General features: G+C 58.4%; 52 protein-coding genes and 2 pseudogenes (1 of these 54 cut by a window edge). 29 read left to right on the top strand and 25 right to left on the bottom strand.

All coding sequences use genetic code 11. The features are described 5' to 3' along the window. Nucleotides 1–448: 448 nt before the first annotated feature. From EKM04_RS19205 to mepA, 6 genes are all read right to left on the bottom strand, one after another. Complete coding sequence (locus EKM04_RS19205; protein ID WP_174151816.1) at nt 449–1,084, bottom strand: 2,3-bisphosphoglycerate-dependent phosphoglycerate mutase; 636 nt, start codon at nt 1,082–1,084, stop codon at nt 449–451. Nucleotides 1,085–1,107: 23 nt separating this feature from the next. Next, complete coding sequence (dapB, locus tag EKM04_RS19200; RefSeq protein WP_183896712.1) at nt 1,108–1,935, bottom strand: 4-hydroxy-tetrahydrodipicolinate reductase; 828 nt, start codon at nt 1,933–1,935, stop codon at nt 1,108–1,110. 24 nt (nt 1,936–1,959) lie between these two features. Further along, nucleotides 1,960–3,702 (bottom strand): ABC transporter ATP-binding protein, encoded by a 1,743-nt coding sequence (locus EKM04_RS19195; protein ID WP_183896711.1) that lies wholly within the window; start codon nt 3,700–3,702, stop codon nt 1,960–1,962. Nucleotides 3,703–3,841: 139 nt separating this feature from the next. Further along, nucleotides 3,842–4,858 (bottom strand): glucokinase, encoded by a 1,017-nt coding sequence (locus tag EKM04_RS19190; RefSeq protein ID WP_183896710.1) that lies wholly within the window; start codon nt 4,856–4,858, stop codon nt 3,842–3,844. 24 nt (nt 4,859–4,882) lie between these two features. Next, the gene (locus tag EKM04_RS19185; protein WP_174151820.1) at nt 4,883–5,266 is read right to left on the bottom strand and encodes a methylglyoxal synthase; all 384 of its coding nucleotides are present in this window, start codon (nt 5,264–5,266) and stop codon (nt 4,883–4,885) included. A 96-nt stretch (nt 5,267–5,362) separates the two neighbouring features. Then, nucleotides 5,363–6,424 (bottom strand): penicillin-insensitive murein endopeptidase, encoded by a 1,062-nt coding sequence (mepA, locus tag EKM04_RS19180; RefSeq protein WP_183896709.1) that lies wholly within the window; start codon nt 6,422–6,424, stop codon nt 5,363–5,365. Nucleotides 6,425–6,607: 183 nt separating this feature from the next. Here mepA and EKM04_RS19175 point away from each other — a divergent pair, with 183 nt between their 5' ends. The 6 genes and pseudogenes from EKM04_RS19175 to EKM04_RS19150 form a co-directional block, all read left to right on the top strand. After that, nucleotides 6,608–8,452 (top strand): extracellular solute-binding protein, encoded by a 1,845-nt coding sequence (locus EKM04_RS19175; protein WP_183896708.1) that lies wholly within the window; start codon nt 6,608–6,610, stop codon nt 8,450–8,452. Nucleotides 8,453–8,597: 145 nt separating this feature from the next. Next, nucleotides 8,598–9,686, top strand: coding sequence for a microcin C ABC transporter permease YejB (locus EKM04_RS19170; RefSeq protein ID WP_183896707.1), 1,089 nt, complete (start codon nt 8,598–8,600; stop codon nt 9,684–9,686). Beyond that, nucleotides 9,686–10,828, top strand: a complete 1,143-nt coding sequence (locus EKM04_RS19165; RefSeq protein WP_183896706.1) for an ABC transporter permease — start codon at nt 9,686–9,688, stop codon at nt 10,826–10,828. The genes EKM04_RS19170 and EKM04_RS19165 overlap by 1 nt, the downstream gene beginning before the upstream one ends. Then, nucleotides 10,825–12,474: an ABC transporter ATP-binding protein gene (locus EKM04_RS19160; protein ID WP_174151825.1), complete on the top strand. Its 1,650-nt coding sequence runs from the start codon at nt 10,825–10,827 to the stop codon at nt 12,472–12,474. Before EKM04_RS19165 ends, EKM04_RS19160 begins: the two co-directional genes overlap by 4 nt. Nucleotides 12,475–12,648: 174 nt before the next feature. After that, a complete protein-coding gene (locus tag EKM04_RS19155; protein ID WP_077102165.1) occupies nt 12,649–14,010 on the top strand; it encodes a glutamine synthetase family protein in 1,362 nt (453 codons plus the stop codon). 1 nt (nt 14,011) lies between these two features. Continuing rightward, a pseudogene (locus EKM04_RS19150) lies at nt 14,012–15,160 on the top strand (NAD(P)/FAD-dependent oxidoreductase); the annotation flags it as partial. Nucleotides 15,161–15,340: 180 nt separating this feature from the next. Here EKM04_RS19150 and EKM04_RS19145 read toward each other — a convergent pair. The 7 genes from EKM04_RS19145 to rirA all read right to left on the bottom strand — a co-directional run bounded on the left by EKM04_RS19145 (nt 15,341) and on the right by rirA (nt 21,563). Then, a complete protein-coding gene (locus EKM04_RS19145; RefSeq protein ID WP_183896810.1) occupies nt 15,341–15,823 on the bottom strand; it encodes a gluconokinase in 483 nt (160 codons plus the stop codon). A gap of 110 nt (nt 15,824–15,933) precedes the next feature. After that, nucleotides 15,934–16,674, bottom strand: coding sequence for an ABC transporter permease (locus EKM04_RS19140; RefSeq protein ID WP_183896704.1), 741 nt, complete (start codon nt 16,672–16,674; stop codon nt 15,934–15,936). Beyond that, a complete protein-coding gene (locus EKM04_RS19135; RefSeq protein WP_183896703.1) occupies nt 16,671–17,609 on the bottom strand; it encodes an ABC transporter ATP-binding protein in 939 nt (312 codons plus the stop codon). Before EKM04_RS19135 ends, EKM04_RS19140 begins: the two co-directional genes overlap by 4 nt. Beyond that, complete coding sequence (locus EKM04_RS19130; protein WP_183896702.1) at nt 17,606–18,787, bottom strand: ABC transporter permease; 1,182 nt, start codon at nt 18,785–18,787, stop codon at nt 17,606–17,608. The genes EKM04_RS19135 and EKM04_RS19130 overlap by 4 nt, the downstream gene beginning before the upstream one ends. Nucleotides 18,788–18,796: 9 nt before the next feature. Continuing rightward, a complete protein-coding gene (osmF, locus tag EKM04_RS19125) occupies nt 18,797–19,708 on the bottom strand; it encodes a glycine betaine ABC transporter substrate-binding protein OsmF (protein ID WP_183896701.1) in 912 nt (303 codons plus the stop codon). Between the two features lie 165 nt (nt 19,709–19,873). Next, nucleotides 19,874–20,911, bottom strand: coding sequence for an AbrB family transcriptional regulator (locus EKM04_RS19120; protein WP_412762978.1), 1,038 nt, complete (start codon nt 20,909–20,911; stop codon nt 19,874–19,876). Between the two features lie 163 nt (nt 20,912–21,074). Continuing rightward, nucleotides 21,075–21,563, bottom strand: coding sequence for an iron-responsive transcriptional regulator RirA (gene rirA / locus EKM04_RS19115; protein ID WP_183896700.1), 489 nt, complete (start codon nt 21,561–21,563; stop codon nt 21,075–21,077). Nucleotides 21,564–21,737: 174 nt separating this feature from the next. Here rirA and EKM04_RS19110 point away from each other — a divergent pair, with 174 nt between their 5' ends. Beyond that, entirely contained in the window at nt 21,738–22,787 is a 1,050-nt protein-coding gene (locus EKM04_RS19110; RefSeq protein ID WP_183896699.1) for a Fe(3+) ABC transporter substrate-binding protein, read from the top strand. Between the two features lie 44 nt (nt 22,788–22,831). Here EKM04_RS19110 and irrA read toward each other — a convergent pair whose 3' ends face one another. Further along, complete coding sequence (gene irrA, locus EKM04_RS19105; protein WP_045230087.1) at nt 22,832–23,251, bottom strand: iron response transcriptional regulator IrrA; 420 nt, start codon at nt 23,249–23,251, stop codon at nt 22,832–22,834. A gap of 302 nt (nt 23,252–23,553) precedes the next feature. Here irrA and fabA point away from each other — a divergent pair, with 302 nt between their 5' ends. The 3 genes from fabA (at nt 23,554) to fabI (ending at nt 26,188) form a co-directional block, all read left to right on the top strand. Continuing rightward, a complete protein-coding gene (fabA, locus tag EKM04_RS19100; RefSeq protein WP_174151834.1) occupies nt 23,554–24,069 on the top strand; it encodes a 3-hydroxyacyl-[acyl-carrier-protein] dehydratase FabA in 516 nt (171 codons plus the stop codon). An 82-nt stretch (nt 24,070–24,151) separates the two neighbouring features. Continuing rightward, nucleotides 24,152–25,375 carry a beta-ketoacyl-ACP synthase I gene (gene fabB, locus EKM04_RS19095; protein ID WP_183896698.1) on the top strand — a complete coding sequence of 408 codons (1,224 nt, stop codon included), beginning with the start codon at nt 24,152–24,154 and terminating at the stop codon, nt 25,373–25,375. Between the two features lie 6 nt (nt 25,376–25,381). Then, nucleotides 25,382–26,188, top strand: coding sequence for an enoyl-ACP reductase FabI (fabI, locus tag EKM04_RS19090; RefSeq protein WP_183896697.1), 807 nt, complete (start codon nt 25,382–25,384; stop codon nt 26,186–26,188). 59 nt (nt 26,189–26,247) lie between these two features. Here the strand turns inward: fabI and EKM04_RS19085 are convergent. Both EKM04_RS19085 and EKM04_RS19080 read right to left on the bottom strand, forming a co-directional pair. Then, nucleotides 26,248–26,778 (bottom strand): annotated as a pseudogene (locus EKM04_RS19085) (amidohydrolase family protein); the annotation flags it as partial. Between the two features lie 72 nt (nt 26,779–26,850). Next, the gene (locus EKM04_RS19080; RefSeq protein WP_234910961.1) at nt 26,851–27,612 is read right to left on the bottom strand and encodes a FadR/GntR family transcriptional regulator; all 762 of its coding nucleotides are present in this window, start codon (nt 27,610–27,612) and stop codon (nt 26,851–26,853) included. 304 nt (nt 27,613–27,916) lie between these two features. Here EKM04_RS19080 and EKM04_RS19075 point away from each other — a divergent pair, with 304 nt between their 5' ends. Both EKM04_RS19075 and EKM04_RS19070 read left to right on the top strand, forming a co-directional pair. Then, on the top strand, nt 27,917–28,480 hold the full coding sequence (locus EKM04_RS19075; protein WP_174151942.1) for a TadE/TadG family type IV pilus assembly protein: 564 nt from the start codon (nt 27,917–27,919) through the stop codon (nt 28,478–28,480). Between the two features lie 28 nt (nt 28,481–28,508). After that, on the top strand, nt 28,509–29,072 hold the full coding sequence (locus tag EKM04_RS19070; RefSeq protein ID WP_183896694.1) for a TadE/TadG family type IV pilus assembly protein: 564 nt from the start codon (nt 28,509–28,511) through the stop codon (nt 29,070–29,072). A gap of 79 nt (nt 29,073–29,151) precedes the next feature. On the opposite strand, the gene EKM04_RS19065 is transcribed toward EKM04_RS19070, so the two are convergent. Next, nucleotides 29,152–30,480, bottom strand: a complete 1,329-nt coding sequence (locus EKM04_RS19065; protein WP_210290114.1) for an MFS transporter — start codon at nt 30,478–30,480, stop codon at nt 29,152–29,154. Between the two features lie 320 nt (nt 30,481–30,800). Here EKM04_RS19065 and cyoA point away from each other — a divergent pair, with 320 nt between their 5' ends. The 8 genes from cyoA (at nt 30,801) to upp (ending at nt 38,986) form a co-directional block, all read left to right on the top strand. Continuing rightward, a complete protein-coding gene (gene cyoA / locus EKM04_RS19060) occupies nt 30,801–31,889 on the top strand; it encodes a ubiquinol oxidase subunit II (protein ID WP_183896693.1) in 1,089 nt (362 codons plus the stop codon). Nucleotides 31,890–31,995: 106 nt separating this feature from the next. Beyond that, the gene (gene cyoB, locus EKM04_RS19055) at nt 31,996–33,999 is read left to right on the top strand and encodes a cytochrome o ubiquinol oxidase subunit I (RefSeq protein WP_183896692.1); all 2,004 of its coding nucleotides are present in this window, start codon (nt 31,996–31,998) and stop codon (nt 33,997–33,999) included. A 4-nt stretch (nt 34,000–34,003) separates the two neighbouring features. Then, a complete protein-coding gene (cyoC, locus tag EKM04_RS19050; RefSeq protein WP_174151842.1) occupies nt 34,004–34,630 on the top strand; it encodes a cytochrome o ubiquinol oxidase subunit III in 627 nt (208 codons plus the stop codon). Next, a complete protein-coding gene (gene cyoD, locus EKM04_RS19045) occupies nt 34,630–35,046 on the top strand; it encodes a cytochrome o ubiquinol oxidase subunit IV (RefSeq protein ID WP_174151843.1) in 417 nt (138 codons plus the stop codon). The genes cyoC and cyoD overlap by 1 nt, the downstream gene beginning before the upstream one ends. A 123-nt stretch (nt 35,047–35,169) precedes the next feature. Then, nucleotides 35,170–35,961 carry an SURF1 family protein gene (locus tag EKM04_RS19040; protein WP_183896691.1) on the top strand — a complete coding sequence of 264 codons (792 nt, stop codon included), beginning with the start codon at nt 35,170–35,172 and terminating at the stop codon, nt 35,959–35,961. Between the two features lie 87 nt (nt 35,962–36,048). Then, the gene (locus EKM04_RS19035; protein ID WP_183896690.1) at nt 36,049–37,269 is read left to right on the top strand and encodes a phosphopentomutase; all 1,221 of its coding nucleotides are present in this window, start codon (nt 36,049–36,051) and stop codon (nt 37,267–37,269) included. After that, a complete protein-coding gene (locus EKM04_RS19030) occupies nt 37,266–38,255 on the top strand; it encodes an adenosine deaminase (protein WP_183896689.1) in 990 nt (329 codons plus the stop codon). Before EKM04_RS19035 ends, EKM04_RS19030 begins: the two co-directional genes overlap by 4 nt. 101 nt (nt 38,256–38,356) lie before the next feature. Then, nucleotides 38,357–38,986, top strand: coding sequence for a uracil phosphoribosyltransferase (gene upp, locus EKM04_RS19025; protein ID WP_077102204.1), 630 nt, complete (start codon nt 38,357–38,359; stop codon nt 38,984–38,986). A 57-nt stretch (nt 38,987–39,043) separates the two neighbouring features. Here upp and EKM04_RS19020 read toward each other — a convergent pair whose 3' ends face one another. Further along, nucleotides 39,044–40,540, bottom strand: coding sequence for a CoA-acylating methylmalonate-semialdehyde dehydrogenase (locus EKM04_RS19020; protein ID WP_183896688.1), 1,497 nt, complete (start codon nt 40,538–40,540; stop codon nt 39,044–39,046). 109 nt (nt 40,541–40,649) lie between these two features. On the opposite strand from EKM04_RS19020, the gene EKM04_RS19015 reads away from it, so the two are divergent. After that, nucleotides 40,650–41,540, top strand: a complete 891-nt coding sequence (locus EKM04_RS19015; protein WP_183896687.1) for a LysR family transcriptional regulator — start codon at nt 40,650–40,652, stop codon at nt 41,538–41,540. Here EKM04_RS19015 and EKM04_RS19010 read toward each other — a convergent pair. From EKM04_RS19010 to hutI, 5 genes are read right to left on the bottom strand one after another with little or no spacing between them, the layout of a single operon-like run. Beyond that, nucleotides 41,524–42,090 (bottom strand): HutD/Ves family protein, encoded by a 567-nt coding sequence (locus tag EKM04_RS19010; RefSeq protein WP_183896686.1) that lies wholly within the window; start codon nt 42,088–42,090, stop codon nt 41,524–41,526. The two genes, EKM04_RS19015 and EKM04_RS19010, sit on opposite strands and share 17 nt — an antisense overlap. Before the next feature lie 5 nt (nt 42,091–42,095). After that, nucleotides 42,096–43,769: a urocanate hydratase gene (gene hutU, locus EKM04_RS19005; protein ID WP_183896685.1), complete on the bottom strand. Its 1,674-nt coding sequence runs from the start codon at nt 43,767–43,769 to the stop codon at nt 42,096–42,098. Further along, the gene (gene hutG, locus EKM04_RS19000; RefSeq protein ID WP_183896684.1) at nt 43,766–44,581 is read right to left on the bottom strand and encodes an N-formylglutamate deformylase; all 816 of its coding nucleotides are present in this window, start codon (nt 44,579–44,581) and stop codon (nt 43,766–43,768) included. The genes hutU and hutG overlap by 4 nt, the downstream gene beginning before the upstream one ends. Nucleotides 44,582–44,583: 2 nt before the next feature. Further along, nucleotides 44,584–46,119 (bottom strand): histidine ammonia-lyase, encoded by a 1,536-nt coding sequence (gene hutH, locus EKM04_RS18995; protein WP_183896683.1) that lies wholly within the window; start codon nt 46,117–46,119, stop codon nt 44,584–44,586. Then, nucleotides 46,116–47,363: an imidazolonepropionase gene (hutI, locus tag EKM04_RS18990; RefSeq protein ID WP_183896682.1), complete on the bottom strand. Its 1,248-nt coding sequence runs from the start codon at nt 47,361–47,363 to the stop codon at nt 46,116–46,118. Before hutI ends, hutH begins: the two co-directional genes overlap by 4 nt. An 89-nt stretch (nt 47,364–47,452) precedes the next feature. Between hutI and EKM04_RS18985 the strand changes: the two genes are divergently transcribed. From EKM04_RS18985 to pncB, 7 genes are all read left to right on the top strand, one after another. Continuing rightward, nucleotides 47,453–48,796 carry a formimidoylglutamate deiminase gene (locus EKM04_RS18985; RefSeq protein WP_183896681.1) on the top strand — a complete coding sequence of 448 codons (1,344 nt, stop codon included), beginning with the start codon at nt 47,453–47,455 and terminating at the stop codon, nt 48,794–48,796. Nucleotides 48,797–48,884: 88 nt separating this feature from the next. Next, entirely contained in the window at nt 48,885–49,814 is a 930-nt protein-coding gene (locus tag EKM04_RS18980) for a DMT family transporter (protein ID WP_183896680.1), read from the top strand. 350 nt (nt 49,815–50,164) lie between these two features. Continuing rightward, nucleotides 50,165–51,271, top strand: coding sequence for a DUF475 domain-containing protein (locus tag EKM04_RS18975; RefSeq protein ID WP_174151856.1), 1,107 nt, complete (start codon nt 50,165–50,167; stop codon nt 51,269–51,271). 337 nt (nt 51,272–51,608) lie between these two features. After that, nucleotides 51,609–51,953, top strand: coding sequence for a MarR family winged helix-turn-helix transcriptional regulator (locus EKM04_RS18970; protein WP_183896679.1), 345 nt, complete (start codon nt 51,609–51,611; stop codon nt 51,951–51,953). Nucleotides 51,954–51,972: 19 nt separating this feature from the next. Then, nucleotides 51,973–52,833 carry a C40 family peptidase gene (locus tag EKM04_RS18965; RefSeq protein ID WP_183896678.1) on the top strand — a complete coding sequence of 287 codons (861 nt, stop codon included), beginning with the start codon at nt 51,973–51,975 and terminating at the stop codon, nt 52,831–52,833. An 89-nt stretch (nt 52,834–52,922) separates the two neighbouring features. Beyond that, entirely contained in the window at nt 52,923–53,282 is a 360-nt protein-coding gene (locus EKM04_RS18960) for a hypothetical protein (RefSeq protein WP_183896677.1), read from the top strand. 172 nt (nt 53,283–53,454) lie between these two features. Then, nucleotides 53,455–54,759 (top strand): nicotinate phosphoribosyltransferase, encoded by a 1,305-nt coding sequence (gene pncB / locus EKM04_RS18955; RefSeq protein WP_183896676.1) that lies wholly within the window; start codon nt 53,455–53,457, stop codon nt 54,757–54,759. Nucleotides 54,760–54,792: 33 nt separating this feature from the next. Here the strand turns inward: pncB and EKM04_RS18950 are convergent, their stop codons facing one another. Continuing rightward, nucleotides 54,793–56,190 (bottom strand): leucyl aminopeptidase family protein, encoded by a 1,398-nt coding sequence (locus EKM04_RS18950; RefSeq protein ID WP_183896675.1) that lies wholly within the window; start codon nt 56,188–56,190, stop codon nt 54,793–54,795. A 139-nt stretch (nt 56,191–56,329) separates the two neighbouring features. Here EKM04_RS18950 and EKM04_RS18945 point away from each other — a divergent pair, with 139 nt between their 5' ends. Next, entirely contained in the window at nt 56,330–57,154 is an 825-nt protein-coding gene (locus EKM04_RS18945; RefSeq protein ID WP_174151861.1) for a tetratricopeptide repeat protein, read from the top strand. Between the two features lie 70 nt (nt 57,155–57,224). Here EKM04_RS18945 and EKM04_RS18940 read toward each other — a convergent pair whose 3' ends face one another. Beyond that, nucleotides 57,225–57,671: the 3' end of a type II secretion system F family protein gene (locus tag EKM04_RS18940; RefSeq protein WP_174151862.1), read on the bottom strand. It continues 540 nt past the right edge of the window; only the last 447 of its 987 coding nucleotides appear in the window; its start codon lies off the right edge, out of view — the gene reads right to left on this strand; the stop codon is at nt 57,225–57,227.

The raw sequence follows: 57,671 nt of genomic DNA, 5'->3' as shown, positions 1-57,671 counted from the left end.
TCACGATCAAACAACAGTTTGAATGAATTCGCCTCTGATGTTCAAGGCTGTCACAGCGAATTAATACGTCTGCGTGACGGAATGATGATGTTTGTCGTGATATCGTATCAAGCGAGGCTGTTTGTCCGATGTGCACCTGTTTTGGTGCCCGCCGCGTACAGTGTGACACTCCCCGAAAACAGGGCTTTGAACCGTCAATGAAACTTCTTCAAGCATCGTGCGTTATTAATGCAAGTTTCAAAGATGCCAGGAGTAGACGATCATGGAAATCGGAATTCTTATCTCAGTATTCTTCGCAGTTTTCGCAGGTTCGACAGTATTCTGCGCCTACTGGTTCGGCGAACATCGTAACTTCTGAGGCTATGCTTCGATGAAGCCTCATATTTTGAATGTGTTTGATCACGAGAGCGCCCTGCCATATTCTGACGGGCGCTCTTTTCGTTTGGCCTCAATGCGCGGCCGACATATCGCCCAGGACGTCCTTTGACGCGACGGTTGAATCGGCATTCAGCTTGTAGACCATGGGCACACCGGTGGCGAGATTGAGCTTGAGGATTTCGTCCTTGCTCAACTTGTCCAGCACCATCACAAGCGAGCGCAGCGAGTTGCCGTGCGCAGCCACAAGCACTTTTTCGCCGCGCAGCACACGCGGCAGGATTTCCGTCAGATAGTATGGCCAGACGCGCGCACCCGTATCCCGCAGGCTTTCACCGCCTGGTGGCGGGATATCATAGGAGCGGCGCCAGATATGGACCTGATCTTCGCCCCACTTCGCGCGCGCATCATCCTTGTTCAAGCCGGAGAGATCACCGTAGTCCCGTTCGTTCAACGCCTCATCGCGGATCGTCTCGAGGTTGGACTGGCCGACATTGTCGAGAACCATCTGGCAGGTTCTTTGCGCGCGGATGAGAGACGACGTATAGGCCACATCGAATTTGATGCCGTAATCTGCCAGCGCCTTACCACCGGCATTGGCTTCCTGGACGCCAAGGTCGGTCAGGTCCGGGTCGCGCCAGCCGGTGAAGAGGTTCTTGAGGTTCCAGTCACTTTGGCCGTGACGAACGAGGACGAGGGTTCCGCTCATAGCAATGTCTCTCCAGAGGTTGGTTATAGGTCTTCAGCCAGACCGAGAACGTCCAGCATCGAATAAAGGCCGGGTTTCTGGCCGTGAGCCCAGATAGCGGCAGCGATCGCGCCACGGGCAAAGATTGTCCGGTCTGCGGCGTGGTGGGACAGCGTGACCTGCTCGCCTTCGCCAGCAAAAATCACCGAGTGGTCCCCCACGACAGAGCCGCCGCGCAACGTTGCAAAGCCAATCGCGCCGCCTTCGCGCGGGCCGGTATGGCCATCACGAACGCGCACTGATTTTGCCGCAAGGTCGATGCCGCGCCCCTGCGCTGCCGCTTGTCCCAAAAGCAGAGCAGTACCCGAAGGTGCGTCAACCTTGTGTTTATGGTGCATTTCGAGAATTTCGATATCCCAGGCGTTGGCGTCGAGCGCCTTTGCGGCCTGTTTCGTCAAAACACCGAGCAGATTGACGCCAAGGCTCATATTGCCTGACTTGACAATGCGGGCATGGCGGGCTGCGGCTTGAAACTTTTCCTCGTCATCCACTGAGCATCCGGTGGTGCCGATGACATGAACGATCCGTGCCTGAGCCGCGAGCCCCGCAAAACCGACACTTCCGGCAGGGGAGGTGAAATCGATAACACCTTCGGCATGTAAAAACGCGGCGAGGGCGTCGCTGGTGACGGGAATGCCCGAAGGCCCGAGGCCCGATAGTTCGCCTGCATCGCGACCAATGACGGCAGAGCCTTCACGCTCGACGGCTGCATGAAGCGTCACGCCCGGTGTCTCATGGATCAGCCGGATTAGCGTCTGTCCCATACGACCGGCCGCACCCACGACCACCAGTTTCATGCCATCGCCGCTCATCCTGCCTCGCTCATGCTTTCCGGTTCAAAGGCCACGCACGCCCGTTGCCTGAAGATTGTTGAGGCGAGCGTAAAGACCATCTTCCCGGCGCGCAAGCGTCTCGTGCGCGCCTTCTTCCACGACCAGACCTTCGTTCATGACCACGATCTTGTCCGCTTTCACCACCGTCGACAGACGGTGCGCGATGACAATGACGGTGCGGCCGGACATGGCCGTATCCAGTGCCTTCTGCACCACCGCTTCCGATTCCGTATCCAGCGCGGATGTCGCTTCATCGAGCAGCAGGATCGGCGCGTTTCGCACCAGCGCACGGGCAATTGACAGGCGTTGCCGCTGGCCACCCGAAAGGCTCATGCCGTTTTCACCCACTGCGGTATCGTAGCCCTGCGGCTGCGCGACGATGAAATCATGCGCAAAAGCAAGCTTTGCCGCTTCCTCGATCTCAACGTCCGTCGCCTCGGGGCGGCCATAGCGGATGTTGTCGCGGATGGTGCCTTCGAACAAATAGGGCTGCTGCGACACATAGGCGAGGTTCATTCGAACCGAGCGCGTCGTGACATCGGCGATATCCTGACCATCGATTAGGATTGCGCCGCCACTTGGATCGTAAAAACGCGGAATGAGGTTGATGATGGTTGACTTGCCCGCACCCGATGGACCCACCAGCGCTGTCGTCTTGCCGCCTTCTGCGGTGAAGCTGACAGTCTTCAGAATGGGTCCGCCATCCTTATACGAGAACACAACATCGCGAAATTCGACCGTGGCGCTGGTCGTCTTCAAGTCTGGCGCGTTGGGCTTTTCTCGCTGCAAGGGCTGCATATCGAGAATTTCATAGATCATGCGGGCGTTGACGACGGCACGCTCCATGGAAACCTGCAGGCGGGCCAGACGGCGTGCGGGATCGTAGGCGAGAAGAAGGGCGGTGATAAACGCGAAAAAGGCGCCAGGCGGGACATTGTCATAGATCGCCCGATAAGCGGCGTAGCCGAGAACACCGGAAACCGCGAGGCCAGCGATCGTTTCGGTCAGCGGTGCCGTCTTTTCCGTCAGTTTGGCAATGCGGTTTGCGCGCCATTCCGCCGCTTCGATCACCTTGTTGACGCGATCTTCCAGCGGCTTTTCCATGGTGAAGGCTTTGACGATGGCAATGCCTTGAAGCGTTTCCTGCATGGCGCCCAGCACGCGACTGTTGAGGATGACGGCATCGCGCGTTGCCTTGCGGAGGCGTCTTGCGATGTAGCGCAGACCCAAAACCAGCGGCGGCACGATGACGACGATGATGAGGGACAGTATCGGATCCTTGACGATCATCACGACGACGAGGGCGATGAATGTCAAAAGGTCCCGGGCGACCGAGGTGACGGTCATGTTCATGACATCGCGAATGCCGCCGATGTTCTGGCTGACCTGCGCGGAAAGATGCGCCGACCGCGATTCGCTGAGATAGCCGACCGACAGGGTCATCAGATGCGAATAGAGACGCTTCTGGTAGCGGGCGACGATGTTGTTGCCGATTTTCGACAGCGCCACCGATTGGCCATAGGTTGCCAGACCGCGAATGAAAAAGGCCGCAAAAATGGAAGCGCAGATGATCCAGACCAGATCGGCACGTCTGTTGACGAAGGCCTCGTTGATGATGGAGTCCATGATCCAGGCCGTGAAAGCCGTCGTGCCTGCAACGGTCAGCAGGCATAGTATCGCAAAGGCATATCCGGGAATGTGGTCACGCGCATTTTCGGCGAATACGCGTTTCAAAACTGCGGTCATCGTTTCGGAATCCACAGTTTTTCTTATCTTGGCGGTCTTCAAAGGTTTATCCACCTTGTGCGGTTCAGACGGGCAAGCCGCCTCTTCAACCGGCGTCTATAGCCATTCGGGCAGGTTTTGACCAGTGCAGACTTGGCCTTCACGCCTGCCAGCGCCGCCCATCCAATGTCAGGCCGAAATTCGCTGGCGTGCGGGCATAGGTCGAAAGTCCTGCCAAGGCCGCCTGCGGATGAGTGACGACGTGGGTCGGAATGCTGCGCATCAGAGCCTTGTGCGGCGCCTTGTCCTCAAAGGCTGCGCGGAACTCCGGCAGGCGTAAAGCGGGAATGATCTTCTGCGAGATTCCGCCGGCGAGATAGACGCCGCCACGGGCCATGAAAATCAATGCCAAGTCGCCCGCGATCCGGCCGAGATAGGTACTGAACAACGACAGAGTTTCCTGCGCCTGGCGGTTTTCACCGCCAAGGCCCTTGGCCGTCACATCTGCGGGATCCGAAAAGGCGGGCGTCACGTCATCGGCTTTACAAACGGCGCGATAAAGATTGACGAGCCCGCGACCACACAGGATCTGCTCGCCTGCAATGCGCCCCTCGATGGTGTCGAGATGGGGAAAGACCTGATAGTCGCGTGCGCTGCGTGGGCCAATATCGATGTGACCACCTTCGCCAGGAACCGGAAACCACATGTTACGAGCATAAACGAGGCCTGCGACACCCAGCCCGGTTCCGGGCCCAAGCACGACGCGTGACGCCATCATATCGGGCTCATCGGGGCCGATGGTTTCCCTGTTATCACCACCAAGCGAGGCGATGGCGAGAGCCTGCGCTTCGAAATCGTTGATGACGATGACGTCCTTCAAACCAAGATTGACGAGCATCTCCTTTGGCTTGACGACCCAGTGGCAATTGGTCAGCGGTATCTCGTCGGTCTCGATCGGACCTGCGACCGCAAGGATCGTCGAAACCGGCAGCAATGCGGTGTGGTTCAACACCGCATTGCGGATCGCATCATCAATAGAGGCATAATCGGCAGTCTTGACGCTCGTCAGCTGCGTGGGTTCGGCCCTAGCATCCGGCAAAATGCAGAACCGCGCATTGGTGCCGCCGATATCTCCGATGAGAATCGGAAAGGAAAGTGTGTCGTTCTGCTTGGTCATCGCTGCTCCTGGATGGCCGTGATATCAATGTGTCGAATGAAAATCGGTCAACTGTTCGGCTGTGGCACGGTTCAGGGCCATGGGAATGTCATAGACGGTCGCAAGGCGCGTGAGCGCCTTGACGTCAACGTCGTGGGGGAGGGAGGAGAGCGGGTCTATGAAGAAGATCAGCATATCCACGTCGCCGGTTGCGATCATCGCGCCGATCTGCTGATCACCACCCAGCGGGCCGCTTTTCAGGCGCACCACGCTCAAGCCGGGACAGGCATCCTGCACCCGCCCGCCGGTCGTGCCCGTGGCGACAATCCGGAATCGCGACAGGGCGGCCTGATGCTGCCGGGCGAAATCCGCCATATCGTCTTTTTTCTGGTCATGCGCGATCAAAGCGATACAGCGTTGCCCTGTCATTTGATGTCTGCGCCCCAGCCTTGTTCGGATCGCGATTTTTCAATCGATTTGAAGCCTTCTACCGCAACTTTGTACCGGTTGGAAAGCCGCGCGCTATCAATTCGATGATGGGCGGGAGGATGGCCGGGGTACATCGGCAGGCGGCATGGGTCCGCCCGAACGAGACGACTGCGGACCGGCATCTTCTCCGTCCCATTCAGGCGCTGCGGGCGCGTAGGACTTTTGTGCCGCGACACTTGCTGCCCGGCCAGCCGAAGGTGCTGCCGCAATGGCCGCGCAGGCCTTTGGCAGGTCGGATACCATCATCGGGCGCGGCGGCTTTGGCGGCTTGGCATTCGGATCTTTTTTGGGTGCAGCCCAGGGTTCCTTGGTGAACCACCACGCCAGCGACTTGTCGCAACCATCACCGGCGCCAACGGGTGCCTGTGGCTTGCAGTTGGCAGCGCCGGGCGGGCATTCCAGACGCACGTGGAAATGCTCGTCATGTCCGTAGATCGGACGGATTTTGCCCATGAAGGTGCGGTCGCCGGTCCATGTCTTGCACAGCTTCTGCTTGATGGCTGGATTGACGAAGATACGCTCCACCTGCGGGTAACTGGCCGCCATCATCACCAGCTTGGCATTGAGCGGAGACCATTTTCGATCGTCCACCGTAAGGAATTTGCTTTTGTCGAGCATGGAGATGAAGGGCATACTCTCGCGTTGTTCCGCGCTCATGATCTGGTTCGGCATCTGTCGCCACCAGATGTCGGCATCGAGACCGATCTGATGCGAGGCGTGGCCCGTCAGCATCGGGCCACCACGCGGCTGCGAGATATCGCCGATCAGAAGGCCTGGCCAGCCGATCTTCTGGGCATCCTGCGCAAAGCGTTCGATGAAGGAGATCATCTGCGGCTGGCCCCAGCGGCGGTTGCGCGAAAGCCGCATGGCCTGAAAGCCTTGACCCTCGGTCGGAAGCGCAACCGCCCCAGACTGGCAACCCTTGGCATAGGAGCCGTACGAGGCGGACGGACCGGACGATGGCAGGGCGATGTTGCCGAAGACCTGCTTGGCGGGGGCGTCCTGCGCAAAGGCTGCGATACCATCGATGGCCAGCATGGAGATAACCGAGAGTGCCAGGAGTGATGCCTTGCCCACGCCTCTTGCCTGTTTTTCCATATGGTCCGCCGCCTGCAATGCTTGAAATGATTCTCTTGGAAAGATTACGCTGGAATGCGAATTAGGTGAAAGCATGTTCGCCGATTTCAGCCACATAAACTGCTTGTGAGCCAAATCCCCTATATTTCGCCAATGTTTGTCTTATGGTGCGGGGCAATGAAAAACGAAGAGGACTGTCGCCCTATGGCATTTGCAAGGTTGAAATCCGGTTTGTTCGCTCTGGCCGCCGTCTCGTTCGTGTCAGCGCCGATTGTGGCGAACGCTCAAGACAGCGACAATTGGCGCAGCGGGATTTCGACGGTTGGAGAGCTGAAGCACCCTGATGGGTTCGAGCATTTCGATTATGTAAACCCGAATGCGCCCAAGGGCGGTACGTTGCGCATGTCAGCGACCGGAACATTCGATACGCTCAATCCGCTTTTGGCGAAGGGGGAACTCGCAACGGGCGTCTCTTTGGTATTCGACACCCTTTTCAAATCGGCGGAAGAAGAGCTTTCCTCATCCTATGGGCTTTTGGCCGAAGGCGTTACGTTTCCCCAAGACATTTCCAAGGCAACGTTTCGACTGAGGAAGGAAGCCAAATGGGCGGATGGCGAGCCGGTAACTCCTGAGGATGTCGTCTTTAGTTTTGAGAAGGCCAAAGATCTTAGTCCGAAGATGGCGACCGTTTACAGTCAAGTTTCGAAAGCAGAGGTGACGGGCGAGCGCGACGTGACGTTCACGTTTGATGAAAAAGGCAATAGAGAACTGCCGCAGATCGTTGGGCAATTGGTGGTCGTGCCTAAGCACTGGTGGGAGGGAAATGGTCCCGATGGCAAGCCGCGTGACATTTCCCGTGGTACGCTAGAGCCGGTGATGGGTTCTGGCCCCTATAAGATCTCGGCCGTCAATCCTGGCTCGAACATCACCTATGAATTGCGAGACGATTACTGGGGCAAGAACGTCAACGTCAATGTCGGGCAGAACAACTTCAAAACCATCTCCTACGCATTCTTCGCTGATCAGGAGGTTCAGTTTCAGGCATTCAAGTCGGGCAATATCGATTTCTGGCAGGAGCAGTCTTCCAGCCGTTGGGTCACCGGCTATGACATTCCCGCCGTCAAGGACGGACGCATCAAGAAAGAGCAGCTTCCTAATATCTATCGCTCTGTCGGCATCATGCAGGCGTTTGTGCCCAACCAGCGCCGCGAAAAGTTCCAAAATCCAAAGCTTCGTTTGGCGCTGAACTATGCATTCGATTTCGAGGATCTGAACAAGACGCTTGCCTATGGCAGCTTTACGCGCATCAACAGCTTCTTCATGGGAAGCGAGCTTGCATCCTCTGGACTTCCGGCCGGGCGTGAATTGGAAATCTTGCAGGAGTTGAAGGATCAGGTTCCACCTGAGGTCTTCACCCAGGAATACCGCAACCCCGTCGGCGGCGATCCGGCAAAGCAGCGTGACAATCTTCGCGAGGCGGTCAAACTCATGAAGGAAGCGGGGTACGAGCTTCGGGGCAACCGCATGGTGAATGCCGGGAACGGCCAGCCGCTGGATATTGAATTTCTGATCGATTCCGCTGGCATGGAGCGCACCATCTTGCCCTTCGTCCAGAATCTGAAGAAGATCGGGATCAATGCGACGATACGCACTGTAGATGCTTCACAATATACCAACCGAGAGCGCAGTTTTGATTATGATGTCGTCGTCAAATTGTGGGCGACCTTGCCCAATCCCGGCAACGAGCAGGCAGATTATTGGGGGTCGACAGCCGCAGATCGCCAGGGCTCAAGCAATCTTGCCGGGATCAAAAACCCTGCCGTGGATGCTCTGGTGCGCAAAGTCATATTCGCGCCCAACCGGGATGAGCAGGTCGCAGCTGCCAAAGCGCTCGACAGGGTTCTGCTGTTCAACCACTACGTCATTCCGCAGTTTTACAAGGGCGAAATGAATCTCGCCTACTGGAACAGTCTGGTCCAGCCATCCAGCCTGCCTGAATACGGCATCGGCTTCCCCGACGCATGGTGGTCTGCGAATGCCGGAAAATGATGTGGGCCTTGCTTTATAAGGCAAGCCTTGATTCACATGAGCGATGACGAATCACGACGCCTGCGGTTTTTACTGCAGGCCCGAAAGGAAACGGTTTGACGAAGCCGATGACAACTAAGCCCGATACTATCGAGGGGCGCGCCTGATGGGAGCCTATCTTCTGCGGCGTCTGGCCCTGATGATACCGACCATTATCGGCATCATGGGCATCTCGTTCCTCGTCATTCAGTTTGCGCCCGGTGGACCTGTGGAGCAGGTCGTTGCCCAGCTTTCCGGCTCCGGCGACAGCGCGTCTGACCGCCTGTCGGGCGGTGGCGACCTGATGGGTGGGGGGATGGATGAAAGCGGTTCGAAGTATCGCGGCGCGCAAGGGCTGGACCCCGAGCTGATCGCCAAGCTCGAAAAGCAGTTCGGCTTCGACAAGCCACCGCTCACACGGTTTCTCGAGATGATGTGGAATTACATCCGCTTCGATTTCGGCGACAGCTTCTTCCGCAATTCATCCGTCATCGATCTCATCATCGACAAGTTGCCAGTTTCGATCTCGCTGGGCTTCTGGATCTTGATCATCTCCTACGCCATCTCGATTCCGCTCGGCATCAAAAAGGCCGTTTCGGATGGATCGCGATTCGATGTCTGGACATCGGGCATCGTGATCGTCGGTTATGCGGTGCCGAGCTTCCTTTTCGGCATCTTGCTGATCGTGGTATTTGCCGGAGGGTCATTCTTCGACTGGTTCCCGCTGCGGGGGCTGACCTCCGACAATTTTGCGCAACTGACATGGTGGCAGAAGATCATTGACTATTTCTGGCACCTGGCGCTGCCGCTGACGGCACTCGTTCTCTCGGCCTTTGCCACGACGACGCTGCTGACAAAGAATTCCTTCATTGATGAAATCAAGAAGCAATATGTGGTGACGGCCCGCGCCAAGGGTCTGTCGGAGCGCAAGGTGCTCTATGGCCACGTCTTCCGCAACGCCATGCTGATTGTCATTGCCGGTTTCCCCGGCGCCTTCATCTCGGCCTTCTTCACCGGCTCGCTGTTGATCGAAAACATTTTCTCGCTCGATGGTCTGGGGAGGCTTGGTTATCTCTCGGTCGTCAACCGTGATTATCCGATCGTGTTCGGAACGCTGTTCATCTTCTCGCTCATGGGCCTTGTCGTCAGCCTCATCTCCGACATGATCTACACCTGGATCGATCCGCGCATCGACTTCGAGCGGAGGGACGTGTGATGACCGTTGCAACGCCCGCAGTCACCGATGCACTGCCGCAAAAGAGACCGTTTTTCTCGCCCACTAGCGTGCGGCGCTGGCAGAATTTCAAGGCGAACCGGAGAGGATACTGGTCCTTCTGGATTTTTCTGCTGATCTTCGGTCTCAGCCTGTTTGCCGAGTTTCTGGCCAATGACAAACCGATCATCGCCTCCTACAAGGGCGAGATTCTGGTGCCTGTGATGGTGGATTACCCGGAGGAGAAATTCGGCGGTTTCCTTGCGCAGACAGATTACAAATCGTCCTTCATTCAGGATGAGATCAATGCCAATGGCTGGATGATCTGGCCGCCGATCCGCTATTCCTACCAGACGGTGAATTCCAACATTCCGCATTCGGCCCCGACGGCCCCCTTCTGGTTGATGGATGCACAGGAGCGTTGCTCCGGCTATCCGCAAGGCACGGCTGATCCCGGCTGCACACTCGGCAATCTCAACTGGCTGGGCACCGACAACCAGGCACGAGACGTGGCGTCTCGTGTCATCTATGGTTTCCGCATATCGGTGCTGTTCGGACTGGCGCTCACCATCGCCTCTGCCATCGTTGGCGTCAGTGCCGGTGCCGTGCAGGGTTATTTCGGTGGCTGGACTGATCTTCTGATGCAGCGCTTCATCGAGATCTGGTCGTCCATGCCAGTGTTGTACATCCTGCTGATCATCGCCGCGATCCTGCCGCCCGGCTTCTTCGTGCTGCTTGGCATCATGCTGCTGTTCTCATGGGTGGGCTTCGTCGGCATTGTCCGCGCGGAGTTCCTGCGCGCCAGAAACTTCGAATATGTGAACGCCGCCCGCGCGCTGGGGGTCGGCAACGTCACGATCATGTTCCGCCATCTTCTGCCCAACGCCATGGTGGCGACACTGACCTTCCTGCCCTTCATTCTCTCAGGTTCGATCACCACGCTGACCTCGCTCGACTTTCTCGGCTTCGGCATGCCGCCCGGCTCGCCTTCGCTGGGTGAGCTGATTGCCCAGGGCAAGAACAACCTTCAAGCGCCATGGTTGGGGCTGACGGCCTTCTTCACCATGTCGATCATGCTGTCTCTGCTGATCTTTGTGGGTGAAGCCGTGCGCGATGCCTTCGATCCGAGAAAGACATTCCGATGAATGCCGTAAAGGATACGATGACCACTCCGCTTCTTTCCGTTCGCGACCTCTCCGTTGCTTTCCATCAGGGTGGTCAGGAGAGCGTGGCGGTCGATCATGTGTCGTTCGATATCATGCCCGGCGAAATCGTGGCGCTGGTGGGCGAATCCGGGTCCGGTAAATCGGTTACGGCCAATTCTATTCTGAAGCTTCTGCCCTATCCCGCAGCCAGTCATCCCTCGGGACAAATCCTGTTCGAGGGCAAGGATCTGTTGAATGCTTCGATGCGCGAACTGCGCGCCGTTCGTGGCAACGACATCACCATGATCTTTCAGGAGCCGATGACCTCGCTCAACCCGCTGCACAGCATCGAGCGGCAGATTGGCGAAATCCTCGAACTGCATCAGGCCATCACCGGTGTCGAGGCGCGCAAGCGGATATTGGAACTCTTGTTGCAGGTCGGCATTCGCGAACCTGAAAAGCGGTTGAAAGCCTATCCACACGAACTGTCCGGCGGACAGCGCCAGCGTGTGATGATTGCCATGGCGCTTGCCAACCGTCCGAAACTATTAATAGCAGACGAGCCAACGACAGCGCTCGACGTGACGGTACAGGCGCAGATTCTGGAGCTTTTGGGCAAGCTGAAAAGCCAGCACGATATGTCCATGCTGTTCATCACCCACGATCTCGGCATCGTGCGCAAATTCGCCGACCGCGTGTGCGTGATGACCAAGGGCAAGATCGTCGAGACCGGCACCGTCGAGGACGTCTTCACCAACCCGCAGCACGCCTACACCCGCCATCTCCTGGCAGCAGAGCCCAAGGGCGAGCCACCGGTGTCCGATAGCAGCAAGCCTGTCATCATGCAGGGTGACGACATCAAGGTCTGGTTCCCCATCAAGGCCGGGCTGATGCGGAAAGTTGTTGACCACGTCAAGGCGGTCGATGGTATCGATATCACCCTGCGCGCCGGTCAGACGGTGGGCGTTGTGGGCGAATCCGGTTCCGGCAAGACGACGTTGGGTCTGGCGCTGTCGCGGCTGATTTCCTCCAAGGGGCGCATCAGCTTCATCGGCCAGTCCATCGATGCTTATTCCTATGCGATGATGAAGCCGCTGAGAAATCGGCTTCAGGTGGTGTTTCAGGACCCTTACGGTTCGCTCAGCCCGCGCATGTCGGTGGGCGAAATCATCGCCGAAGGTCTGCGCGTGCATGAAAAGTCCCTGTCTGCGGACGAGCGTGACCGGCGCGTGGCGCAGGCGCTGGATGAGGTGGGTCTCGACACCGCCACCCGCTGGCGTTTCCCGCATGAGTTTTCCGGTGGGCAAAGACAGCGCATTGCCATTGCCCGCGCCATGGTGCTCAAACCGCGCTTCGTGATGCTGGACGAGCCGACCTCGGCGCTGGATATGAGCGTGCAGGCGCAGGTGGTGGATCTGTTGCGGGATCTGCAGGCGAAGCACGATCTGGCCTATCTCTTCATCAGCCACGACCTGAAGGTTGTGAAAGCGCTGGCCAACGACATGATCGTCATGCGTCACGGCAAGGTGGTGGAAAGCGGCCCGGCGAAGACAATTTTCGAGGCGCCGAAAGAGGAATACACGCGGGCGCTGATGGCCGCTGCCTTCAATATCGAGGCGGTCAAGACGGCGGCGGTCAGCGATTAGGCATTTTCAAGAACGCACTGGCCTTCTTCTGCCAGCCCACGTACGATGAAACAAGAAGGTGGGAACAATGGGGCGTAATGTCATCATGACGGCGCGATATCTACTTTATCAGCTTGTGGATGTTTTCCGTTAGCGACTCTGCCGCGAACCGAAAATGAAACAACCTGCTGGTGAATGATGGTCGATATTGATTACGCAAAAAGATTTTTCGAAGAAAACCCCGATATCGAAATTCTCGAAGCCTTTGTCATCGATGTAAACGGCGTGCCGCGCGGCAAGTGGATACCGCGCGAACGGGCCATCGACGTGCTGGAAAAAGGCATGGCCGTGCCGCGCTCCGTCTACGCGCTGGATATCTGGGGCCGCGACGTGAATGCCGCAGGCCTTGCCGAGGGCACCGGTGATCCTGACGGGCTGTGCTTTGCGGTTCCTGAAACGCTCTCTCGTGTCACATGGCTGGGGCGACCCACGGCGCAGGTACTGCTCGCCATGAAGGATCCTGATGGCAACGGTTTCTACGGCGATCCGCGCAATGTGCTGGCGCAGGTGCTGGCGGGATTCACCAGGCGCGGCCTGACGCCGGTTGTCGCCACCGAGCTTGAATTTTATCTGATCGACCCTGTCCGCTCGGCGCTTGACCCCGTGCGCCCGCCGCGCAGCCGCGAAGGTCGCTGGCATACCGGCCAGACGCAGGTTCTGTCCATTTCCGAATTGCAGGATTTCGAAGGCGTCTTCCATGACATCTCGACGGCGTGCCGCGCCCAGAATGTCGGTGCCGATACGACGCTGCGCGAAAACGGTCCGGGACAGTACGAAATCAACCTCAACCACGTACCGGATGCCTTGCGGGCGGCTGATGATGCCGTCTTCCTCAAGCGCATCGTCAAGGGTGTGGCACGCAAGCACGAGCTCGACGCCACCTTCATGGCCAAGCCCTATGGCATGCAGGCAGGCAACGGCATGCATGTTCACTTCTCCATGCTCGACAGGGATGGCAATAATATCTATGCGGGCGAAAACGGCCCATCCGAAGCGCTGATGCACTCTGTCGGCGGCCTTCTAGAGAACATGGGGGAGAGCATGGCGGTGTTTGCGCCGCATGCAAACTCCTACCGCCGCTTGCGCCCCAGTGAACACGCGCCGACCTATGCGTCCTGGGGTATCGACAACCGTTCTGCCGCCGTGCGCGTGATCGTCGCCAGCAAGCCTGCGACCCGTATCGAACACCGTGTGGCGGGCGCCGATACCAATCCCTATCTGGTGCTGGCGATGATCCTGAGTGCGGCGCTGGCCGGCATGAAGGAAAAGCGTCAGCCAGGGGGCGCGATCTCCGGCGACAGCCATGCCGTCAACCACGAGCCGCTGCCGACGAACTGGGATTATGCGCTACAGCGTTTTACGCGCTCCAGTTTTGCCTATGCGACGTTCGGGCAGAAATACCGCACGCTCTATTCCGCCTGCAAACAGCAGGAATTATCCGAATTTTCTCTGCGCGTGACCGACGTCGAATACGACGCCTATATCAGGACGGTGTAAAATGGTTGAAGTAACAAGCGCTCCCAATCCCGGCCACACCACATCATGGTATGCGGCATCGGCCAACACCAAGACGGTCCGCACCGCCCTTCAGGGCGACCAGGATGCCGATATCTGTATCATCGGCGCAGGGTTCACCGGGCTTTCGGCAGCGCTGGAGCTGGCGCAAAAGGGTTTTTCCGTCATCGTGCTGGAGGGAGAGCGGGTCGGTTTTGGCGCATCCGGGCGAAACGGCGGCCAGATCGTCAATGGCTACAGCCGCGACCTCCACACGATTGCTCGCCGTTATGGCGCCCAAAAGGCAGCCGAACTTGGAGCGATGTCGCTCGAGGGCGGGCAGATCATCCGCGAGCGGGTGGCGAAATACGGGATCGATTGCGACCTGGTCGATGGCGGGTTCTTTGCGGCGTTCACGCCCAAGCAGATGACAGAAATGGCCGCCAACAAGGCCAATTGGGAAAAGCACGGCCATACCGGGCTGGAAATGGTCTCCGAAGCCGAGGTTGGGACATACGTGAAATCGGATCGTTATGCGGGTGGCATGATCGACCGTTTCGGCGGACATATTCACCCGTTGAACTATGTCCTCGGCGAAGCAGACGCCATTGAGCGTCTGGGTGGTCGCATCTTCGAAAACTCGCGCGTCATCGCTGTGGAGCAGGGAACAAACCCCGTCGTACGCACCGCGCACGGCAAGGTCGCGGCGAAATATGTGCTGGTGTGTGGCAATGCCTATCTCGGCGGGTTGTTGCCGGAAATCGGCGAGCGGATGATGCCTGTTTCAAGCCAGGTGATGGCGACGGAACCCTTGGATGCGGCGCTGATCGAGGAGCTGCTCCCTGCCAATTACTGCGTCGAGGATGCCAATTACATCCTCGATTATTATCGCCGGACCTCCGACAATCGCCTGCTCTATGGCGGCGGAATCGGGTACGGCGGCACAGATCCCGCTGACCTGACCAGCGTCATCCGTCCGAACATGCTCAAAACGTTCCCGCAATTGCAAAACACCAAGATCGACTTTGCCTGGAGCGGCAACTTCGCGCTCACATTGACGCGCATCCCACATATCGGGCGTCTGTCGCCGAACGTCTACTTCTCCCATGGCGATAGCGGCCATGGTGTGACCACGACGCAGTTGCTGGGCAGGATATTGGGCGAGGTGGTCGCGGGTCACGCCCAACGCTTTGACGTCTGGTCATCGCTACCGAACTACCCGTTCCCGGGCGGCAAGACGTTCCGCGTGCCGCTCACCATGCTCGGCGCATGGTGGTACGGCCTTCGCGACAGGTTGGGTGTTTAGAGCGTTTCCTTGTTAAATGGAAACGTTCTAGAGAGCGGATAGACCCTTCAGGGCGTTCTCGGTAATCTCGTCTGGCGTGGCGTCGATGCTGACCGTAACGACGCCGGGTTCGCCGGTCGGCACTTCCAGCGTGGCGAGCTGAGTCTTGAGCAGCGAAAGGGGCATGAAGTGGCCGGTGCGCGCACCCATGCGCTCGGTCAGGAGCGCTTCGCTTCCGTCCAAATAAATGAAAGCCAACGGTCCACCGCAGGCATCGCGCAGGCGGTCGCGGTAGATCTTCTTGAGTGCCGAGCAGGAGATGACGACACCGCCTGCCTCGAAGCCCTTGTGCAGCTCCGCACCCACAAGATCGAGCCAGGGCCAACGATCCTCATCGGTCAGTGGTGTTCCAGCCGCCATTTTCTCGACATTGGAGGCAGGGTGGAGCTTGTCGCCCTCCATGAAGGGAATAGCCAACCGCTCGGCCAGTTCTTCGCCCACGGTGGATTTACCACAGCCGCTGACGCCCATGACGATGATTGCCTGTTTCACGATGATCTCCTGCGTCTTCAAAAATATCGTACTCGCCTACTGTATTTGCGTGCGCAGGGGAAACATTTTCCACGTCTATACCGTCACGATCAGAAGCCTGCGCGTCGCGCGGCCCTGGCTTCCAGCATGGATAGTAGGCTATGGATGAGCACGGCAAGAGCTGCCACGATCATGCCGCCCTGCAAGATGAAGGCGAGGTTGTTGGATTGCAGCCCCGCGATGATGACCTCACCCAGCGTCTTTGCCGCCACTGTCGAGCCGATGGTCGCCGTTGACAGGCTGATGACGGCGGAAAGCCTGACACCTGCAAGGATCGCTGGAAGCGCAAGCGGCAGTTCCACCCGCCACAGCCGCTGCGCACCGGTCATGCCGATGCCACGCGCTGCTTCCAGGATCGTGTTGGGAAGTGTGGTCAGGCCCGTCACCGTGTTTTCGAAGATGGGCAGGAGGGCATAGAGAAAAAGCGCAATCAGTGTGGGCTTTTCACCAAACCCCATGATCGGCACGGCCAGCGCCAGCACGGCAACCGGCGGAAAGGTCTGGCCGATACTGACGATGCTGCGTGAGAGCGGCAGAAACTCCCGACCGAAGGGCCGCGTGACGAGAATGGCGAGCGTTCCGGCGATCAGCACGGCGGTGCCCGTCGCAATCGCGACCGTCTTTAAGTGGGACAGGGTCAGCGATAGAAGATTGGCCTGAATATAGATGGCCGGTGCATTGGGCTGCACGAGGGGCCGAAACACAGGCTCGAACATCTCGGGCCGCACCAGAAAGGCCGCGAGCACGAGGACAAGACCTGTCAGCAGAAGAGGCCCCAGCCGGATCTTCATGCGGAACCGGCCGCGTTCTGTAGCAGCACCTCGCGGCGGATCCGGCCTGTCACGGTGCCATCGGCGCCCATGACGGGCAGCGTTTCGCACCCGGTCCACAGCATGGCGGACAGGGCATCACGCTGACTGGTCCCCGCCAGAAGCGGCTCTCCATCGGACTGGCCGGGTTCGACGATATCGCCCACGGTCGCGACGGACAGCAACCGGAGTGGCCGCTCACGCTCGCCGATCATTGTGCGCACGAACTCCGTTGCGGGTCTCAGCACCAGCTCGGCGGGCTGGCCATATTGAACGATTTTGCCTCTATCCATGACGGCGATGCGGTCGGCCAGATGAAAGGCCTCGTCCATATCGTGCGTGACCAGGACAATCGTAACACCAAGCTTTTTCTGAATGGCGAGAAGATCGTCCTGCGCCTTGGCCCGGATGATCGGGTCAAGCGCGCCGAAGGGTTCATCCATCAAAAGAATGTTCGGCTCTGCCGCAAGGGCGCGGGCAACGCCTACGCGCTGTTGCTGCCCGCCCGACAGGGCCGCCGGAAAGCGGTCGGCGTATTGAGCGGGGTCGAGCTGAAAGAGATCGAGCAACTCGCTGACCTTCGCGTTTATCCGGGCGCGGTCCCAGACCAGCAGTTCCGGCACGGTGGCAATGTTTTGCGCCACGGTCCGGTGCGGAAACAGCCCGTGTCCCTGGATGGCGTAGCCGATGCGGCGGCGCAGCGTGTGTCCGGGCAAATTGAGGATATTCTCTCCGTCGATGCGAATGACGCCGGAGGAGGGTTCGACCAGTCGGTTGATCATGCGCAAGAGCGTTGTCTTGCCGGAGCCGGATGTGCCGACAATGACGGTGATACTGCGGGCATCGATCGTCAGCGACACATCGTCCACCACCGTCGTGCCGTCATAGTGTTTGGTCAGATGGTCGACCTCGATCATGCCCTGCTTCCCCTGTTGAAGAGATTGCTCTCGATGATGGCGTTGAGAAGGATGGCTGCGGTAAAGCCCAGAATGACGGTCGGAATGGTGCCGAGCAAAACCAGATCCATGGCCGTCTGCCCGATGCCTTGAAACACAAAGACGCCAAATCCGCCGCCGCCGATCAGCGCTGCTATCGTCGCAAGCCCGATGTTCTGGACGAGAACGATGCGAATACCGGTGAGTATGATGGGCAGGGCTAGCGGAAAGTCGATTTTGAAGAGCCGTTGCGTCGCTGTCATGCCAAGACCGCGTGCAGCTTCCCGCACAGCATTCGAGACGCCCTTCAGCCCCACGACCGTGTTGGAAACGACGGGCAGCAGCGAGTATAAAAGCAACGCCACGAATGCGGGCGCCATGCCGATGCCGCGAATGCCGATTTCGGACGCACCGGGAATATTCGCGGCGACCCAGCCCAAAGGGGCGATCAGAAGACCAAACAGTGCGATGGAGGGAATGGTCTGTACGATGTTGAGACTGTTCAACACGCCCGCGCGCAGACGATCGACCTTATAGCAGAGGACGCCCAGGGGAATACCGACAAGTGTCGCCGCAAAGAGTGAGCCGATGGCAAGCTGGATGTGACGCCCGGCCTCAGTCCAGAAGATGTCCCGCCGGTTTTCATATTCCTTCATGACCGACAGGGCGTCCCATTGCCCGGATATGAGTGTGGCTGCGACCACACCTAGCGCTAGGAAGAGCAGCACGATCCGTAATGCGGGGCGAGGATTGAGCCGCGCGATTGCATCCGTCGCCATCAGGATCAGGCCCGATGCCAGCAACCAGAAACCGCTGGCGGGCGATACCCGCGCATAGCTGTTATCGACGGGCGTCAGATGGGATGCAGCGCTACCGATGGCCAGCGCCAGAGCGGCAAGACCCACCAATGCCAGACCAAGCCGCAGCCGTGCATCGTTCCGAAAAAACGCACAGCAGACCGTGATGCCGATCAGTGCGTAGAGCGCGTAGGCCCATGTCCGGGGAAGGGCGTCCAAAACGCTGCGAACGTCCCCCGGAACGATACGGTTGGCCCGAAAGGTTGCGAATGGAAGAGCAAAGAGAGCATAGGCGAGGAGCGCAGCGATCAGCGCTCCGACCTTATCATAGTATGGGAAGGGCCAGTGCGAGGCGCGTTGCAAGGCCGCCCCTTATTTTACGAAGCCGTTTTTCGTCAGGAAGTCCAGGGCAACCGTCTTCGCCTGCTCACCACCCACCTGCACACGGCCGTTCAACTCCTGAAGTGTGGTCAGATCGAGCTTTTCGAACACCGGCTTCAACAGGGTTTCGATTTCAGGGTGCTTTTTCAAAACCTCTTCGCGCACGACCGGCGCTGGCTGGTAAACGGGCTGTACGTTCTTGTCGTCCTCCAGAACGACGAGACCGGATGGTGCGATGCCGCCATCGGTTCCGTAGACCATGGCTGCGTTGACATTGTTGGTCTGGTTGGCAGCCGCCGCAATCGTCGCGGAGGTATCCCCACCGGCAAGCGTGATCAGTTGATCCGCCTTCAGCGTGAAGCCGTAGGTCTTCTGGAATGCGGGAAGGGCCGCGGCAGAGTTTACGAACTCGGAGGAGGCAGCGAGCACGACCTGACCACCACCGGCGATATATTTGCCGAAGTCGCTGAGTGTCTTCAGATTGTTCTTTTCGGCCACATCCTTGCGAACGGCAATGCCCCAGGTGTTGTTGGCGGGAGACGGCGTCAGCCAGACGATCTTGTTGGCGTTGAAGTCCAGCGTCTTGGCTTCCTCGTAGGCCTTTGCCGCATCTTTCCAGAGAGGATCGTTTGCCTTTTCGAAGAAGTAGGCGGCATTGCCCGTGTACTCGGGATAGATGTCGATTTCGCCAGCCGTAATCGCCTTGCGCACAACGGGGGTAGCACCAAGCTGAATGCGGTCTGTGGTTTCGATGTCGTTCTTGCTCAGCACAGTCATGATGATGTTGCCGAGGACGGAACCTTCCGTATCGATCTTGGATGAAACGACGACCTGCGCCTGTGCGATGGATGCATAAAGTGCGAGCGCAAATCCTGCGCCGGTGAGTTTCATCAAACGCTTCATCAAGCATCTCCAACAGGATACGGGGGAATTCCCGGAAATCGTCTCTGCGCAATGCGATTGCGACGGTCTCCAATTCAAGTGGCGGTAACGAAAAAGAGATCGAAAGGTTGCATGCGCGATGGCGATTTATACGTATTGCCTAATGCAGGATCCTTAGGCGTCGTCTCAGTCCGATTTTCTGCGCGCGTCCTTGCCCATGACGAGCGGCATGAGAACGGAGAGAAACAGCAGGCGCAGAACGTGATGGGCACCGACATAGGCCGTGTCGGCGTGCATCATGACCGCCATGGCGGCCATTGTTTCGAGACCGCCCGGCGCGAAGGCAATCATCACCGCATTGAGCGGAACGCCCGTCATTTTGGAGACCGCAACGGCGGCAAGACAGGCCAGCAACATCACAGCCACGGTCACGACGCCGCCCGCCACGAAGGCCATTTTCATGTCCCGAAGCGAAGAGCGGGTAAACCGCGTGCCAATCAGGCTGCCCAAAATGATATAGGTCGGCTGGCTCAGCCAACCCGGCACGCCACCGCTCGTCAGTCCGGTGATGTGAATGCCGATGGAGACGGCGACGCCACCGAGCAGCAGGGCTGCGGGAAAGCGCCAGCGCATGAAAACCCACCCGACAGCCAGTGACGCCAGAACTGTCAAAGCCAGCACCATCGGTGGCATCGGCGGCGCCAGGATCAAAGGTTCGATGCTGATCAGATCGAGATATTCGACAATGACCGGCACGGCGAGAGTGAGGGCCAGAACGCGCACGCTCTGGATGACGCTGACGGTCGCCAGATCGCTTTTTGTTTCTGCCGTCAGGCTGATGATGTAGCTGAGATGGCCCGGTGATGCGCCCAGCATGGCTGTGGTGCGGTCATAACCAAAGCCGAAGTGCAAGATCCAATAGGCGACGTAGAGCAGAAGAACGACGGTTGCCAGCACCGCGACGAAGCTCAGCGGCCAGGTTTTGGCGGCATCGATGACCTCCGGCGTTACGCTCGTTCCCATGGAAATGCCAACGACGACGAAGGTGGCATTGCGCAGCATCTGGGGCACCGAAAGTCGCAGCCCCGACAATCCCGCCAGCGTGACGGCAAGCGCCGGGCCGCAGAGAAACGGCGCGGGCAGTCCGATCAGAGACGCGATGAGAGCACCGATGCTGCCGACGAAGGCCGTGAGGAGAAAGCTTTGGAGGTCTGGCTTGGTCATCATGCTTACGGGATGGGAATTGGCGGGAAAGAATCGGACGGTGAGGCTACCGAGATGCAACTGTGCCTTTTGAGGCGCAACCGTCAACCGCATGTGTCTTAAAAACAGAAAACCCGCGAACGATGTCCGCGGGCTGAAAAATCTCGACAGGGACGCTTCAGGCTCAGGCTGCCGGAGCAGCCGCCACGACGCGAGGCGGACGGCGCTTGGCCATGGTGTCTTCGAGGCCGAGCAGGAAACTGATCTGCGGACGGGCCTTGACGAGATCGTCGATGGAATATTGTGTCAGGACGTCGAAGAAAGCGTTGAGCGCCTTGCGCAGCGCAGAGTTCAGACCGCAGCTATCCACCAGCGGGCATTCCACGGCACCGTCTTCGAAGCATTCCGCCATGGCAAAGCTGTCTTCCGTCACCTTGACGACATCGAACAGGCTGATCTTTTCGGCGGGCTTGCCAAGCTTGACGCCGCCATTGCGACCGCGCACGGTCTCAACCAGGCCGGCCTTGTTGAGCGGCTGCAAAATCTTGAAGAGGAACAGTTCGGAGACACCGTAAGCCTTGGCGATTTCCGGGATGCGGCTGAGGTTGCCGTCATTGGCGGCGCAATACATCAACATGCGGACGGCATAGTTGGTCTGTTTGGTCAAACGCATGCTGATCTCCTGACTCCAGTAATGTGGAGTCATATAGTCGTTATTTTACTTTAGAACAATTCCAGAAATAAAAAATTCTCCGGGAGATTTCCGATCCTTCAATTGTCCTGTTGACCGCCTGCTGTGATTCATGAACAAACAACTCAAGAATCCAATCTACCGGAGGCGTGCCCCATGGCAAGCGTGAAGTCGATATTTTGTGCAATTGCAGCCACGACATCGGTTATCGGTTGCGGAATGTCCACAGCTGTCGCAGGTGGCGAAGTCAACGTCTACTCCTATCGCCAGCCCGAACTCATTCAGCCGCTGCTGGACGCCTTCACCAAGGAGACCGGCATCGAGGCCAATGTGCTGTTTCTGGACAAGGGTCTGGTCGAGCGCATCCAGGCAGAAGGCGTGAATTCACCCGCCGACATTCTGCTCACGGTAGATATTGCCCGCCTTGTGGAGGCCAAGGAAGGCAAGGTGACACAACCGGTCCTGAACGATCCGGTGATCGAAAAGGATATTCCCGCCAATCTTCGCGACCCGGAAGGCGAATGGTTCGGCCTGACCACGCGAGGCCGCGTCGTCTACGCCTCGAAAGACCGCGTCAGCCAGAAGGATATCACCTATGAGGAGCTTGCCGATCCGAAGTGGAAAGGCAAGATCTGCATTCGTGATGGCCAGCACTCCTACAATATCGCGCTGTTTGCATCCATGATCGCCCATCACGGCCTGGATTATACGCGTACATGGCTGACGGGCTTGAAGAACAATCTGGCCCGCAAGCCCGATGGCACCGACCGCAGCCAGGCGAAATCCATCTATTCGGGTGAATGCGATATCGCATTGGGCAACACCTATTATGTTGGGCTGATGCTGACCAATGACCAGGAACCTGAGGAAAAGGTCTGGGGCAATGCGGTGCGCGTCATCTTCCCGAATGCGCAGGATCGCGGCACACACGTCAACATCTCGGGCGTTGCGATGACGAAATATGCGCCCAACAGGGACAATGCCTTGAAGCTGATGGAATTTCTGGCCTCCGGCAAAGCCCAGGAAATCTATGCCAAGCAGGTCTTCGAATATCCTGTCCTGCCGGGCGCGCAACCATCCGACGTTGTCAAGAATTTTGGACCGATCAAGCCGGATAGCCTGTCATTGACCGAAATTGCTGCGCACCGCAAGCAGGCGTCTGAACTGGTGGATGAAGTCGGCTTCAATGACGGCCCGTCCAACTGATCGGTCCGTGACGCTTGAAGGCTTTGTCCTGTAAAAGGAAGGCCTCAGCCGCGCTTGCGGCGAAGGCGGATCACCACGTCAACATGAGCGATTTCCATGCCCTCTGGCGGTTCCGGCAGATTGCCGATCTCCAGATTGTTGACGGGAATATCGAGAACCTCGTTCTCACCTTCGACGAAGAAGTGGTGATGATCCGAGACATTCGTATCGAAGTAGGTCTTGGCGCCCTCGACGGCGAGAACGCGGATGATGCCAGCTTCTGTGAATTGATGCAGGGTGTTGTAGACGGTGGCGAGCGAAATCGGCACGCCGGCATTGACGGCCTCGTCGTGCAACTCCTCGACAGTCAAGTGGCGGTCACCCTTGGCGAAGAGCAGATCGCCCAGAGCCACACGCTGACGTGTGGGTCGCAGGCCAAAGCGGCGCAATCTCGTTCCGATATCCAATGTAGCGTCGAATGTCATAAAAACACGGCCTCAAAACCGGTGGATTAAACCCAATCTAACAAGCATATAACTTTTACGCGTCCGGCTTTCAATAGATTCCGGTAGAATGCTGCGCCGCGATCGGCTGTAAAGCGGGGATTTTTACAAATTTCCTCTGGTTCAGGCCTTACGCTTCCTGTATGCGGGCGCCATGTTAAGGCAGGCTTCGGCCAAAAGCATGAGCAACTAGACATGTAAGTTGCCCTTGTGGCGCTTCATTTTGAACCTAACTTGCTCTACAGAAGTCTTTCAAAGCGTGTAAACGGGGAATTGGATACGACATGACAACGAGGCAATCGAGCTACAATTACGAGGAAATTCTGTCTTGTGGACGTGGCGAACTGTTTGGCCCCGGCAATGCACAGCTTCCTCTGCCTCCTATGCTCATGGTTCATCGTATCACGGAAATCTCCGAAACCGGTGGTGCCCACGACAAGGGTTTTATCCGTGCCGAATACGACGTGTCGCCGGATGACTGGTATTTCCCCTGCCACTTCCAGGGCAACCCCATCATGCCCGGCTGCCTCGGTCTCGATGGCATGTGGCAGCTGACCGGCTTTTTCCTCGGCTGGCTGGGCGAAGAGGGGCGTGGCATGGCGCTGTCTACCGGCGAGGTGAAGTTCAAAGGCATGGTGCGCCCTGAAACCAAGCTTTTGCAATACGGCATCGATTTCAAGCGCGTCATGCGCGGTCGCCTTGTTCTCGGTACGGCCGATGGCTGGCTGAAAGCCGATGGCGAAACCATTTATCAAGCGTCGGACCTGCGTGTCGGTCTGTCCAAGGAAAAGACCGCCTGACCCCTGATCGTTCGGTGAGGGGTGGCCAATGCCACGTCGCACCTGAACCCCTCGCGCGGCAAACACAGAAAAGGTCAACTTCATGAGAAGAGTTGTAGTCACCGGCCTCGGTATTGTTTCATCGATCGGCAGCGACGCTGCAGAGGTCACGGCGTCCCTGAGAGATGCAAAGTCGGGAATTTCATTCTCGCCGGATTTTGCCGAGCATGGCTTCAAATGCCAGGTCTGGGGCAAGCCGTCTCTCGACCCCACTGATCTGGTTGACCGTCGCGCGATGCGCTTCCTGTCCCAGGGCGGCGCGTGGAACCATGTTGCCATGAAGCAGGCGATTGCCGATTCCGGTCTGGAAGAGAGCGTCATCAGCGGCAATGAACGCACTGGCATCATCATGGGTTCTGGCGGTCCTTCGACCCGGACCATCGTTGAGGCTGCCGACATCACGCTGAAGAACAAAAGCCCCAAGCGCATCGGCCCGTTCGCCGTGCCGAAGGCCATGTCGTCCACGGCATCCGCCACGCTGGCGACCTGGTTCAAGATCCACGGCGTCAACTATTCCATCTCGTCGGCCTGCTCGACCTCGGCACATTGCATCGGCAATGCCGCCGAAATGATCCAGTGGGGCAAGCAGGACGTGATGTTTGCCGGTGGCCACGAAGATCTGGACTGGTCGATGTCGAACCTGTTCGATGCCATGGGCGCGATGTCGTCCAAGTTCAACGACAATCCATCCACCGCGTCCCGCGCCTACGACGCCAACCGTGACGGCTTCGTCATTGCTGGCGGTGCTGGCGTTCTGGTTCTCGAAGAACTGGAACATGCCAAGGCGCGCGGCGCCAAGATTTATGCCGAGATCGTCGGCTACGGCGCAACATCGGATGGTTACGACATGGTTGCGCCATCGGGCGAAGGCGCCATTCGTTGCATGCGTCAGGCGCTGGCAACCGTTAAGGGTGAAGTCGACTACATCAACACCCACGGCACATCCACACCTGTCGGCGACAGCAAGGAAATCGGCGCAATCCGTGAAGTGTTCGGCTCTAAAATCCCGCATGTGCAGTCGACCAAGTCGCTGACGGGTCACTCGCTGGGTGCCGCAGGCGTCCAGGAGTCTATCTACGGTCTGTTGATGATGCAGGAACGCTTCATCGGCAAAAGCGCCCATATCGAAACGCTCGATCCCGAATTCGAAGGGGTGCCCATCGTTCGCGAACGCATCGATGATGCCAAGATCGATACGGTCCTGTCGAACTCCTTCGGCTTTGGCGGCACCAATGCCACGCTGGTCTTCCAGCGCTACAACGGATAAGTGCCTATGAATGGCATCATGCAGGGAAAACGCGGCCTCATCATGGGTGTCGCGAACAACCACTCCATCGCCTGGGGCATCGCCAAGGCGTTGGCCGCCCAGGGTGCGGAACTTGCCTTTACCTATCAGGGCGAAGCGCTGGGCAAACGCGTCAAGCCGCTTGCGGCGGAAGTCAGCTCCGATTTCATCGTCCCCTGCGACGTGGAAGATCTGGCCTCCGTGGATGCCCTGTTCGATGCGGTGCGCGAGCGCTGGGGTTCGCTGGATTTCGTCGTTCACGCCATCGGCTTTTCCGACAAGAACGAGTTGAAGGGGCTTTACGCCAACACCACGCGTGAAAATTTCACGCGGACCATGGTCATTTCCTGCTTCTCGTTTACCGAAATCGCCAAGCGTGCGGCCGCGTTGATGACCGATGGCGGCTCCATGCTGACCTTGACCTATAACGGGTCGCAGCGTGTCATCCCCAATTACAATGTCATGGGTGTCGCCAAGGCCGCTCTCGAGGCGTCCGTACGTTACCTTGCTGCCGATTACGGTCCAAAGGGCATTCGCGTCAACGCCATCTCCGCAGGCCCCGTGCGCACATTGGCTGGTGCCGGCATCTCGGATGCCCGCGCCATCTTCTCGTGGAACCAGAAGAACGCGCCGATGCGCCGTACGCCCGACATCGAAGACATCGGCGGCTCGGCGCTCTATCTTCTGTCGAACATGTCCCGTGGCGTGACGGGAGAATGTCACTATGTCGATGGTGGCTTCAACATCACGTCTATCCCGACGCTTGAAGTGCTCTACAACGCCGACAGCGAATAACGCCTGTTCGTGAAGTGACGATTGAAAAGCCCGGTCATGCCAGGCTTTTTGCATTTGAATTACACCGGCTCGAAACCGAACAGATCTTCCGGGTTTGTGACCAGCGCTTTTTTGCGGGCCTCTTGCGACGGAAGCCATGACAGAACCGTATCCAGCAAATCCGCATCATTGGGGTACTCTTCCGTCGTCCTGGCATTGTTATGGGGCCAATTGGTGCCCCAAATGATCCGATCCGGCGCATAGGCCGCGATGATGCGGGCAACGGCTGCGATATCCTCGAAGTCAGGACCGCCCGAACGGCTGGATTCATAGCATCCGGCAAATTTGAACCAGCAATTGCCCTTGTCGATCAGGCGCTTCAGCGCCGATATCTGCGGGCTATCGGGCGTGACCCCGGCAAAGAACTTGCCGTGATGATCGAAAATCCAGCGGCTCTTGATCGCACCCAGACGTTCTTCATGGTCGAGAATATGAGAGCCATCGAATTGCACGGCCACGCACCAGCCCAGCTCCTGCGCGATGCTGTCGACCTCTTCCAGATGGGTGAGATCGACCGCGCCACCGGGCAAATCCATGATGCGGGCGCCGACTTTTCGCCATCACATGTTCTGACGATCGCCATGCAAAACCTTTCAGTGTGGGTCTGCTGACGAGGGCGCAGACTATCGGTCGCCCTGGCGGAGCATGGCGCGATAACGCTGCTGGCTGCCCTTCAGATGCTGACGCATGGCCTCGCGGGCAACCGTTGAATCCCCGTCCGAAATAGCGTGCACGATGGCGTTATGCTCATTTTGGAGCTGTTGCAAATAAGGGGCTGCCGTCTTCTCGGATTGGGAGGCACGCAACGCTGCTCTTGGAATGACATTCTGACCCATCACCTCCAGAAACTCGCGAAAGCGCGGATTGTTGGTGGCGTCAGCAATGGCCAGATGAAGCTTGAAATCCGCCTCTGCGGTGGGGACGCCTGCATCGATGCAAGCCTGCACAGAGGATAGACAGCGGATGATTGCCTCCTCCTGTGCAGGCGATCTGCGCACCGCCGCAAGTTCGGCGGCTTCGGTTTCGACGGCTGCCCGTAATTCCAGAAGTTCGATGATGGAGGAGATCCGATCATGATCGACATCCTGAAACGGCTGTGGCTGCTGGGTGGGAAGTTCCAGAACGAAAATGCCCGCACCGTGACGTGCCTCGACCAGTCTGTCTGCTCTGAGCGCGGCAACGGCCTCCCGCACGACCGTTCGGCTGACTTTATAAAGCTCCGTCAGGCCAGCTTCACTGGGCAGCTTGTCTCCCGGCTTGTACTGGCCGGACAGAATAGTCTGGCGCAACGCGTTTGCGGTTTGGCTGACCAGCGATCCGCCGGTGCGACCGTTTTGAGGCTTTTCTTTCGCGCCGCCATCGACGGGTTCACTGAGGCTGGCCAATCTTTTCTCCGAGGCAATAGGGGAGACATCACACGCTGGCATTGCCTCCGGTCAAACTTTCTATTGGCCAAATATCCCGTAATTGATCGGTCTTGGCAATATTTATATTATTTCCCAAATCACTGATATGATCTCCGAAGCCGTGGATTGCGCTCAAAAACCATACAATATTGGAAATGCAAGGTTTTCCCGCAACAAAATGTAAACGAAGCCGCCATACACTTCATGGGCATAAAGCTCTCGGGCAGACATGCTTTCCCGTCATGAAGATTGAAAAAGCGCGATGCAGGCATTGTCTCCGAAAATGTTGTTGGCCAGACGATTTGCGCGTTCACGCAAAGGTTCTGCGGCCATAGAGTTCGCCATTCTGGCCGTTCCCTATTTTCTGCTGGTCTTTGCCATCATCGAGACTTTTCTGGCGATGATAGGCGAACAACTGGTCACGAATGCAACGGACCGGTTGGCGCGTCAGTTGAGAACGGGACAGATTTCCAGCTCCATCAGTCAGGAGGATTTCAGAAAGCTGTTTTGCGCCGAAGTGTCGATCCTGATCACCTGCTCTGCAGACGAGATCAAGAAACCGGAAAAGCTATACATCGATCTTCGCAGCTTCAACACTTTTGCCGACATTCCCAAAACCGTCCCCTTGACGCCGAACGGCCAGTTTTTCGATCTCGATGTTTCCGCGTTCCGGTTCGCACCGGGGGGGCCGAGCACCATCAACATGCTGCGCGTTTATTACCGCTGGCAGGTGGTGGCCGATATCGTGCGGCCCTTCCTGACCAATATCCGCCCGAAGGATGGGTCCATGCCATCGCATTTCCTGATTGTCGCAACAGATGCGTTCCGCAATGAAGCATACCAGTGAGCGCGGCCGGATGGTGAGGAAAAGAAAAATGGCATTGCGAGTCATTGGCCGGACGTTCAGGCGACTGCGGCAGGATCGTCAGGGCGTCGGCGCGGTGGAGTTTGCGATCATCTTCCCGGTCCTGCTGGCGCTTTACATAACGGCCTTCGAACTGACGATCGGCTTCAGCGTCTATAAGCGGGCAACGCATGCAGCCGGTACGATCGCCGACCTCGTGTCGCAGCAGGTGAGCGTCAACAAAGCATACCTGAAGACCATGCCCGACGTCGCCTCGGCAATTTTCGTACCCTACGCCACGGCTGGGCTCGATTTGAAGATCAGTGGAATTCAGGTGGATGCCAACAGGGTCGCCAGGATCAACTGGTCCTGGAGCCAGAGCAATCAGCCCCCGTACCCCGCAAATTCCGTCGTCAACCTTCCCGACAATCTGAGACAGCCGAACGCGTTTCTCGTCCATGCGGAGTTGACGATTCCCCACACGCTTTTGATGTTCCTGTCGGACGCAGCCCCAAGCATGCGGCAGATTACGATCGGTCGGGATTATTACTTCGCAAAGCGCGAGCAGGATCCGATTACCTGCAGCGATTGTTGAAACAGATATTTGGGCGTGGGCAATAAAAAGCCGCGGGGCATCTTTCCCGCGGCTTTTCCGTCTTGTTTGTGTTCAAAGGTTATTCCGACGGCATGTCCAGCACGCGGCTGAAATAGAGCGCCACGATGGTGCACAGCGCACCGGACAAAAGATAGATACCGACCGCGAAGAGCCCAAACTTCGATGAGAAGCCGAGCGCGACCAGAGGTGCAAAGCCAGCGCCGATCAACCATGAAATATCTGAGGTGAGCGATGCGCCCGTATAGCGATATTCACGGCTGAAGCGCGAGGCCAGCGCGCCGCCTGATTGGCCGAAGGACAGGCCGAGCAAGGCAAAGCCGATCAGCACGAAGAGGTAGCGCCCAATATCGCCCGACGCCAGAAGAACGGGCGCGACGAAGCTGAAGATCGCAATCAGCGCGGCAGCGATGCCGAGCAATTTGCGACGACCGATCTTGTCGGACAGAACGCCGGAGACGACAATCATGCCACCTGCGATGATGGCGCTGACGAATTGCACGAACAGGAAGTCGGAGACGCGCTGGTTTGTGTTGAGAGACACCCAGCTGAGCGGAAACACGGTGACGAGGTGGAAGAGCGCAAAGCTCGCCAGGGGCACGAATGCACCCGTCAGGACGACCCGTGACTGATTGCGCAGCATCTCAAACATGGGCTTGGGCTCCAGTTCATGCTGTTGCAACATGGACTGGAACTCCGGCGTGACGATCATGCGCAAGCGTGCAAACAGTGCCAGAACGTTGAGCGCCAGAGCAACGAAGAACGGGAAACGCCAGCCCCACGCCAGGAATTCCGGGTTGGAAAGCTGGGTGGTGAAGATGATGAAGAAGGCGCTCGCAAGACCAAAGCCCATGGCCGCTCCCAGCTGTGGCATCATGGCGTACCAGCCACGCTGCTTTTCAGGCGCATTCATCGCCAGAAGGGAGACAAGGCCATCCCACGCCCCGCCAAGTCCAATGCCCTGGCCGATACGGAACACTGCCAGCAGGACCGGCGCGATTATGCCTGCTTCCGCGTAGGATGGCAGGAAGCTGATCGCCATGGTGGACCCACAGAGCGTAAACAGCGCTGCCGACAGCTTGACGCCTCGTCCGAATTTGCGGTCGATTTGTAAAAACAGGAGAGAGCCGATGGGGCGGGCAATGAAGGCCAGCGAAAACACTGCAAAGGAGTAAAGGGTGGCGGTGAGGGGATCGACGAACGAGAAAAAGACGTGAGGGAAAACGAGGGCGGAGGCGATGGCATAGACGAAGAAATCGAAGAACTCCGTCATTCTGGCCAGGATGACCGCAATCGTAATGCGATCCGGGTCCACGGCGACAGGCGCCCCTGGCTGGCCATTCGTTCCGTTGTTTTGTGAGTAGGACGAGGCCGTGTCGATATAACTCATAAAATTCCCTCCTGCGTATGGGCTAGCCATGACCATAACGAACGACGCTCCTCTTTCGTCGATGTTATGCGGCGGATTGTCACACAGGGGTTTGAGGCCGTCAATTGAAGAATGTCCGGAAGGGCTTGCGGACACGCTATCCTATGAGATAATGCGGGACTTTCCGCTCTTCAGTCCCAATTTTCCGCATGCTGCGAAGACCGCAGTGAAAATGTCATGTTGCACCGCGACAAACTACCTCATGTCCTTTATGAGGTTTGGCAATTATACGCATCAAGCAATATGAAAAACAGTACGAGTCCCAAAACGTGCGCACCCTTATGAAAACATCCTCTGCCCTTGCGGCCCTGTCCTCCGTGCTCCTGCTCAGCGGTTGTGATCTCGTCGTCATGAACCCCGCCGGCGACATCGCTATCCAGCAGCGCGATCTTATCATCACGTCCACGGTCCTGATGCTTCTGATCATCGTTCCGGTGCTGGCCCTCACGCTCTTCTTCGCGTGGAAGTACCGTGCATCCGCCAAGGCGGAGGATTATGATCCCGAATGGCATCACTCCACCCGTCTTGAAATGGTCATCTGGTCTGCTCCGGTTGCCATCATCCTGATGCTGGGAACAGTCACATGGATCGCGACGCACCGTCTCGATCCATACCGTCCCCTAGACCGTATCGACGCCGACCGTCCGGTAACAGCCGAGACGAAACCGATCACGGTCGAGGTTGTTTCCATGGACTGGAAGTGGGTCTTCTTCTACCCGGAACTGGGCATTGGCAGCGTCAATGAATTCGCGGCGCCCGTCGATGTGCCGATCAATTTCAAGATTACCGGCACGACAGCGATGAACTCGTTCTACGTCCCTGCGCTGGCTGGCCAGATCTATTCGATGGGCGGCATGCAGACGAAGCTTCATGCCGTCATCAATAAGGAAGGCGTTTATGATGGTTTCTCGGCCAACTTCTCCGGCCCAGGCTTCTCTCACATGCGCTTCAAGTTCCATGGTCTGAGCCAGGAAGGCTTCGATCAATGGGTTGCCAAGGTCAAGGATGGCGGCAAGGGCTTCGGTCGCATGGAATATCTCGAGCTTGCAAAGCCAAGCGAGCGCGAACCCGTGCAGTATTTCGCCAATGTCGACCCTGAGCTTTTCGACGCGATCCTCAACCGCTGTGTGGAGCCGAACAAGCTTTGCGTGCGCGACATGATGCATATCGATGCGAATGGCGGCGGCGGCAAGGAGGGCATCGATGTGGCCAAGGCGCTGAACTCCGTGGTCTGCACCCCGCTTTCGCCTTATGGCGTTGCATCGGGCTCGCAATCGCTGCCGGCCGCAATTCAGGGCCAGACATTCCAGTCCACGGCTCTGCCCGATGCCAAGGCCGAACTGCCGTCTGCACCCAAAACCGCAGGCTGAACATCATAAGGCGCATCCGAAGAATGATGCGTAGAATCAATAGATTGGAGCGTTCCTTGTGTTCAGACTGACGCAAGGCACTCTAAGTCAATCGCAAGAGGCTAAAATGGTCGCCACCACCGATCAAACGTCGTTCCTTTTCGGGAAGCTGACGTTGGAATCCATACCCTTCCACGAGCCCATTCTGATCGTCACTTTCACGGTCGTTGCTCTCGGTGGCGCAGCCCTTCTGGGTCTGCTCACCTATTTCAAGCTCTGGGGCTATCTCTGGAAGGAATGGTTTACCAGTATCGATCACAAGAAGATCGGTATCATGTACATCGTTCTGGCACTCGTCATGCTGATGCGCGGCTTTGCCGATGCGATCATGATGCGTATCCAGCAGGCCATTGCTTCGGGTGGTTCGGAAGGCTATCTCAACGCCCACCACTACGACCAGATCTTCACCGCTCACGGCGTTATCATGATCCTGTTCGTGGCGATGCCGATGATCAACGGTTTGATGAACTTCGCCATTCCGCTGCAAATCGGTGCGCGTGACGTGTCCTTCCCGTTCCTCAACAATTTCTCTTTCTGGATGACAGTGGCTGGCGCCGTGATCACCATGATTTCGCTGTTCATCGGTGAATATGCCCAGACCGGCTGGTTGGCCTATCCGCCCCTGTCGGGCATCCAGGGAAGTCCAAGCGTCGGTGTCGACTATTACATCTGGGGGATCCAGGTCGCCGGTGTCGGGACGACGCTGTCTGGCATCAACCTGATCGTCACGATCATCAAGATGCGTGCGCCTGGCATGACCATGATGCGCCTGCCGATCTTCGTGTGGACATCGTTGTGTTCCAACATTCTGATCGTGGCATCGTTTCCGATCCTGACCGGTACACTCGCGCTGCTGACGCTTGACCGTTACGTTGGTACGAACTTCTTCACCAACGATCTTGGCGGCAATCCGATGATGTATGTGAACCTCATCTGGATCTGGGGCCACCCAGAGGTCTATATTCTCATCCTGCCTGCCTTCGGTATCTTCTCGGAAATCGTATCGACCTTTTCCAACAAGCGTCTCTTCGGTTACGCGTCGATGGTCTACGCAACGGTGGTCATCACCATTCTGGCCTATGTCGTGTGGTTGCACCACTTCTTCACGATGGGTTCGGGTGCCAGCGTCAATGCCTTCTTCGGCATCACGACGATGATTATCTCCATTCCCACCGGTGCGAAGATTTTCAACTGGCTCTTCACCATGTACAAGGGTCGTATCACCTTCGATGTACCCATGCTGTGGGCAATTGGCTTCATGATCACCTTCGTCATCGGCGGTATGACGGGCGTCCTGCTCGCCGTGCCTCCGGCGGACTTCGTGCTGCACAACTCGCTGTTCCTGGTTGCGCACTTCCACAACGTGATTATCGGCGGCGTGCTGTTCGGCGTACTGGCGGGCATCGTCTACTGGTTCCCGAAAGCCTTTGGCTACCGTCTCGATCCGTTCTGGGGCAAGATGTCCTTCTGGTTCTGGTTCGTCGGCTTTTACTTCGCCTTCATGCCGCTCTACGTGCTTGGCCTGATGGGCGTGACCCGCCGCCTCAGCCAGTTCGAAGACACGTCGCTGCAAATCTGGTTCATCATCGCCGCATTTGGTGCCTTCCTCATCGCGCTGGGCATTGCGTCGTTCATTATCCAGCTCGTTGTCAGCTTCTTCCGGCGTGAAGAACTTCGTGATCTGACGGGCGACCCTTACCATGGTCGTACGCTGGAGTGGTCCACGTCATCGCCGCCGCCTGTGTACAACTTCGCTTTCACGCCGGTCGTGCATGAAGTCGACGCCTGGGCCTATATGAAGAAACATGGTGCAGAACGTCCGCTGGATGGGTTCATCCCGATCCACATGCCGCGGAACACCGGCACCGGCGTGATCCTCAGCGGCATCAGTGTTGTGCTCGGCTTTGCACTGGTGTGGCATATCTGGTGGCTGGCGATCCTGGCTCTTCTGGCCATCATCGGGGTCTCCATCGCTCACACCTTCAACTACAATCGCGACTATTACATTCCGGCATCGGATGTAACGGACGTTGAGGCAGCCCGTACGAAGCTGCTGGCAAATCAGGCGTAACAGTATGTCCCAAGCACCTGCACACAGCGCCAGCGGCGCGGAAAAGCCGGTCTTCTACCTCAAGGAAGACCACCATCCGGAAAACGGCACCTCGCTGGGTTTCTGGCTTTACCTGATGAGCGACTGCCTGATCTTCGCAACGCTCTTCGCAACCTATGCCGTTGTCGGCCGCAGCTATGCGGCTGGCCCTTCGGGCGCAGATCTGTTCGACCTGAAGCTGGTGGCGATCAACACCGCCTTCCTGCTGTTCTCTTCCATCACCTATGGTTTTGCCATGCTGGAAGCGCAGAAGAAGAACATCAACAGGACCCTGATCTGGCTCGCCATCACCGGTGTTTTCGGTCTGGCGTTCCTTAGCCTTGAACTTTACGAGTTCTATCATCTGATCCATGAGGGTGCGACGCCTCAGCGTTCGGCCTTCCTTTCGGCCTTCTTCGCGCTGGTCGGGACCCACGGCCTGCACGTCACCTTTGGCGTCATCTGGCTTGTGACCCTTATGGCCCAGATCAAGACGCACGGCCTTCATGCAGCCAACATGCGCCGCCTGACATGCCTGTCCATGTTCTGGCACTTCCTCGACGTTATCTGGATCGGCGTCTTTTCCTTTGTCTATCTGGTTGGAGTTCTGTGATGAGTGCAAACACACACGACCATAGCCACCATCACGATCATGGGCATGCCCACGGCGACGATCATCACCACGATAGCGGCGAAGATCACGGCTCGTTCAAGAGCTACATGATCGGCTTCATCCTCTCGGTCATCCTGACGGCCATTCCGTTCTGGCTGGTCATGGGCGATGTCATCGAAAACCGAACCACCACCGTCCTGATCATCATGATCTTCGGTGTGATCCAAGTTTTCGTGCACATGATCTATTTCCTGCACATGAACACGAAGTCGCAGGGTGGCTGGATCTTCATGTCGCTGCTGTTCACGCTCGTTGTCGTCATGATCACGCTCGTGGGTTCGCTATGGGTCATGTACAACATGAACAAGAATATGATGCCGCCCATGACGATGGAGCAGATGCGCAACATGCCGTAACCGGCGCTGTTTCAATGATATCGCGGCCTGCATCCAAGCGGGCCGCGCTTCTCCGAGAGACAAGAGACCCCATGAATCGGAGAGGAGATTCGTGGGGTTTTCTGTTGGGCGGGAAAGCTCTCAATGACCATTCAAAGCGAAACCACTCCGCGCAGGCGTATCCGCCCAGCAGCGATCGGCGTCATGCTGATAACCACGATCCTGACCGGCTGCCTGCTGGCCCTCGGTACGTGGCAGGTGCACCGTCTCGCGTGGAAGCGCGATCTGGTGGCGCGCGTCGAAGAACGTGCGCATGCGGCACCTGTGGGACTTCCCGCGCCAAACGAGTGGCCCGCCATGACGGACCCATCACACTATGAATATCGCCGCGTGAAGGTGACAGGGAGCTACCGTCATCAAGACGAGGTGCAGGTCTACACGGTCACTGATCTTGGCCCCGGCTATTGGGTTCTGACGCCGTTGCAGCGCGCCGATGGGACGGCTGTTGTGGTCAATCGCGGCTTCGTGCCAACCGATAAGCGCGAGCCATCCACCCGACCGCAAGGTGAGGTCGAAGGGTCTGTCGAGATCACCGGCCTGATGCGGGCGACGGAGACGGGCGGGCTTTTCCTGCGAACCAACGACCCGGAAAACAATCGCTGGTATTCACGCAACATCGCCCAAATTGCAGATGTGAAGAAAATCGAAAACACCGCCCCCTTCTACATCGATGCGGATGCGACGCCCAATCCGGGTGGTCTGCCAATCGGTGGCAAGACGATGCTGACCTTCCCCAACAATCACCTGTCCTATGCCATTACATGGTATATTCTGGCGGGCATGGTGGTGGTGGCTGGCTGGTACGTTACCCGCAATCTGAACGGATCAAAGACCGCCACCGATGCGCCGTCTTCCGATGATGACGAGGGTGCTTGAAGAAAGGGTTTCACCTTTCTTCTCACGATGATTATATCACTCGTTCGTTATCGCGGCCGCTCCGGTCGCGCTTTTTCTGGGTGATGCATGGCACGAGCTTTCCTTCTCGTTCTTGATTCCTTTGGCGTGGGCGGCGCGCCGGATGCCGAGCAATATGGTGATCTGGGCTCCAATACGCTGGGCCACATCGCCGAGTTCTGTGCCGCCGGTGCGGCCGATCGTGCCGGGTTGCGGTCGGGTCCGCTGATGCTGCCGAATATGTCGGCACTGGGCCTCCTGGACATTGCGACGCTGGCTAGTGGCGAGATGCCAGCCGGAATGGACGCGCCGGAGCGCATCTACGGGCTGCACGGCTGCGCCAGCGAACTGTCCAAGGGCAAGGACACACCATCGGGCCATTGGGAAATCGCGGGAACGCCGGTTCGTTTCGATTGGGGTTACTTCCCGACGGAGGGAGACGCTTTCGCACCGGAGTTGGTCGAAGCGATCTGCGAGCAGGGCGACGTGCCAGGCATCCTCGGCAATTGCCATGCGTCGGGCACCGACATCATTGCACGTTTCGGCGCAGAGCATATTCGAACGGGGAAGCCCATCTGTTACACATCGTCGGACTCCGTTTTCCAGATCGCGGCGCATGAGGCACATTTCGGGCTGGAACGGTTGATCGCGTTTTGCCAAACGGTGCGCACCCTCGTCGATCCCCTCAATATCGGCCGTGTTATTGCCCGGCCGTTCACCGGTGAAACCGTCGCCACGTTTCACAGAACCGGCAATCGGCGGGATTTTTCCGTTCTGCCGCCCGAGCCGACATTGCTCGACCGCCTCGTGGAGATGGACCGCAAGGTGCTCGCCATCGGCAAGGTCGGTGATATCTATGCGCATCAGGGCGTCACGCGTGTCATCAAGGCTAGCGGAAACGATGCGCTGATGGATGCCACGCTGGCAGCCATCGAAGAGGCGGAGAATGGCGATCTCGTCTTCACCAATTTCGTGGATTTCGACATGAATTACGGCCACCGCCGGGATGTGGCGGGATATGCTGCGGCACTCGAAGCCTTCGACGTCCGCCTGCCGGAAATTCATCGCAAGATGCAGCCGGGCGATCTCGCCATCCTGACCGCCGATCACGGTTGTGACCCGACATGGCGCGGCACCGACCATACTCGTGAACGCGTGCCGATCATGGCCTTTGGGCCTGGCATTCGCGAAAGGAACATCGGGATACGGTCATCTTTTGCCGATATCGGCGAAAGTATCGCGTCCCATCTCGACATACCGGCAGGCCGCCACGGCAGGAGTTTCATGTGACGTCGCATTTGTTCAAAGCAGAAATCCATTGCCATCTGGAAGGTGCGGCCCCGCCTGCACTGGTGGCACAGCAGGCGCAGAAATACGGCATCGACAGCAGTCCGTTCTTGCGCGACGGCGCTTACGTCTGGACGGATTTTGCCGAGTTCATCCGCTGTTACGATGCTGTCGCTCAGGTCTTCAGGACGGAAGAGGATTACGCTCTTCTGACAGAGGCGTATCTGACGGAGCTGGCCGGTGAAAATACCATCTATAGCGAATTGATCATTTCGCCCGATCACGGAGATCGGATCGGCTTGGGTGCGGATGCCTATCTTTCCGGCATTGCGGCAGGTATTGCGGCGGCCAAGGAAAAGACCGGCATCGAAGCGCGTATTATCGTCACCGGCGAGCGCCACTTTGGCCCCGAAAGCGTCATCGCTGCTGCGGAATATGCCGCGCGCGTCAGACACCCGCTGATCACGGGCTTCAACATGGCGGGTGAAGAGCGCATGGGTCGGGTGGCGGATTACGCCCGCGCCTTTGATATTGCCCGCGATGCCGGTCTTGGGCTGACCATCCATGCCGGCGAAGTCTGCGGCGCCTTCAGCGTGACGGATGCGCTCGATCTCGTCAGACCCCAACGCATCGGCCACGGCGTGCGCGCCATCGAGGATGAGGCATTGGTCGCACGGTTGGTGGAGCTTGGCACCGTTCTTGAAGTCTGCCCCGGCTCCAATATTGCTCTCAATGTCTACCCGGATTTCGAAAGCCATCCATTGAGACGCCTTCGCGACGCAGGCGTGCGGGTCTGCATCAGTTCCGACGATCCGCCCTTCTTTCACACCTCGCTTGCGCAGGAATACGAGATCGCGCGCCATGCCTTCGGTTTCAGCGATGCTGAGATCAACGCCATGACGCGAACCTCCATCGAGGCTGCATTCGTTGACGAGGAAACGCGCGCGACGCTGATTGCCAGATTGGATGCGCAATCTGACGCGACATAAAACGAGCAGGAACCGAGGTGCAAAATGCTTATCCGGTCTTGCGAAAGCGGCTCATTCGGTGAAATACAGAGACATCAGAGATCAAAGAAAAGGCCAGCTTCATGGACGGCGTCACCGTTATCGCTCATCCCCTCGTGCAGCACAAACTCACCATCATGCGCAAGAAGGAAACCTCGACTGCCGGTTTCCGCCGCCTTCTGCGGGAAATCTCGACGCTGCTCTGCTATGAGGTCACGCGCGATCTGGAAATGACGATGGAAACCATTGAGACGCCGATGCAGACCATCGACGCTCCGGTTCTGGAAGGGAAGAAACTGGTGTTCGCCTCGATCCTGCGTGCCGGAAACGGACTGCTGGAAGGCATGCTGGAACTCGTACCCTCTGCCCGCGTCTCCCACATCGGTGTCTACCGTGATCATGACACGCTGGAAGCGGTGGAATACTTCTTCAAGGCACCGGATAATCTCGATGCACGCCTCATCATCGTTGTCGATCCAATGCTCGCAACCGGCAACTCGTCCATCGCCGCCGTCGACAAGCTGAAGGAACGTGGCGCGAAGAACATGCGCTTCCTGTGCCTGCTGGCCGCCCCCGAAGGCATCAAGAATTTCCGCGAAGCGCACCCGGATGTTCCGATCTTCACGGCCTCGATCGACAGCCACCTGAACGAACAGGGTTACATCATGCCCGGTCTCGGCGATGCGGGCGACCGCATGTACGGCACGAAGTAACGCACAAAAAATGCGCCCTCAGCGATGAGGGCGCATGATCATCGAGATAGATATCTCCTACTTCATCGTCGGCATGACGAATTCTGCACCGGTCTTGATGCCGGATGGCCAGCGGGCCGTGACCGTCTTGGTCTTTGTCCAGAACTTGATCGAATCCGTGCCGTGCTGGTTGAGATCGCCGAAGCTCGAAGCCTTCCAGCCGCCGAAGGAGTGATAGGCCAAGGGAACAGGGATCGGAACGTTGATGCCGATCATGCCGATGTTGATGCGGCTGGCAAAATCACGGGCTGCGTCACCATCACGGGTGAAGATTGCAGCGCCATTGCCGTATTCATGCTTCATCGGCAGGTCGAGTGCCTCTTCATAGTTCTTGGCACGAACGACCGAGAGAACCGGTCCGAAGATTTCCTGCTTGTAGATGTCCATGTCGGTGGTCACGTTGTCGAACAGGCATCCGCCGACAAAATAACCCTCTTCATAGCCCTGAAGCTTGAAATTGCGGCCATCGACGACGAGCTTTGCACCTTGCTCGACGCCACTGTCGATCAGGCCGCTGACGCGGGCCTGCGCTTCCTTGGTAATCAGCGGACCCATATCGGCCTTGTCATCGGTGTAGGGACCGATCTTCAGGGCTTCGATCTGGGGAATGAGCTTTTCAATGAGGCGGTTTGCTGTCTCTTCACCGACCGGAACAGCCACAGACACCGCCATGCAGCGTTCGCCAGCCGAACCGTAGCCGGCACCCATCAAGGCACTGACGGCCTGATCGAGATCGGCATCCGGCATGATGATCATGTGGTTCTTGGCGCCGCCGAAGCACTGCGCGCGCTTGCCGTTCATGGCAGCCGTGCCGTAGACGTAACGTGCGATCGGGGTGGAGCCGACGAAGGAAATGGCGCCGATATCGGGGTTGGTCAGGATGCCATCGACCGCGCTCTTGTCGCCATTGATCACGTTAAGAATACCGGCGGGCAGACCGGCCTCGATCATCAGTTCGGCCAGGCGGATCGGCAGCGATGGGTCACGCTCGGAAGGCTTCAGGATGAAGGCGTTGCCGCAGGCGATGGCCGGTGCAAACATCCACATCGGGATCATGCCGGGGAAGTTGAACGGCGTGATGCCAGCGCCGATGCCGACAGGCTGGCGAATGGAATACATGTCGATGGCAGGACCGGCACCTTCGGTAAACTCACCCTTGGAAAGATGCGGGATGCCGCAGACGAATTCGCAGACTTCCAGGCCACGAATGATATCGCCCTTGGAATCTTCCACCGTCTTGCCGTGCTCGCTGGACAGCAGCACTGCCAGTTCATCCATGTGCTGGTTCAGAAGATCAACGAATTTGAAGAAGACGCGCGCGCGGCGCTGCGGGTTGGTCGCGGCCCATTTCGGCTGGGCTGCCTTGGCGCTTTCGACGGCGGCCAGAATTTCCGCATCGCTGGCCAGCGAAAGCGTGGCCTGCACTTCACCCGTTGCCGGATTGTAGACATTGGATGTGCGACCGCTGGTGCCAGCCACACGCTTGCCGTCGATGAAATGACCGATTTCTTTCATGGGTGTTCCTCCTGAATTTTTGATGATCCCACCTTTGCGCTTTGAATTGTACAAATCAATGACTAAGAATAATCATCCGTTGTGCAAAAATCACCATAATGAGGTTGGCATGAATTGGGACGATGTGCGTATATTCCTCAGCGTTGCCAGAAGCGGACAGTTTCTGTCTGCAGCCAGAAAGCTCGGCGTCAACCATGCAACGCTGAGCCGACGTGTCTCGGCGCTGGAGACAACGCTTGGCTCCCAATTGTTTCTGCGCAGCACCACCGGCTGCGAACTGACAGAAGATGGCGTCCGTTTTCTTCTGTCTGCGGAGAGGATGGAAACGGAAATGCTTGGACTTCAGGCCGATCTGGGGCGCGGAGATGCCGCGATCAGCGGAACGGTCCGCATCGGCGCGCCAGATGGTTTCGGTGTCTCTTTTCTGGCGCCGCGCCTCGGTATGCTGACGGCACGACATCCTGACCTGAAAATCGAGCTCGTGCCCGTGCCCCGTTCCTTCTCGCTGTCGCAGCGCGAGGCCGACATTGCGATCACTATCGAAAGACCGGAGCAAGGCAGGCTGGTGCTGTCAAAGCTCACCGACTACTCACTGGGGCTGTATGCGTCGAAATCCTATCTTAAACAGAATGGGGCGCCTGAAACCGTTGAGGCGCTGAAGCGTCACCGCAGGATTGGTTATGTCGAAGACCTCATCTTTTCGCCATCGCTGAATTACACCGGCGAAATCATGCGCGACTGGAATGCGAGCTTCGAAATATCGAGTGCCACCGGCCAGACGGAGGCGGTGCGCTCTGGTGCGGGCATTGGCATCTTGCATGATTACATCGCCCGCAATGATCGGGAACTGACGCGCATTCTGCCTGATGTCACGATCCGCCGTTCCTATTGGACGGCGTTCCATGAAAATGCGCGCCAACTGGCGCGGGTCAGAACCGTGGTGCAATTCCTTCAGGATATTGTGACGAGTGAACGGTCGATCTTCAGTCCTGCCGCGTGAGCCTGATGATATAGCAGACGATGCGATCTGCCTGGACAGCGACCGTGCCATTGACCGAAACGGCGTCAAGCGCCGTCAGGGCCAATGACTGATGGTCTGATACCGCGTAGATCTCACCCGTTGCCAAGATAAATACCGTTTCGTTTTCGGCCTGTTTGCTGACCGAAAAGCGGCCGCTGAGACGCTCGACGCTGTGACGATAACGACCACGCCGCGTCATCACATTCAGATCGCTAATTGGCCCATCGACAAGCGTTGCCTCGACTGGAACATCTGCTGGGAAAGCAAGCGGTGGGCTTGAAAGCGTCATAAGGACGGGCTTTTGACCATCCATCCTCAGCGACATGCCATTTCCATTCAGAATGGACAGCGTACGATCTATGCCGGGAAAGATGGAGAATGGTCCGTCGCCTGCAACCGCTGCCATGCTGATACGCCAGTCAAAAGTCTCGACTGAGGCGTCTGGTGGAAAGACGGCGATTTCCACCGTCTCCCCGCCGCCATTCTTCCACGGCATATGTTTGTAATTGCTGGAACGAAGCAGCTCCATCCCGATCAGTTGCCGAGAATGCCGGGCAGGCGCAGGCCCTTTTCCCGGGCGCAGTCCAGCGCGATATCGTAGCCTGCATCCGCGTGGCGCATGACGCCGGTTGCCGGGTCGTTCCACAGCACGCGGTCCAGACGCCGTGCCGCATCGTCAGACCCATCGGCGCAGATGACCACGCCGGAGTGCTGGGAAAAGCCCATCCCCACACCGCCGCCATGGTGCAGCGAAACCCATGTCGCGCCCGACGCCGTGTTCAGTAGCGCATTGAGAAGCGGCCAGTCGGAGACGGCGTCCGATCCGTCCTTCATCGCTTCCGTCTCGCGGTTGGGCGAGGCAACCGAGCCCGAATCGAGGTGATCGCGACCGATGACGACGGGGGCTTTCAGCTCGCCGGTCTTGACCATTTCGTTGAAGGCCAGCGCCAGCCGGTGACGATCCCCCAGACCCACCCAGCAGATTCGCGCAGGCAGGCCCTGAAAGGCGATGCGATCGCGTGCCATGTCCAGCCAGTTGTGCAGATGGGTGTTGCCGGGCGTCAATTCCTTCACCTTGGCGTCTGTCTTGTAGATATCCTCCGGATCACCCGAAAGTGCTGCCCAACGAAACGGGCCGATGCCACGGCAAAACAGCGGGCGGATGTAGGCGGGCACGAAGCCGGGGAAGGCGAAGGCGTTTTCCAGCCCCTCCTCCTTGGCAACCTGGCGGATGTTGTTGCCGTAATCCAGCGTTGGAACGCCGGCGTTCCAGAAATCGACCATGGCCTGAACATGGAGTTTCATCGAAGCGCGGGCGGCTGCTTCCACGGCCTTCGGATCGCTTTCCTGTTTGGCGCGCCATTCGGCAACCGTCCAGCCGATGGGCAGATAGCCGTGGATCGGGTCATGGGCCGAGGTCTGGTCGGTGACGATATCGGGCCGGACACCGCGTTTGACCAGTTCAGGGAAGACGTCGGCCGCATTGCCGATAAGGCCGACGGACTTGGCTTCGCCCGCTTTCGTCCACTGGTCGATCAGCTCCAAGGCCTCGTCCAGCGTGTGGGCCTTGGCATCGACGTAACGGGTGCGCAGGCGAAAATCGACGCGGGTCTCGTCGCATTCCACGGCAAGGCAGCAGGCACCGGCCATGACGGCGGCCAGCGGCTGAGCGCCACCCATGCCACCCAGGCCGCCGGTCAGGATCCATTTGCCCTTGAGATTGCCGTCATAATGCTGGCGACCAGCCTCCACGAACGTCTCATAGGTGCCCTGAACGATGCCTTGCGTACCAATGTAGATCCACGACCCGGCCGTCATCTGGCCGTACATGGCCAGCCCCTTTTTATCCAGCTCGTTGAAATGCTCCCATGTGGCCCAATGCGGCACGAGGTTGGAGTTGGCGATCAGCACGCGCGGCGCATCCTTGTGGGTGCGGAACACGCCGACAGGCTTGCCGGACTGGACGAGCAGCGTCTCGTCCTCGTTGAGGTCCTTCAGCGTGGCAACGATGCGGTCGAAATCCTCCCAGGTGCGGGCGGCGCGGCCAATGCCGCCATAGACAACGAGTTCATGCGGGCGTTCGGCAACGTCAGGGTCGAGATTGTTCATCAGCATGCGCAGCGGCGCTTCGGTCATCCAGCTTTTGGCGTTGAGCTCAGAGCCTCTCGGGCTGCGGACTTCCCGTTCATTGTGGCGTGGGTTGGTCATGATGGTCTCCCCTGTTCGTTGATGCGCAGCGCGAAGTCTTCCATGCGCGTCAGAATATCTTTGAGATGAATGCGAAGAGCTCCGGCCTTTTCGGCATCATAGGCGAAGGGCGGCGCTTCTGTGACAAGATGGGTGGATTGCGCCAGCTCCATCTGGATGGCGTGAACGCCGCTATCCGGCTTGCCGTACTGCCGCGTGGTCCAGCCGCCCTTGAAACGCCCGTTGAGAACGGACGTGTATCCTCGCGCATTCGCTGTCACATCGACGGCGATGGCTTCGATAGCGGGGTTGCAGGTGCGACCGAGATCCGTGCCGATATTGAAATCCGGCAAGGCGCCCTTGAACAGAAACGGAATATGCGAGCGGATGGAGTGACAGTCGTAGAGGATGGCGATGCCGTGAATGGCTTTCACCCGCGCGATTTCCGCTGCAAGAGCTGCGTGGTATGGCGCGTGAAACGTTGCCAGCCGGTGGGCGATATCCGCTTGCGTCGGCTCTTCGCCTGGCTTCCAGATCGGATTACCATCAAAATCCGTCGTCGGAACCAGACCGGTCGTATTCTGGCCGGGGTAGAGGCTCAAACCTTCTGGATCGCGGTTTGCGTCGATCACATAGCGGTGGAACGTGGCGCGCACAGTGGTCGCATCATCCAGCAGTCCCGCATAGAGATCGTGAATGTACCAGTCCGTGTCGGCAAGGATTTTACCGTTGTCGTTCAGGCGTTCCCATATGTCCTGGGGCACATCGGTGCCGGTGTGCGGCAGACCGAGAATGATGGGGGAGGAGCCGTGGTGCGTTTCGAAAACAGGCATTCTTATGCCTCCAGCATCGGCAGAATGCCATCCGAGATGACAGACACCAGCGCACCGGACGCAATCAGTTCCGACGCTGCTTTCAGGTCGGGGGCCATGTAGCGGTCATCATCCAGCGAAGGAATGACGTTGCGCAGCACGGCCATCGCCTTTTGCAGTTCCGGGCTTGTCGTCAGCGGGCCGCGCAGCTCCACGCCTTGCACCGCAGACAGTGCCTCGATACCGATGATAGCAAACAGGTTTTCCGTCATCACCAGCAGGCGGCGCGCGCCATGGCAGGCCATCGACACATGGTCTTCCTGGTTGGCGGATGTCGGTGTGGAATCGACCGATGCCGGATGCGACATCTGCTTGTTTTCGCTCATCAAGGCAGCGGAGGTGACCTCTGCGATCATCAGGCCGGAATTCAGCCCCGGTTTTTTGGAGAGAAACGCGGGCAGGCCGTAGGACAAGGCGGGATCGACCAGAAGCGCAATCCGGCGCTGGGCGATGGCACCGATTTCGCAGATGGCGAGCGCCGTCTGGTCGGCGGCAAAAGCCACCGGTTCGGCATGGAAGTTGCCGCCTGAGACCACGGAATTGTCTGAAAGCACCAAGGGATTGTCGGTGACGGCGTTGGCTTCGATCTGCAATGTCTGTGCGACGTGACGCAGAAGGTCGAGGCAGGCGCCATCTACCTGCGGCTGGCATCGGATACAATAGGGGTCCTGCACGCGCTCGTCGCCTTCGATATGGCTGATGCGGATTTCGGAACCTTCCAGCAGATTGCGAAGGGCTGCACCGGCATCGATCTGGCCTTTATGGCCACGAAGCGTATGAATATCGGGATGGAACGGCGCGGAAGAACCCATGGCCGCATCGGTGGACAACGCGCCGGTAATCAGTGCCGCCTGTGCTGCTCGGTGGGTGCGGAACAGCCCGGCCAGCGCGAGCGCCGTCGATGTCTGGGTGCCATTGATCAGCGCCAGACCTTCCTTGGCGGCCAGAACAACCGGTGTCAGTCCAGCCCTGGAAAGCGCGTCAGAGGCTGGCAGCAAAGTGCCCTGATAAAAGGCCTCGCCTTCTCCCATCATGACGGCGGCCATGTGGGCCAGCGGCGCCAGATCACCGGATGCACCGACCGAACCCTTTTCCGGGATTGACGGGATGACACCCTTTTCCAGCATGCCTTCGATCAGTCGCACCAGCTCCAGCCGCACACCGGACGCACCGCGACCAAGCGAAATGAGCTTCAGCGCCATGATGAGGCGGACAATATTTTCCGGCAACGCTGCACCCACGCCGCAGCAGTGCGAGAGGATGAGATTGCGTTGAAGGGTCGTCACGTCGGCGGCATCGATCTTGATCGAGGCCAGTTTGCCGAAACCGGTGTTGATGCCGTAGACAGGGGCATTCCCCGCCGCGATCTCGGCGATGCGTTTGGCCGCACGCTCGATGCCGGCATCGAAAGATGGATCGAGCTTTGCAGAGCCATTGTTCCAGTAGAGGTCGGCAAGATCGGCAAGCTGCACGGAACCGGGGTGAAGCGTGATGGTCATGATGTGATCCGTCCCTTGAAAATACGGGCATGAAGCGGGTTGAAACCGATGCGGTAGACGAGCTCGGCGGGACGCTCGATATTCCAGATGGCGAAGTCGGCAGATTTGCCGACCTCCAGTGCTCCGGTCTCGGAGGTGAGCCCGAGGGCTTTCGCGGCGCTCCGCGTCGTGGCTGTCAGGCATTCCTCCACCGTCAGGCGGAACAGAGTTGCGCCCATGTTCATGGTCAACAGCAGCGACGTCAGCGGCGAGGTGCCGGGGTTGCAATCCGTAGCCAGCGCGATATCGGCACCCGCATCGCGTAGTGCCTGAACGGGTGGCGCTTGCGTTTCGCGCAGCGCATAGAATGCGCCGGGCAACAGCACCGCGACGGTTCCGGCGTGGCCGAGCGCGTCGGCACCGGCCTTATCCAGATATTCCAGATGATCGGCAGAGAGTGCGCGGTAAGATGCTGCAAGCACGGAGCCGCCAAGATTGGAGAGCTGCTCCGCATGCAGTTTCACCGGCAGGCCAAGAGACGTGGCCTTGTCGAAAACCATGCGCATGTCTTCAACGGAAAAAGCAATCCCTTCGCAGAAGCCGTCGACAGCGTCGATCAAGCCTTCCGCATGGCCGCGCTCCATTCCGGGCAGGACGACGTCGGTGAGGTAGTCCGCGTTGCGGCCCTTGTACTCAGCCGGTGTCGCATGGGCGGCAAGATAGCTGGTGACGATGCGAACCGGACGAAGCGCTCCCAGCCTGCGCGCCACACGCAGCATTTTCAGCTCCGTCTCGATGTCCAGCCCGTAGCCGGATTTGATCTCGATGGTGGAAACGCCTTCCGCCAGCAGCGCATCCAGGCGTGGCAAGGCCTGCGCAATGAGTTCGCCCTCGCTCAGCGCCCGTGTATCGCGCACAGACGAGACGATGCCGCCGCCCGCCTTGGCAATGTCCTCATAGCTTGCGCCGTTCAGGCGCATCTCGAATTCCATGGCGCGGTTACCGCCAAAGACGAGATGGGTATGGCAATCGATCAGGGCCGGGGTGATCCATCGGCCTTCGCAATCGATGCTGTGGGAGGTGGCTGCATAGTCGCCCGGCAGGTCCGCTTCGGGACCTGCATAGACGATGCGCCCATCTTTCACCGCTAAGGCGCCCCTCTCGATAACTCCGAGGCCGGATAGTGACGGTGAGAGCGTCGCAAGATGGGCATTGCGCCACAGTGACATCATGCTCTGATCCTCTGGAATGGAGTTGTCGGTCATGCTCGATTTTCCCTTCCCTTATGTTTAATATGTATATACATAATGGATTGCGAGGCAAGAGCTGCGATCTGAAAAATTGAGGAGCCACTATGATCCTTCACGCTGAAACCGCTTTGTTGGCTGGTGGCTGGGCCAAAAACGTCCGCCTGGCAATGATGGGCGGCCAGATCGCTTCTCTTGAAACGGATGTCGCGGCGAAGCCGACGGACGAGCGGGCGAGCATCATCGTTCCCGCCATGCCGAACCTGCACAGCCACGCGTTTCAACGCGCCATGGCGGGAATGGTGGAAACGCGTGGAAGCACGGCGGACAGTTTCTGGAGCTGGCGAACGCTGATGTACCGCTTCGCGCTGACCATAACGCCGGACCAAATGGAGGCAGTGGCGGCTCAGCTCTACATGGAAATGCTGGAAACCGGTTTCGGCCGTGTCGGCGAATTCCACTACCTCCACCATGACAAGGACGGTGGTCATTATGCCAATATCGCCGAACTTGCCGAGCGGATCGCCGCTGCGGCCTCGCAAACCGGTATCGCGCTGACACTTCTGCCTGTGCTCTATGCCCATTCTGGCTTTGGCGGACAGGAACCGCTGGACGGTCAGCGCCGCTTCATCAATTCCACGGACAGTTTTGCACGCCTGGTGGATGGCTGCGTTGATGCTGTCGCCACGCTGCCGAACAGTGTGGTCGGTGTGGCGCCCCACAGCCTTCGGGCGGTGACACCGGAAGAACTTGTCATCGCGGCGCAGCTTGCGCCGAACGCACCCCTGCACATTCATATTGCCGAGCAGGTGAAGGAAGTCGAAGACTGCATGGCATGGTCTGGCAAACGACCCGTGCAGTGGTTGCTGGACACCAACGATATCACGGATCGCTGGTGCCTTATCCATGCCACCCATATGACGCTGGAGGAAACGACGGGTGTGGCAAAGGCCGGTGCGGTGGCCGGACTCTGCCCCGTTACCGAAGCAAATCTTGGTGACGGGACCTTTGCAGCACCTGAATTTCTGGCGGCTGGCGGCGTGTTCGGGATCGGCTCCGATAGCAATGTGCTGATCGGTGTGGGGGACGAATTGCGGCAGCTGGAATATTCGCAACGCCTGTCGCAGCGCGCGCGCAACGTCATCGCACCGGCCAATGGCTCCACGGGCAGAACGCTTTTCGATGGCGCACTGAGCGGCGGCGCGCAAGCCTTGGGCGTAAAGGCGGGCATTGTCGAAGGTCAGGCTGCTGATATCGTGTCGCTGGACACATCGCACGCGCCCTATCTGGACAAGGACCATCTGCTGGACGGCTGGATTTTTGGTGGTCTGGTGAAACCGGACACGGTCTGGATCCATGGCAAGGCGGTCGTTCGAAACGGCAGGCATGTGGCGCGCGAGACGATCTCCAGCCGCTTTCACAAGACCATGAAAGAACTTTTGTCTGCATAGATAACCGGATCCGGCAGAGCGCGGTTTCCGGGGCTTGACTTGGGCCAATACCTCGCCGAGTGCTAGGCTTTCAAGGAGTATTTAAGCCATGCCTCATTTCCTTCGTCAGCTTTCGCCCACAGGTCTGGGTGTAGCCGTGATGCTGCTTGGCATGCTGCTGTTTGCGTTGAACGATGCGATGGGAAAATGGCTGGTCGCAACCTATAGCCTCGGCCAGGTCGTACTGGTGCGCAGTGCGGCCGCCATCATTGTGCTATTGCCCATTCTTTTGCGCGTGGGATTGCGAAATCTGGTGCGGGTCGAGCGTCCCGTCTTGCAGGCGGCGCGCGTATTTTTCTCCACCGCCGAACTCTTCTGCTTCTACTTCGCCGTGGCGGCTTTGCCCTTGGCGGATGTCATGACCTATTGGCTGGCGGCCCCCATTTACGTAGCCGCCCTTTCGCCGTTTCTCTTGGGTGAAAAGGTCGGCTGGCGGCGCTGGACGGCGATCGCTATCGGCTTCGTCGGCGTGCTGGTCGCGCTCCAGCCAAGCTCCGCATCCCTCACCTCGGCGGCACTGTTTTCGGTTCTCGGAAGTGCAGCCTTCGCATTCATGATGCTGTCCGGGCGTCAGTTGAGAAACACCCCGGATACCGTTCTTGCCTTCTGGCAGGTTGTGGGCGCTGCGGTCGCCGGGCTGGTTGCGATTGCCTGGGCACCGTCGGGCTGGGTGCCGCTGCAATCCGGCTTCGATCTTTTCCTGCTTGCGCTTCTAGGCATCGTCGCCATGACGGCACATGTGCTGGTCAATCGCGCCCTCAAGCTGGCAGATGCCGCAACCGTCGCACCGCTGCAATATACGCTGCTGCTCTGGGCAGTCGTGTTCGGATGGCTGATCTTTGGCGATATACCCCAGAAAAGCATCGTGATCGGTGCCGGCCTGATCGTGCTGGCGGGGCTCTATATCTTCTTCCGAGAAAATGCCCTCAAGCGCAGGCAGGCGAAAGCTGCGCGCCCGCCAATGGAAGATGTGGTCTAACGAGAAAGCCCTTGTGGGCCAGGATGCAACTTTTTGTTTGCAAAATCGCTGAAATTCCATCTCTCCGACAGGCTGAAGCCTCAAAAGACAACTTTCGCCTTGACGAGATCACGAACTTGAGAGACTACAAGGGCATTCCCATCCCCTGACATCTGGATTTGGGAACCGAACTTTGGTGCCGGGCCCCTCTGGCGAGAGTTTTACGGCGCTCTCGCGATGTCGGTACCGCCTGCTTCTGACGCCGGCGGATTTAAACCCATGAAAAATCTGACCATGCATTCCATGCGTGCGCTTTGTGCCATGCCTAGCCCCCGCTTCCCTGTTCGCCCAGCCAGCATGGGAGCCCTGTGATGACACAGACAACGAAATCCACACTGACCTATTTCAAATGGGCCTTCATCGTCACGGTCGTTGGCCTCATTCTGGGTGGCTATCTCGGCTGGCAGATGACGGGTACCGTTAGCGGCACTGCCACGATCTTCTTCATCTGCGCGGTTCTGGCCGTGCTGGAGATATCGCTGTCCTTCGATAACGCCATCGTCAATGCCAACAAGCTGAAAGACATGACGCCCGAATGGCAGCACCGCTTCCTGACATGGGGCATTCTCATTGCCGTGTTCGGCATGCGTATCGTCTTCCCGCTTTTGATCGTCGTCATCGCTGCCAATGTCGGTCCGTGGACAGCCATGGTGATGGCCGCAACCGAACCGGATCGTTATGCGCAGATCATGAAGGATGCACATCTGCCGATCGCAGCGTTTGGCGGTACCTTCCTGATGATGGTGGGCCTCAGCTTCTTCTTCGATCATGAGAAAGACGTGCACTGGGTGCGCTGGGTGGAAGAAAAGATCGCCGCCTACTCCTCCATCAAGGGCATCGAGATCGCCTTCGTGTTGATCGTCATGCTGGTCTTCTCGCGCATCATCGCGGGTAGCGCCGATCCCAAGCTGGGGCCGGAGGCAGCCAATTTGTTCTTCAGTTCGGCGATCTGGGGTCTTTTGACCTTCCTTCTGGTCGAGGTTTTGGGTGGTATTCTGGACCGCAGCCAGCAGGTGCTGGAAGGTGCGGCAAAGGGTGGCTTCGGCGCGTTCCTGTATCTGGAAGTGCTGGACGCGAGCTTCTCCTTCGATGGCGTCATCGGCGCCTTCGCACTGACGTCCAACCTCTTCATCATCGCCATCGGTCTGGGCATCGGTGCCATGTATGTGCGCTCGATGACCATCATGCTGGTCGAAAAGGGGACGCTGGCGGAATACCGCTATCTGGAGCACGGCGCGTTTTACGCCATCCTCATCCTCTCGGTCATCATGTATGTGCAGAGCCTGGTCCACATTCCGGAAGTCATCACCGGCCTTGGCGGCGCAACGCTGATCGGTATCTCGCTGTGGTCTTCGATCCGCTACAACAAGCGGGAGAGAGCCCACCAAGCAGCATCCGGTCACGGTCCCGTCGCTTGACACGTCAACGGCCTCTCGCCCGCGCGGCGACGGCTTAAATTGAAGCGTTTTGCTTTTGAGCGATTAAAAATTAAGCCCCAGCGTCGTCACGCTGGGGCTTTACCGTTTTCAGGTCCCCTGATGTTCAGGCTTTTGCCCGGATATTTGCAGTTGGCACGCTTCCTGCTTTGTGCTCGGCAAGTCCAGAGGGGACGCAAAAGCTCGCAAAGAGCATTCGCTGCCGCCATGGTCGATATGCATCCGTGCAATCGTCCTGGCGGCAGTTTTGTTTTTGTTCACCGGTTTGCGCCAAGATGCGGGGAAACCACCGACTGAATACGAGCGAATGGAGCCGGACGTGCCTGTCGAATTGTCTCCCTCCCAAGCGCTGAGCCTGTGGCATCGGGTTGTGCTGGCGCAGGTCGAAGAGGATGCGCCGGACCTGACCGCGCGACAAATGGCCATCCTGCTCCATATCTATCTCGTGCCACCGCCGCACACGGTTCGTGGGCTGGCCCAGGTTCTTGGGGTCACCAAGCCCGTGATCACCCGCGCGCTGGACAGTATGGGTGCCATGGGCCTCGTCGACCGTCAGCGTGACCCTGTCGACCGCCGGAACGTCGTCATAAAAAGAACCGTATCGGGTGCGCTCTATCTGGAAAAATTCGGTGATTTGATTATCGAACAGGCACGCAAGGCCTGAAAGAACGGGACGACATACGATGACGCTTGTAGAGACCACACTTGATCGCCGCCTCAACGTTTTCAGGGAAGACCTTGCCGATGAGCGGCTGAAAGGTCAGGTCCAAGCAGCCCGATTTGTCAGTGGTACGCCAGCGCAGGTGACGGTTCCCGTCATCGGGCTGCGTCCAAAACCCGATCTTGCAACAGGTATCGACACGGAATTGCTGATGGGCGAAACGGTGCGGGTGTTCGAGCGTGCCGATGGCTGGGCCTGGGTGCAGGCCGATGCCGACAGTTATGCCGGATATCTACCCGAAACCGCGATTGGCGAAATCGTTACCGCCACCCACCGCATCATTGTGCCGCGTACCTTTCTCTATCCTCAGGCCGAACTGAGGAAGCCACCCGTGGCGCCGCTGTCCATGGGCAGTCGCGTGACATTCGTGGGCGAGGCGGAGACCCGTGGGACACGGTATCTCGTGACCGACAAGGGGGAAGCCGTCATCGCATCGCACTGTGTTGAAGTCGGCACGGCTGTGGAAGACGACTATGTGTCCGTCGCGCTGCGCTTTCTGGAAACGCCCTATCTGTGGGGCGGACGTTCGGGCTTCGGGATCGATTGCTCCGGGCTCGTGCAGCTTTCCATGGCCATGACGGGGAAATCCGTTTTGCGCGACACGGACATGCAGGTGCACTCGCTGGGCCACGAGATCACCCGTGAAGCGTTACAGCGCGGCGATCTCGTCTTCTGGAAAGGCCATGTTGGCCTGATGGAGGATGCAGACACACTGCTCCACGCCAATGGCCACACCATGACGGTATCGCGCGAAAATCTCACAGAGGCGATCGAGCGGATCGGTTGGCTCTATGAGAGACCGACCGCTTTTCGTCGCCCATGAGGTTTCACGAAAACGTTTGAGCCGTCCGCCTGTTTCGGCCCGCCTGCCGTTCTATATAAACAAGCATCGCATTTACGGCAGGGCAGGCTATGGCACGACCATCGACAGGTATCGCGGCTTTCATGGTGACAGGGCTTTTCCTTGCCGCTTCTGCGCAGGCGCAAACGGTCTACGACAACGGATACAAACCGGCGCCGGACGCCTACACCAATCTTCCGGGTGTCAAGGATCCCCGGACGCTTCAGCAGAAAGAGCGCTACACCTGCTCCTCCACATCGGTCACGTCGAGTTATCCGGACGGTGAATATCGCGATCTCTTCGGAAGCCGTGGTCTGCCCGTGCAGGGCTATCGCTGCACCGGGTCGGCGGGCGTGACCGCGACGGGCACACGCGTGCCCACCTCGAAGGACTGGTATCCCGGCATCAACCCGCCCGCCGTCGATTTCTGATCGGCGTTTCAGAACCGCCTTTACCCAAACCGGTCTGGACTTGCCTTGGTTTTATCAGATAAGTCTTGTGCCGGGAGCGGATCAGGTTCCTGGAGGCGTCACGCCTTTCGAAATGCGCGGCGATACCGACCCTTGTTGAAGACGGGGTCTGGTGCGGGGGATAGCAGCAGCAATGACGAAGACAGATATAGCGACCCGTGTGCACAACCACACCTGGAAGCTCGACCCCATCATCCGCAGTCTCATCGATACGGATTTCTACAAGCTTCTGATGTTGCAGATGATCTGGAAGCTTTATCCAGAGGTCAATGCAACGTTTTCGCTGATCAACCGCACAAAATCCGTCAAGCTTGCCGATGAAATCGACGAGATGGAACTGCGTGAACAGCTGGACCACGCCCGCACGTTGCGGCTTTCGAAGAAAGAAAGCATCTGGCTGGCGGGTAACACCTTTTACGGCCGCTCGCAGATTTTCGAGCCGGAGTTCCTGTCGTGGCTGGATAGTTATCAGTTGCCGGAATACGAACTCTTCAAGCGTGATGGGCAATATGAGTTGAATTTCCATGGCCGCTGGATGGATACCACTCTGTGGGAAATTCCAGCCCTTGCCATCATCAACGAATTGCGCTCGCGCAGCGCCATGCGCTCGATGGGCTATTTCACGCTCGACGTACTCTACGCCCGCGCCAAGGCCAAGATGTGGGAAAAGGTCGAGAGGCTGCGTGAACTGCCGGGCCTGCGCATTTCCGATTTCGGTACCCGCCGCCGCCACAGTTTCCTGTGGCAGCGCTGGTGCGTGGAAGCCTTGAAGGAAGGCATCGGTCCGGCCTTTACCGGCACCAGCAACGTGCTTCTGGCGATGGATTCCGACCTGGAAGCTGTCGGCACCAACGCCCATGAACTGCCCATGGTGGTTGCGGCGCTGGCGCAGAACAACGAGGAACTGGCGTCTGCCCCCTATCAGGTGATGAAGGACTGGAACCGTCTTTACGGCGGCAATCTGCTGATTGTTCTGCCGGATGCGTTCGGCACCGCCGCATTCCTGCGCAACGCGCCGGAATGGGTGGCCGACTGGACCGGCTTCAGGCCTGATAGTGCGCCTCCCATTGAAGGCGGTGAGAAGATCATCGACTGGTGGCAGAAAATGAACCGCGATCCAAAGAAGAAGCTGCTGATCTTTTCGGACGGTCTCGATGTCGACGCCATCATCGATACCTACAAGCATTTCGAAGGTCGCGTGCGCATGAGCTTCGGCTGGGGCACGAACCTGACGAATGATTTTGCCGACTGCGCGCCCAAGACCATCGAAAGCCTCAAGCCGATCTCGATCGTCTGCAAGGTCATCGATGCCAATGGCCGACCGGCGGTGAAGCTGTCCGACAATCCGCAAAAGGCCACCGGTGAGGCAGACGAGGTGCAGCGTTACCTGAAATTCTTCGGTCAGGAAGATCGCAAGGAACAGGTCGTTCGCGTGTAAGGGGAGGGCGGTTTCCCGCCCTCATTCGGTGTCTTACGTCTTGGCGAAGGTCCGTGAGATATAGTGGAACAATGCGCGGATCGCCTGCGCTTCGCCACCGATGGACGAATGCGGGCGTTCGCTCAAAGACCAGCCGTAAATGTCGAAATGCGCCCATTTCTTCGTCTGCGTCACGAAGCGCTTGAGGAAGAGAGCAGCCGTAATCGAGCCCGCCATGCCTCCGGCTGGCGCGTTGGTGATGTCGGCAGCGCGTGAACGAATATCCTTGTCGTAGCCCATATAGAGCGGCAGACGCCACAAGGGGTCATCCACATCCATGCTGGCATCGGCAATGCTGTGAGCAAGGTCCTCGTCGTCGGTGAAGAACGGCGGCACGTCAGGTCCGAGTGCGACGCGGGCAGCACCCGTCAACGTCGCCATGTCGATCATCAGATCAGGTGCATCTTCATCGGCATAAGCCAGCGCATCGGCCAGAACGAGACGTCCCTCCGCATCGGTATTGTCGATCTGGACGGTCAGGCCCTTGCGGCTCTTGTAGATATCGCCGGGGCGGAAGGCGTTGGCGGAAATAGAGTTTTCCACCGCGGGCACGAGCACGCGCAGATTGATCGGAAGGCGCGCATCCATGATCATCAGTGCAAGACCAAGAACGTTGGCTGCACCGCCCATATCCTTCTTCATCAACGCCATGGACGAGGACGGCTTGATGTCGAGGCCGCCGGTATCGAAGCAGACACCCTTGCCGACCAGCGTCAGGCGCGGATGGCCCTTCTTGCCCCAGGTCATTTCCAGAAGGCGTGGTGCGCTTTCGCTGGCACGACCGACCGCGTGCACCAAAGGGAAGTTTTCTTTCAGCAGGTCTTCGCCAGCCACGACGGAAACCTTTGCCTTGTAATGGGCCGCCAGACCGCGGAAGGCGATTTCGAGCTGATCCGGTCCCATGTCATTGGCAGGCACGTTGATCAGGTCGCGAGCCAGATAGACGCCGGCCAGAACACGCTTGATCTCGGCGTCCTCGGCATCGCGGGGAATCACAAGTTTCGCGCCGTTGCTTTTCACGGTGCGATATTTGTCGAAGCGATAGGCGCCGAGACCGAAGCCCAGCATCAGGCGGTTGACCGTCAGCGGTGCCGCTTCGATATGCCAGTCGCCTTCAGGCAGCTCCCTTGCGAGTTTGCCGGTGATGAAGGGCAGTTCGGATGGATTGGTGCCGAGACCCAGAAGCGCGCCACCGAGTGCACCTTCTGCGGACGGGATCAGAAGAAGCGCGCCAGCATCCGCTTTGAAGCCCGCCTTGCGTGCCCAGTCGAGGGCAATCGGATCGATTGCACCCTGTTCGATGTGCGCCGGCGTCACGGCAAAAACCGGCAGCGTCGTGCCTGCTTTGGAGCTGAAAGGCGTGGTGCGTTCGATAAATTGATAGGGGGGCATCGGCTGCTTTCGTAAAGGTCTGAAACCGGTAAATTAACACTCTGTTAGGGTTAACAGATTATTGCTGGAGCGAGGGTTGCGTCGGTTTAACTTACACCGTGCGCGCCGTTTCGATCAAACCGAAAGCCGGGGCAATGTCATGATTGCTGTTTCTACCATCTCAGCACGTCGCACGACACTGCTTCGCGGTGCATGCGCGGCGATCGTTGCGCTTTCCCTCGCCAGTTGTTCAACAACCAAGCCTGATCGCATGTCGACGGGATCGATTCCGCAGGTGTCGCGCGCCTACGACCAGATGAACATGGAGCAGTTGCGCCAGGCGGAAGCGTCCACCGGACAGGCCTATGAGCGCAACCCGAAAGACCGCAACACCGGCCTCAACTACGCCAACCTCCTGATGATGACCGGCAAGAACACACAGGCGCTGGCCGTCATGCAGCAGGTGGCAATCGCCTATCCATCCGACCGGGAGGTTCTGGCCGCCTACGGCAAGTCGCAGGCCGCTGCCGGTCAGCTCGAGCAGGCGCTCAATACCATCAACCGCGCGCAAATGCCCGACCGCCCCGATTGGCGGCTTTATTCCGCTGAAGGGGCTGTCCTGGATCAGCTTGGCCGCTCGAACGAAGCCCGTGCCAAGTATCGCCAGGCTCTCGATCTGAGACCAAACGATCCAAGCATATTGTCCAATCTGGGCATGTCCTACGTGCTACAGAGCGATCCACGTACGGCCGAAACCTATATGCGCTCCGCCGTTTCACAGCCAGGTGCCGATAGCCGGATCAGACAGAACCTGGCGCTCGTGGTCGGCCTCCAGGGCCGTTTCGAAGAAGCCGAACGCATCGCCATGCAGGAACTGTCCGCCCAGCAGGCACAGGCCAATCTGACCTATCTGCGCGGCATGTTGGCGCAAAAGAATGCCTGGTCGCAACTGGCCGATAAGGGCAAGAAGACGGCTGCGAACTAAACAGTCCTTCTTGACGGAATATCAGATGAGGCGGCCTTGATGGCCGCCCTTTTCGTTTGGGCCTGTCAAATCAAAACGTATCGGAAATACGGATGCCTGCGGGACCGAGAATGACCGCAATCAGCACCGGCAGAAAAAACAGGATCATCGGAACTGTCAGTTTCGGCGGCAGGGCGGAGGCCTTCTTTTCAGCCTCGTTCATGCGCTCGTCACGGCCTTCCTGTGCCAGAACACGCAGGGCCTGCGCCAGGGGCGTGCCGTATCGCTCTGCCTGGATCAGCGCCTGAACGACGCTTTTCACGCCATCCAGCTGCGTGCGGATGCCGAGGTTCTCCAATGCCGTCCGGCGGTCTTGCAGGAAAGACAACTCAGCCGTCGTCAGCACCATTTCTTCCGCAAGCTCAGGCGACTGGTCCGCCATTTCCTCCGCCACACGGCGCATGGCCGCTTCCATCGACACACCCGATTCGACGCATATCAGCATCAGGTCCAGCGCATCGGGCCATGCTCGCTTGAT

This window comes from Rhizobium skierniewicense Ch11 (assembly GCF_023757665.1).
GTDB classification, from domain to species: domain Bacteria; phylum Pseudomonadota; class Alphaproteobacteria; order Rhizobiales; family Rhizobiaceae; genus Agrobacterium; species Agrobacterium skierniewicense.
This window is presented reverse-complemented; position numbering and strand designations above follow the sequence as displayed.

Bases quoted from the DNA above. Each gene is read 5' to 3' on its own strand.
- EKM04_RS19170 (WP_183896707.1), top strand. From the start codon at position 8,598: ATGGGAGCCTATCTTCTGCGGCGTCTGGCCCTGATGATACCGACCATT.
- EKM04_RS19070 (WP_183896694.1), top strand. From the start codon at position 28,509: ATGGCATTGCGAGTCATTGGCCGGACGTTCAGGCGACTGCGGCAGGAT.
- cyoC (WP_174151842.1), top strand. From the start codon at position 34,004: ATGTCCCAAGCACCTGCACACAGCGCCAGCGGCGCGGAAAAGCCGGTC.
- mepA (WP_183896709.1), bottom strand. From the start codon at position 6,424: ATGGAAAAACAGGCAAGAGGCGTGGGCAAGGCATCACTCCTGGCACTC.
- cyoA (WP_183896693.1), top strand. From the start codon at position 30,801: ATGAAAACATCCTCTGCCCTTGCGGCCCTGTCCTCCGTGCTCCTGCTC.
- EKM04_RS19120 (WP_412762978.1), bottom strand. From the start codon at position 20,911: ATGACCAAGCCAGACCTCCAAAGCTTTCTCCTCACGGCCTTCGTCGGC.
- EKM04_RS19175 (WP_183896708.1), top strand. From the start codon at position 6,608: ATGGCATTTGCAAGGTTGAAATCCGGTTTGTTCGCTCTGGCCGCCGTC.
- EKM04_RS19010 (WP_183896686.1), bottom strand. From the start codon at position 42,090: ATGGAGCTGCTTCGTTCCAGCAATTACAAACATATGCCGTGGAAGAAT.
- hutI (WP_183896682.1), bottom strand. From the start codon at position 47,363: ATGACCGACAACTCCATTCCAGAGGATCAGAGCATGATGTCACTGTGG.
- EKM04_RS19035 (WP_183896690.1), top strand. From the start codon at position 36,049: ATGGCACGAGCTTTCCTTCTCGTTCTTGATTCCTTTGGCGTGGGCGGC.
- EKM04_RS19040 (WP_183896691.1), top strand. From the start codon at position 35,170: ATGACCATTCAAAGCGAAACCACTCCGCGCAGGCGTATCCGCCCAGCA.
- hutG (WP_183896684.1), bottom strand. From the start codon at position 44,581: ATGCCTGTTTTCGAAACGCACCACGGCTCCTCCCCCATCATTCTCGGT.
- rirA (WP_183896700.1), bottom strand. From the start codon at position 21,563: ATGCGTTTGACCAAACAGACCAACTATGCCGTCCGCATGTTGATGTAT.
- upp (WP_077102204.1), top strand. From the start codon at position 38,357: ATGGACGGCGTCACCGTTATCGCTCATCCCCTCGTGCAGCACAAACTC.
- EKM04_RS19205 (WP_174151816.1), bottom strand. From the start codon at position 1,084: ATGAGCGGAACCCTCGTCCTCGTTCGTCACGGCCAAAGTGACTGGAAC.
- pncB (WP_183896676.1), top strand. From the start codon at position 53,455: ATGACGAAGACAGATATAGCGACCCGTGTGCACAACCACACCTGGAAG.
- hutU (WP_183896685.1), bottom strand. From the start codon at position 43,769: ATGACCAACCCACGCCACAATGAACGGGAAGTCCGCAGCCCGAGAGGC.
- EKM04_RS19075 (WP_174151942.1), top strand. From the start codon at position 27,917: ATGTTGTTGGCCAGACGATTTGCGCGTTCACGCAAAGGTTCTGCGGCC.
- EKM04_RS19140 (WP_183896704.1), bottom strand. From the start codon at position 16,674: ATGAAGATCCGGCTGGGGCCTCTTCTGCTGACAGGTCTTGTCCTCGTG.
- EKM04_RS19160 (WP_174151825.1), top strand. From the start codon at position 10,825: ATGAATGCCGTAAAGGATACGATGACCACTCCGCTTCTTTCCGTTCGC.
- EKM04_RS19020 (WP_183896688.1), bottom strand. From the start codon at position 40,540: ATGAAAGAAATCGGTCATTTCATCGACGGCAAGCGTGTGGCTGGCACC.
- EKM04_RS18960 (WP_183896677.1), top strand. From the start codon at position 52,923: ATGGCACGACCATCGACAGGTATCGCGGCTTTCATGGTGACAGGGCTT.
- dapB (WP_183896712.1), bottom strand. From the start codon at position 1,935: ATGAGCGGCGATGGCATGAAACTGGTGGTCGTGGGTGCGGCCGGTCGT.
- hutH (WP_183896683.1), bottom strand. From the start codon at position 46,119: ATGACCATCACGCTTCACCCCGGTTCCGTGCAGCTTGCCGATCTTGCC.
- fabI (WP_183896697.1), top strand. From the start codon at position 25,382: ATGAATGGCATCATGCAGGGAAAACGCGGCCTCATCATGGGTGTCGCG.
- EKM04_RS18965 (WP_183896678.1), top strand. From the start codon at position 51,973: ATGACGCTTGTAGAGACCACACTTGATCGCCGCCTCAACGTTTTCAGG.
- EKM04_RS19190 (WP_183896710.1), bottom strand. From the start codon at position 4,858: ATGACCAAGCAGAACGACACACTTTCCTTTCCGATTCTCATCGGAGAT.
- EKM04_RS19165 (WP_183896706.1), top strand. From the start codon at position 9,686: ATGACCGTTGCAACGCCCGCAGTCACCGATGCACTGCCGCAAAAGAGA.
- osmF (WP_183896701.1), bottom strand. From the start codon at position 19,708: ATGAAGCGTTTGATGAAACTCACCGGCGCAGGATTTGCGCTCGCACTT.
- EKM04_RS18945 (WP_174151861.1), top strand. From the start codon at position 56,330: ATGATTGCTGTTTCTACCATCTCAGCACGTCGCACGACACTGCTTCGC.
- fabB (WP_183896698.1), top strand. From the start codon at position 24,152: ATGAGAAGAGTTGTAGTCACCGGCCTCGGTATTGTTTCATCGATCGGC.
- EKM04_RS18980 (WP_183896680.1), top strand. From the start codon at position 48,885: ATGCCTCATTTCCTTCGTCAGCTTTCGCCCACAGGTCTGGGTGTAGCC.
- irrA (WP_045230087.1), bottom strand. From the start codon at position 23,251: ATGACATTCGACGCTACATTGGATATCGGAACGAGATTGCGCCGCTTT.
- EKM04_RS19065 (WP_210290114.1), bottom strand. From the start codon at position 30,480: ATGAGTTATATCGACACGGCCTCGTCCTACTCACAAAACAACGGAACG.
- cyoB (WP_183896692.1), top strand. From the start codon at position 31,996: ATGGTCGCCACCACCGATCAAACGTCGTTCCTTTTCGGGAAGCTGACG.
- EKM04_RS18985 (WP_183896681.1), top strand. From the start codon at position 47,453: ATGATCCTTCACGCTGAAACCGCTTTGTTGGCTGGTGGCTGGGCCAAA.
- EKM04_RS19135 (WP_183896703.1), bottom strand. From the start codon at position 17,609: ATGATCGAGGTCGACCATCTGACCAAACACTATGACGGCACGACGGTG.
- EKM04_RS19110 (WP_183896699.1), top strand. From the start codon at position 21,738: ATGGCAAGCGTGAAGTCGATATTTTGTGCAATTGCAGCCACGACATCG.
- EKM04_RS18975 (WP_174151856.1), top strand. From the start codon at position 50,165: ATGACACAGACAACGAAATCCACACTGACCTATTTCAAATGGGCCTTC.
- cyoD (WP_174151843.1), top strand. From the start codon at position 34,630: ATGAGTGCAAACACACACGACCATAGCCACCATCACGATCATGGGCAT.
- EKM04_RS18950 (WP_183896675.1), bottom strand. From the start codon at position 56,190: ATGCCCCCCTATCAATTTATCGAACGCACCACGCCTTTCAGCTCCAAA.
- EKM04_RS19015 (WP_183896687.1), top strand. From the start codon at position 40,650: ATGAATTGGGACGATGTGCGTATATTCCTCAGCGTTGCCAGAAGCGGA.
- EKM04_RS19145 (WP_183896810.1), bottom strand. From the start codon at position 15,823: ATGGGCGTCAGCGGCTGTGGTAAATCCACCGTGGGCGAAGAACTGGCC.
- EKM04_RS19185 (WP_174151820.1), bottom strand. From the start codon at position 5,266: ATGACAGGGCAACGCTGTATCGCTTTGATCGCGCATGACCAGAAAAAA.
- EKM04_RS19195 (WP_183896711.1), bottom strand. From the start codon at position 3,702: ATGACCGCAGTTTTGAAACGCGTATTCGCCGAAAATGCGCGTGACCAC.
- fabA (WP_174151834.1), top strand. From the start codon at position 23,554: ATGACAACGAGGCAATCGAGCTACAATTACGAGGAAATTCTGTCTTGT.
- EKM04_RS19155 (WP_077102165.1), top strand. From the start codon at position 12,649: ATGATGGTCGATATTGATTACGCAAAAAGATTTTTCGAAGAAAACCCC.